The sequence below is a fragment of the Paenibacillus pasadenensis genome (genome assembly GCF_023715725.1).
Classification (GTDB): Bacteria; Bacillota; Bacilli; order Paenibacillales; family Paenibacillaceae; genus Paenibacillus_O; species Paenibacillus_O pasadenensis_A.
Genome location: NZ_JAMBOT010000004.1, coordinates 57,215 through 114,885, shown reverse-complemented (window position 1 = coordinate 114,885; position 57,671 = coordinate 57,215). Strand labels below are relative to the sequence as shown.

Below are 57,671 nucleotides of genomic sequence, written 5' to 3'. Positions count from 1 at the left end.
CTATAAGCCAGTAGTTGAGTGAATTTAGAAGAGAATCGGGTTAGTAAGCGTTAAAATCAGCTCGGAAACGCTCCAATTAATTGGCGCAGTTGTGGAAACGTCCACGATAGTAGCCGTAACGCTGCCCAAGCCTCCTCTTCTCACACGAAGAGTGAACTGGAGAGTCCCCACGCTAACACCGGCCTCATCACGCACGTCGTAAACGATCGGAGCTCGCCGGGTGACGTTCTTGCTTCCTGAGGCAGTTACATTATATTGGTTTAATCCTCCGTTTGGATATAAAATGTCAGGGGGCTGGGAGATTGGAGTTGCATACGAAGAAACGGAAGTCGCATAAAGGGTATATGCACTCGTATTGTTGTAGATGCTGAACGTTCTTGTAGATAGTCCGCCAATCGGACCATCATCCTCTGTCGGTCGGACATAAAAGACAGCGGTGACGATGACGAGAAGTATAAACAGAACTAGAATAACGCCAATAGTGGAACCTTTGACATTGCTAATATGGGCTTGCTCTTTACTCATGTTATTATCCTCCTTAAGTTCTGAAACTAGCTTTTTATAACTATATGTATTCATTAATAGATTCGCCCCGGCAGTTGCCCCTTAATTAGAAATTAGATTGATCCTTTGTTGGTGGGGATAGAAGCCCAGGCGATGATAAAAGAGCAATAGGGAGGAGACTCATAAGAGTGATATCTCATGAGCAGAAGTATTTGCTGGACGCCGTACGATTCTGGTTTGATGAAGCGGAGCAAGTTACGCATTACTCCAACGAGTTAAAGTCAGGGCCATTATCATCCGAGCTTTCTTTGCTCAATCAGCTGCCTGGGAACGGAGAAGTTCTGGATGTAGGCTGCGGTGCTGGAAGAATCGCCATATATTTGGAGGGAAAAGGCTACCAGGTCACTGGAACGGATGTAAGTGAGCAGCTGCTAAACGTTGCCAAGGAGCATTCGATAAAACATAACCAACCGATTCGTTATATCCAGAATGAAGGAGTGGGGCTGCCCTTTAAGGATGCGGAATTTGACGCGATAATCGGGTTTAAGGTTCTCTGTTACATACCAACGCGGAAATTAAGAGCGCAAGCATTGAAAGAGTACAGTGAGTGCTCAAGCCTGGCGGTATCTGTCTCTTGACCCAATACATTGTGCCGGAGGAAGCAATGTCCGAAGCGCGGGATGAGTATTTTGAGGCAAGTCCGGCGGCTGCATTCAACATCCTGGAAGAGGGCGACAATTTTCCGTTGGGCAAAGGTTTTGTGCATTGGTTCACACAAACGAGCTTGCAATCTGAGCTGGAAGAGACTTCGTTTGAGTTGGAGCGCATTGAGGATGACTCTAACTACGGCGGGGCCGGCTATCTCTGTTTAATCAAGATGAAAAAGGGAGAGTGAGACTCGTTATGCCGATTCAAGCCGTACTTTTTGATCTGGATAACACTCTTATTAATCGCAGAAAGGCGTTTCAAGGTTATGCGGAACGATTTGTCGATGAGTTTGTAGTCATTGGGGATTCGATGAGCAAAACTGAAATTGTTGAGTCTATCATTGCGGCGGATCAGGACGGGTATCGAAAAAAACGTGAGCTGTACACAGAGCTGATGACGAGTCTTGAGATGAAAAGTCCGGTAACAGCCGATAGGCTTTTGGAATATTGGTTTTCGGAGTTTTTTAAACATACGGTAGTAATGGACGGAGCTATTGAACTGTTAGAACAGTTGAAATTAGAACAGATCAAGCTGGGGTTAATTACAAATGGATCCGTGCACTCGCAAAACTCGAAAATTGATCAAGTTCAGCTGCGGAGTTATTTTGATGCTATTATCGTGTCGGATGAGGTGCAGCTGAAGAAGCCCGATCCTAAAATTTTCGAGCTGGCCTTGGAGCGGTTAGGAGTATCGGCAGCGTCCAGTATATACGTTGGAGATCATCCGCGTAATGATATTACGGGGGCAAAGAGCGCAGGATTGGGCACGGTGTGGATCCGAGAAATCGAAGAATGGGATGAGGCGTCGGATAAACCGGATTATATGATTAGGAGGTTGGATGAGGTTGGGCGAATTTTGGAAGAGTTGGGGTCCGAAGCACATTGAAAAGGGGGAAGAATTATAAATCATAAATTTGAGGGGATTTTACCTAGCGACGAAATACTGGACAATTTTGAAGTGAAATTAATTCGTCCATTGGGCGGTAGATTCAATCAGCATTGGCTTGTAAATTTTCGCGGAGAACAACTTGTCTTGCGCCGTTGGTGGCTTAATTCCGCTCCAGATATCGACTATGAATTACGCTTGCTTACAAGTATCGCTAAGCTGGGGTGGCCAGTCGCTCCAGCTGTCAACGAACCTATTGAATTAAGCAGTTATTTCTGGTGCTTATTTCCTTATCTTTCTGGTGATCCTCCACCGGTAGAAAACCGAATGATGGAACAACGTACACGTGGTGAACTTCTTGCGAAATTTCATACTAGTCTTGCACAGCTTACCGGATTTGAGCAACGCGAAAATTGGCGACGTTGTGAAGAAATCCTCGGGGACTTAACCCTAGATCGTATCCTCTCTGAAAATGATCAGAAACGGCCTGAAGAAATTAGCATATTACGATGGCACCTTGATCGAGCGCGCGAGCGAATTATTGAACTAAAGCCTCAAATTAGGAGTGGCATTATCATACATGGAGACTTTACCCCGTGGAATTTACGTTTTAAAGATGGGTGCCTCTCAGGTATTCTTGATTTTGAGCTAGCTCATTGGAATCATAGAATCGCCGACTTTGCGCTTTCGTGGCGCGGTGTGCATGATGAGGTCATCCATGCGTATAACGATTTTTCGCCGCTTGAACCTGAGGAGTGGGAATTAATTACACCAATGTGGTGGGCTTGGCTTATCGAAAGTGCTTGCCGAGATATGGCGAAAGGCATTCTTATCGACTACGATGGATGGATCATTAAACATTTGCTGAGACGCTCTCCACTGATGGGACAAGATTCAGTCGAATTCAGGTAGACGGAAAGTTATAACAAAAAAATTAATAGGCAAATTCGTGGGACTTGAAAAGGAGCGAATCCGATGAACATTGAACTGGCTATCTCGCTCGCTCTTCAGGCGCATAAAGGTCAGGTTGATAAGGGCGGGGCCCCTTACATTTTGCATCCGTTGGCCGTTATGAACCGGGTAGAAACGATCGACGAAAAGATTGTAGCTGTGCTTCATGACGTTGTGGAGGACACGGATATCACGCTTGATCAACTGCGAGAGCTGGGGTTTTCACAAGAAGTTGTGGAAGCTATCGGATTATTAACGAGATCCCAATTGGACAGTTACGAGCAGTTCGTTCGGAAAACACTTCACAATCCGCTATCTAAAATGGTTAAAATAGCTGATATAGAAGAGAATATGAATATAGCAAGAATTAATCAACCAACCGAAAAGGACTACAAAAGACTGGAGAAATACCGTGAGGCTCTCAAAATATTGAGAAGAGAGATGAAGCCGGATGCCAATTAAAGCGGTTCTGTTCGACCTGTTTGAAACGTTAATTACTGAATTTGACCATTCAACAAGAATTTCAAAACGAGATTATGATTATCAAACGTTGCTCGGATTATCCAATGATGAGTTTAAGCTGGAATGGCGGCGCCGCAGCAGCGATCGTATGAATGGGACATTTGCGGACTATTTCGCCGTTTTGGAAGATATCCTGAACAAGCGCCAGCTGAAAATAAATTCTGCTTCCATTGAAGCTCTGTATGAGATGAGAATGGAAGAGAAGAGAATTCCGTTTAGAAAGATCCGTCCGGACATGTTGGAAATGCTGGCTGCGCTTAAAAGCTCGGGAGTCAAGCTTGCTCTGGTCAGCAACTGCACGGAAGAGGAAATACGGGAATGGCGACATTGTGAGCTGGCTCCTTATTTTGATGAAGCGATATTTTCGTATGAGGTCAGATTAGCAAAGCCCGATAAGAGAATCTATGAATTGGCGTGCAGCCGGCTCGGAGTTGCGCCTTCAGAAGCTGTTTTCATCGGAGATGGCGGTTCCAATGAATTGGAGGGGGCCAGCGATGCTGGTTTAAAGCCTTATCGCGCCGTTTGGTTTAACTCGCATATCGACAGTAAGTTCGAAAGAGTAACTCGTCCTAGCGATGTGATTCACTTGTTGCAATTATCGTTATGAACCTCATGATTTCAATTAATCGTTAAAAAAAAGCTCCCGAGCGCTGTAAAAGCGTCACGGGAGCTTGTTGCTTCAGATGAATTTCCGGCTCGTCTTTTTGCCGTCGCAGCTGAAGACGATTTTTTTGTCTTCCACAACGGTTTCCAGATGCACCGCTTTGCCCCAGAGCGCTACGACGTGGGGGAGGGTGCGCTCCACGTATTTCAGATCTAGTTCAACACCCTCGTATTTATGCCCCAGATAAAGCTCCCCAACCCGGTTAAAGTCGCCATTCAGCACCTCAAGGACCGGGAAGCCTCCATTAATGCGGGAGTACACAAGCTGCTCGCGGATGTTTTTCCACGTTTTATCGGTAATTTTCCATTCCGGTCCTTTTTTCTCGAAAATGTACAGGTCCAGCTCCTCAACGAGCGGTTTGGTCAAATAATTCCGCAAAAACGAGGTGTCGGAGTCAAGCTCGCGAACCTCAAATATTTTCTCGCGGCCGCGTCCCTGCTTGTAGCCAAAACGCCGTTGATCTTCCTCGCTCGGGTTTTCCCAGCGCTTTTCGATATCCTCGAAAATTTTCAGCCCCAGGTAGTACGGATTGAGGCTGCCGCGCCCTGGCACGACTACGGAGGAGTTGAGCTTGGCGAACTCAATCGTTTCCTCGCTCGTCAGGTCCATTTCACGAATGATGCGCTGATGCCAGTAGGAGGCCCAGCCTTCATTCATTATTTTTGTCTCCATCTGCGGCCAGAAGTACAACATTTCCTCGCGAAGCATGCTCATGATATCCCGCTGCCAGTCCTGCATGGTGGGGCTATGCTCTTCAATGAACCATACCAGATCCTTTTCAGGACGGCGCGGAAAGCGCTGCGGGTCCTGCGGAACCTCCTGATCACCAGCGTTGCTTTCATCCAGCAACCACAAATCGTCATACTCGCCCGCGCGCTTTTCCTCGGCGTTATCGGCTTCCTTGCGAAGAAATTCGTCATGGCGGGATTTGTCCATCTGTCTTGGCTTTACCAAGCTGGGATCGATATGCTCTTGGATCGCCAGCACGGAGTCGATGAACGACTCAACGGTTTCGGTACCGTACAGCATTTCATACTGGCTGACCCGCTCGGCGGTGGCGGACATGCTCTCGACCATATCGCGGTTGGTGTTGCGGAAACGGGCGTTGTTTTTGAAAAAATCACAGTGTGCCAACACATGCGCCACGATGAGTTTGTTTTGGATGAGGGAGTTCCCGTCCAGCAGGAAGGCGTAACACGGATTGGAGTTGATGACGAGCTCGTAAATTTTGCTCAAGCCAAGATCATACTGCAGCTTCATTTTATTAAAGGATTTGCCGAAGCTCCAGTGCGAAAAACGGGTCGGCATGCCGTACGCGCCAAACGTATAAATAATGTCCGCCGGGCAGATCTCGTATCGCATCGGGTAGAAGTCCAGACCGAAGCCGACGGCGATCTCGGTAATTTCATCAATCGCCCGCTCGAGCTGGCGGATCTCGTCCTGGGTCATATCGTTCATCCCTCCGTGCCAAAGTTAAGGTTCATACCCAATGTATGCGCGGTTGGACGGGACTATGAGCTAACCATCTGCATGGAGCCATTTCGTTTGGGAAAAGGTAACGCTGATGCCAAATATGATGGAGGTTGGATGTGAGACATTTTGTGGGACAGTATAGATGGCTTACCGCTATTACGGTAACAGCTGCTTTGGCCGTTGCCTTATTCATTCCGATGGGTTCCGTGCCAACAGCGCATGCAGCGACCATTACGGTAGATGGAAACAGCAGCGACTGGGATGGAATCAAGGAGCTCGCAACAAATGCCGGTACAGCGCAGAGCTTAAAGGCTGCCAACGATAACACAAATTTATACTTGCTTGTAAAAGGCGCTGGTCTTAGTACCGCTACCGGCAGCTTCTGGCTGAATACCGATAATAATGCAGCGACCGGGTACAAGGCTTCGGGCTGGGGAGAAACAGGGGTTGAGATGTTTCTGGAAAACGATACCCTGTACACTTATACCGGAGATGGCCAATCCTGGAGCTGGGATAAAGCGGCCACACTTTCGCCTGAGCAGTTCAAACGTTCGTCCACTGTCATCGAGGCCGTTGTGCCGCTCGCCACTTTAAAAGTGACTACGGGTAGCACCATAAAAATAGGCTACATCGACAACAATTCGCCAAGCAACAGGCTTCCGGCGGCAGACGGCGCACTCCCTGCTTATGTAGTAGCGGCAGAGGCCGCAGAGCCGTCAACGGTAACGACCGCTCTGGAGGAGCTGGACAGCCCGCTTAATAACCCTTTTAAAGGATGGGCGCCAACGGCTAAAACGACCGGATATCCGCAGCCGCACAAGCTTGTATATGCCGGAGTGACCTGGAAAGAGCTGGAGCCGGTTAAAGGGAAGCTGGATTTTGATGCGGTCGAGAAGACCAACAATTTTGCCCATTGGAAGAGCAAAGGGGTAAAAATCGTATTCCGCTTTATTATGGACAGTCCGACGGGAGAGGCTCACCGCGATATTCCGGACTGGCTCTATGATGAAATGGTTGCAGCTGGCGATTCGCCTGGAACGGTGTATAACGATACAACAGGGCGTATGGGTGCCGGGAATAACCGCGGCTTCTCGCCTAACTACAGCTCGAAGGTCGTCATTCAGCGGCATAAAATGGCGGTCGACGCCATCGCCGCTCGTTACAACACCAACGCGCGCCCTGTTGCATTTGTGCAGATCGGTTCGCTGGGCCATTGGGGAGAATTCCACACCTGGCCGTATACCGAAACTCCGGCCAGCTCCGTTAGCACTCACTTCACAGGAGAATTTCCGCCGAATGATGTATCAAACCAGTATATCCAGCATTACATTGATGCCTTTGCGGGCAAGGAAGATAAGATGCAGGTGATGATTCGCCGCAGTGTCGGACTGGCGACGAGCAACAATAAAGGCATGAAGCTCGGCATGTTCAACGACGTATTCGGCGATAAGCCTAGCTTCGATTCCGATTGGGGCTGGTATACCGGAACGCAAAACGGATATTGGGATGACCTTGGCCAAAAACAGCCGGGCAATCCAAACTTCTGGGATACCCGTATATCTGCGGGAGAGTTTTATAGCGGCGAGGTTGGCATGAAGGCTTCCCTGACGGAAGGCAGCGGTTTTGATGAAACGATGCGCCAGACGGAGATGAGCAAAGTCAGCTGGCTGGGCCCCAACTCTCCAGCTGCTTTGCCGGCGGGCAATAGCCTGCAAGGTAACATGGACAAGATGAAAAAACGGATGGGCTATCATCTTGTGCTGAAGGAAGTGACGCATCCGGCGGCGCTGGCGGGCAGCTCCTTCAAAATAACGCTAAAGGTCGAAAATGCAGGCGTACAGCATTTTCCGTTCCATTGGCCGCTGGAGCTCCAGCTTCGTAAAGGGGATACGGTAGTAGCCAAAAAGAGGACTACGGCTGATCTGAGAACGTGGAGAACCGGCACCTACACCGTAACGGATTCCATTCCGATTGCTTCGCTCGCCTCGGGAAAATACGATATATCCGTTGCGATTATTAACCCGGAAACGAGCAGAGCCGGTATCGATTTTGCCAACAAAGGCCGCTTCCCTATCGGCTCGTACAAGCTGGGCAGCGTTTCGAAGTAACTCAACATTCGTCTAGGAATCAATGGAAAAAAGGCGGCCGATCCGGCAGTGAACCGGATGCGGCTGTCTTTTTTCGTATTCATGTTCCAAAAAAAAGTGACCCGCCGGCGAAAACCGGTGGGCCCAAGGTGATGCTATATTCAAAGGGGGGTCATGGGATAACTATACCCCCTCTTGCTTAAATGAAACTGAAAAGGACATGTCAATCCGGTTACAAATTTGAGACAGAGGTTTTTGGCGCAATTTTGCGGAAAACAAATCTAGGGAAAAATAATTATTGTGCCCAATATCTTCATCATTTATAATAAGTCCCAAGGCATCGTTTGGCGCAAAATATTACTCTGCAACAGACTTCATTTAAAGCATTATCGTCTTGATTTCAAGCGTATTTAGCGTATTGAAAGGGGGGATTGCTGAAAAGTCTCAGGGTGATTTACATTTTTACGGGCAAAAATGTAAGCGCATTATAAACGATGAGGAGGAAAAAGATGAAAACCCGATCAATAAAAAGAAGTAAATTGGCCCAAACTTTATTGGCTTTCGCATTGCTTATTGCGTTATTTCCCCCGTTTGGTTCCCTGCCTGAAGCTCAAGCGGCTACGATTACGGTTGACGGAAGTGTAAGCGATTGGAGCAGCGTCAGTTCGGTGGCTACCAATTCCGGCGTAGCGGCGCAAACGTTAAAGGTAACAAACGACGGCACAAATCTGTATCTGCTTGTGCAAGGCGCAGGCTTGAGCACGACTACCGGAAACTTCTGGCTGAATACCGACAATAATACATCCACCGGATATCAGGCATCCGGCTGGAGCTCCACAGGCGTAGAATGGATGCTCGAAAACAATAATTTGTTAAGATACACGGGTACCGGCAGCACTTGGTCATGGGATCCGCCTATCGCGCTATCCTCGGCGCAATTTTACCGCAGCTCCTCTGTAATTGAAGCGGCTATTCCGCTCTCCACACTTTCCCTTAGCTCAGGAAGCACGATTCGAGCCGGCTACATAGACGGCGGCTCCGCTACATCGCGTGTTCCGGCAGCCAGCCAATCGCTTCCTGCATACACGCTTATCAGCTCAGGCAGCACGGGCAGCAATACGACCTCTTATCCGGTGGAGCTGAACAGCCCGCTCAACAACCCGTTCAAAGGCTGGTCTCCTTCGGCGAAAAACACGAGTTATCCGCAAAATGTCCGGCTTGTATATGCCGGAGTTACCTGGAAAGAGCTGGAGTCCACTAAAGGCATGTACAATTTCGCCGCAATTGAAGCGACGAACAATTTTGCCCATTGGAAGAGTCAAGGAGTAAAAGTTGTATTCCGCTTTATTCTGGATAGCCCGTCCGGCGTTGCGCACCGCGATATTCCGGATTGGCTGTACAACGAGATGGTAGCGGCCGGTCAAAACCCGGGAACAGCTTACAACGATACGACCGGCGGCATGGGCACCGGCAACAACATGGGCTTCTCGCCAAATTACAGCTCATCGATCGTTATTCAGCGCCACCAAATGGCGATCAACGCGATTGCAGCCCGCTACAACACGAACGACCGTCCGGTTGCATTTATCCAAATTGGCTCCCTGGGCCACTGGGGCGAGTTCCATACCTGGCCGTACGTCGGACCGAGCGGAGGTTCCAATTACACTGGCGTGTTCCCGCCAACCGCTGTTTCCGATCAGTACATTCAGCATTACCTGGATGCCTTCTCCGGCAAGGAAGACAAAATGCAGGTGCTGATCCGCCGCAGCGTCACCTTGGCGAAAACGAACAATAAAGGCATGGTTCTGGGCATGTTCAACGATATGTTTGGTCATAAAGACAGCTTCGACGCATCTTGGGGCTGGTACACCGGTACGCAAAACGGCTACACGGACGACATCGGACAGGCGCAACCGAATCACGCTAACTTCTGGGAAACCCGTGTTTCCGGCGGTGAGTTCTACGGCGGCTCCGGCGGTATGAACGCAGCGCTGACCTCCGGTTCAGGCTTTACAGAAACACAGCGTCAGACCGAATTGAGCAAGCCGAGCTGGCTGGGGCCGAATTCTCCTGCCTCGCTGGCGGTCGGCAACAGTCTGCAAGCAAATATGGACACTCTGGAAAAACGTATGGGGTATCATTTTGTGCTGAAGGAAGTTACGCGGCCTAACGTCATTTCCGGCAGCTCCTTCAACGTAACGGTGAAAGTTGAAAACAAAGGCGTTCAGCACTTCCCGTTCCAATGGCCAGTTGAGCTGCAGCTTCGCAGCGGCAGCACCGTTGTAGCGAAAAAGGTAACGACGGTTGACCTGAGAACGTGGAAAACGGGCAACTATACCATTACGGATTCCATCCCGGTATCATCGCTTGCAGCGGGCACGTACGATCTCGCGATTGCGATCATTAACCCGGAAAACAACCTGCCGGGCGTTGATTTTGCCAACACGAACCGTCTTTCCGACGGATCGTTCAAGCTGGCTAGCGTAACGAAGTAAGACCAGATAAGCGGCCGTTTCTCGGTAAAACCGGGAGGCGGCCGTTTTTTTTCTTTTTTTCAAAAAGTCAATGCAACCTTATAATTGAAAATGATGTAAAATAAATTAACATCATTTTCAATGTGTAAAATTGCAAATAATTTCTAGTAAATATTTTAAAGATTGAAAAGCAATGAATAAGAATTATATTGTAAAGCAATGAAAGCTCGATCTATAATGATCCGGTGTTATATGATTTTATGAAAATCCAAACTTAGGGGGTTAATTGTGAAATTGATTTTGTTTCGCCTTATAATGAGTCTGGCTATACTTGCAACCGTTTTACCTGCGGCTAATTTTAAGCAGGCGATGGCGGAGGCTGCTGGCATTTCAGTGGACGGCAGCACGAATGATTGGGACGGAATCCCAGAATTATCTGCAAATGCAGGCACGGCAAATTCTTTAAAAGCGGCGAATGACGATACGAATCTGTATCTGCTTGTCAAAGGTGCCGGATTGAGCTCAAAAGGGAACTTTTGGATCAATGCGGACAACAATTCGGCAACCGGCTATAAAGCTTACGGATGGGAGGCCTCTGGTGCAGAATGGCTGGTTGAAAGCACAAGTTTATATCGATATACAGGAAATGGCACCAATTGGAGCTGGAAGCATGTCGCATCATTGTCCCAGTTTTACCGCAGCGGAGCAGCGGTTGAAGCAGCTGTAGCTTTAGCTCATCTGCAGCTGAATGCCGGCAGCACAATTCGGGTTGGCTACATAGACAACAACTCGGCGGCCAATCGCCTTCCCGCAGCAAAAAAACTGCTTCCGGCTTTCGCGCTTAGCGGCGCCGACAATGAGTCCGAAACGATTACTTCCTATCCCGAAGAGCTGGACAGTCCGCTCAACAACCCGTTTAAGGGCTGGGCCCCTAGCGCCAAATCGACCCGCTACCCGCAGCAGCATAAGCTGGTGTATGCGGGAGTGACCTGGAAGGAGCTTGAGCCGGAAAAGGGCAAGTTTGATTTTGCAGCTATCGAAAAAACAAATCATTTTGACTACTGGAACAGCAAAGGCGTTAAGGTTGTGCTCCGCTTTATTATGGACAGCCCCAAGGGCCAACCGCATCGCGACATTCCGGATTGGCTGTACAACGAGATGGTTGCCGCAGGCGAATCTCCCGGAACGGCTTATCAGGATCCGCGCGAAAAGGGTGGCATGGGAATCGGCAACAACACAGGATTTTCTCCAAACTATAACTCGCCGATTGTCATCGACAATCACAAAAAGGTCATTCAAGCGATTGCCGACCGGTACAATACGAACAGCCGCCCCGTAGCGTTTATACAAATTGGCTCGTTAGGCCATTGGGGAGAATTCCACACTTGGCCGTATAACGGGCCGAACGGAGAAAAGAATTATACGGGGGTATTTCCGAAAAACGAGGTTTCCAATCAGTATATCCAGCACTACATTGATGCTTTTTCCGGTAAAGAGGATAAAATGCAGGTGTTGATCCGGCGAAGCGTCGGCCTGGCCAAGTCAAATAACAAAGGTATGGTCATGGGTATGTTCAATGACGTATTCGGTGATCAACGGAGCTTCGACTCAAGCTGGGGCTGGTATAAAGGGACTCAGGAGGGCTACTCGGATGGAGTGAATGCTGAAAAACAGCCTGGGCATCCTGATTTCTGGAATACACGCATCTCAGCAGGAGAGTTTTACGGCGGAAGCAGCGGCAAGATAGCAGCTTTGACCGATGGAAGCGGATTTGCTGAAACGATGCGTCAAACCGAGCTGAGCAAGGTGAGCTGGCTTGGGCCGAATTCCCCGGCTTCACTTGCCGTCGGTAATGAGCTGGAGGCCAATATGAATTTGCTGAAGAAAAGAATGGGCTACCATTTTGTGCTCCAGCAAGCCTCGTATCCAGCAGCAATTTCAGGCGACTCGCTTCAGATTGCCCTGAAGGTCGAGAACAAAGGCGTTCAGCATTTCCCGTTCTCCTGGCCGCTTGAGCTGCAGCTTCGCAGCGGAGATCAGGTTGTTGCAACGAAACGAGTGGATGCCGATCTGGCCAAATGGACAACCGGGACGCGTACGGTTACGGATTCCATCGACGTTAAGTTGCTTGCTTCTGGAATTTATGAAATTACTGTAGCCATCATTAACCCTGAAACGGGCACTCCAGGTGTAGACTTCGCTAATACGGGAAGACTTGCGGACGGAGCCTTTAAGCTCGGCAGTGTTACAAAATAAAATGCAGGCCTTCCCTGGTGAGCGACTGGGGGAGGCCATTTAATATAAAAAAATGACCCGCCGGCTGAAAAGCCGGGGGCCCAAGGGTGATGCTATATTCAAAGGGGGGTCATGTCTCTACTATAAAGCCTCTTTCTTAAATCAAGCTGAAAAAGCCGTGTCAGTGAGATTACAAATGATTACAAGCTTATTTAAAGCGTTCTAAAAAATTGAAGTATGAGGATTGAGGATGCAGTAAACGATGAAGAGGTCGGACGAAGGGGAGGGGCTCCTTTCGTTGGCCTTTTTTGGCGTGCGGACAGCGTTTAAAGGTACCGGCCGATGCGCAATGATGAAGCTCCGTAGCACATTATTTGGTGTGGAATTTTGAGTTAGCGGTTAAACATTCACAAGGGAACTTTTTAGGCATAAAAAGTTATTTACAGCTTCTGGCTGCGGGTGTAAGATACAACATGGTTCAGGCCCGCTTAGGGCATACTGTTTGAAAAAGGAGACACCATTCATGATGGCAAACCGCATGAAAAGGCTGCTCATCGGACGGCCGATGAAAAGCAGGGAGCTGGAAGGAGAGAAGCTGGGCCGGCTCAAAGCACTGGCTATTCTTTCTTCCGATGCGCTATCGTCCGTCGCCTACGGTACGGAGCAAATTTTGATCGCGCTGATGATTGCCGGCTTCACGGCGGTATGGTACAGCATTCCGATTTCGGTTGCCGTGCTCGGACTTCTGCTCATCCTAATCCTCTCCTACCGGCAGACGATATACGCCTATCCGATGGGCGGGGGAGCCTATGTGGTCGCCAAAAACAATCTCGGCACGACAACCGGCCTGCTTGCGGGCGGCTCGCTGCTGATCGATTATATTTTGACCGTTGCGGTTAGCGCCTCAGCGGGCACGGATGCCATTACGTCCGCCTTCCCTTCGTTGCATGACCATAGGGTTTTGATTGCGACGATTGTCATCATTTTTTTGACAATTATGAATCTGCGGGGCGTAACGGAGTCGGCCAACGTGCTGGCGGTGCCGATCTATCTGTTTGTCATCTCGATTTTTGTGCTGATTATATCCGGCGTAATCCGGTATTTCACTGGCGGCACTCATCCTGATATTCCAGAAATCGGAACGGCCGTAAGCAATGTCAGCCTGTTTTTGCTCCTGAAGGCGTTCAGCTCCGGATGTTCCGCCCTTACGGGCGTAGAGGCAGTATCCAATGCCATCCCGAACTTCAAACAGCCTGCCGAGCGTAATGCTGCGGCTACGCTGGTCATGATGGGCGTTATTCTCGGCAGCATGTTTATCGGCATCAGCTTGCTTGCCTACTGGTACGGCATTACGCCGCGACATGATGAAACGGTCGTTTCGCAAATTGCGGCTTCGACGTTTGGCAGAGGATTTCTGTATTATTTTATCCAGGGCGTAACGGCGCTCATTCTGTTTCTGGCTGCCAATACGGCTTACTCGGCGTTTCCGCTGCTGGCGTTTATGCTGGCCAAGGACAAATACATGCCGCATGCGTTCATGGTGCGCGGAGACCGGCTCGGTTTCTCCAACGGCATTATTTTTCTGGCGGCGTTCTCAATTGTGCTTGTTGTGCTGTTCGGCGGCGATACCGAAAACCTGATTCCGCTGTACGCGGTTGGCGTGTTCATTCCGTTCACGCTGTCGCAGCTCGGCATGATGCTGCGCTGGCTGCGGCTCAAACCGAAGGGATGGGCCGGCAAGTTTGCCATTAATACGGTCGGCATGCTGACCACGCTGAGCATTACGCTGATTTTTATATTCACCAAGTTTGCTCAGGTGTGGCTTGTGTTTATCTTCCTGCCTGTAGTCATGTTCCTGTTTCTGCGCATTCACCAGCATTATTTGAAGGTGGCCGATGAGCTGCGCATTGATCTTGCTGCTGATAAACCGGTCATTAAAGGAAGCACCGTTGTTGTACCAGTGGCGGGAATTACACGCGTCGTAAGCAACTCCATCAGTTATGCCAAGTCGCTGACCGACAACGTTGTAGCGGTGTACGTCGGATTCGACGACGAGTCCATTGAACGGATGGAAGCCAAGTGGGCGGAATGGGATCCGGGCGTGCGGCTGATCGTGCTTCGCTCCAGCTACCGCAGCATTACGAGGCCGCTGCTCAAATTCATTGACACGGTAGAGTGGAAAACGGCGGAGACGGATCACATAACGGTGCTGATTCCTCAATTTGTGACGAAGCATTGGTGGCAGCATATTTTGCATAACCAGACGGGGCTGCTGCTGCGGACCTATCTGTTCAACCGGAAGGATGTTGTCATTGCAACGGTTCCTTATCATTTGAAGCAGTAGAACTTTAGCATTAGGGTAAAATAAGGAGGCATTCGCGCTAGACGCGGATGCCTTTTGCATTCCGATGGAGTGAGTAAGATGCAAAATCGCAGCTTGCACTTTTATAATTCTCGTTATATACTAACTTTAAGTAAGTTATTGATTTTTATTCGTACAGGTGCAGACATAGAATATTCGTTTCAATAATAGGAGGAAAAACCATAATGGAAAAACAACATGTATCGATCGATCCCGGCGTCAACATCGGAAAAGTAAGGCTGAAGGTCAAAGATTTGGACCGGTCCATTGCTTATTATAAGGATGTTCTTGGTTTTAGCGTGCTTGAACGCAGCGGGAGCGCAGCCGCGCTTGGCGCGCCGGGACAAAAAACGCTTGTCGAGCTGGAGGAAAGACCGGATGCGGCAAAGGTAAACCGGCGCTCCGCGGCAGGACTGTATCATTTTGCATTGCTGGTACCGGACCGCCTTTCGCTTGGCCTTGTGCTGCGCAATATGGCGGAAGCCGGCATTGAGATCGGTCAAGGCGACCACGGGGTGAGCGAGGCGCTTTATATTACCGATCCAGACGGAAACGGCATTGAAATTTACCGCGACCGTCCGCGTTCCGAATGGAAGTATGACCAAAATGGTTATGTGTTAATGGGCAGCGATCCTGTAGATGTCCGGGGAATTCTCGACCTCGCGGAAGGGAAAGAATGGAAAGGTCTTCCGGCGGGAACTACGATCGGGCATATTCATTTTCACGTATCGGATCTGGACGCATCTTATCGTTTCTATTGTGGCTTAATGGGGTTTGACATGACTGCGGATACCTGGAAGTTAATGGGGGCGCTGTTCATCTCCGCCGGCGGTTACCACCATCACATTGGGTTGAATATTTGGGCCGGCCAGGGTGCGCGCCATCCAAAGGAGAATTCCGTGGGCCTGCGCTACGTTACGATTGTTTTCCCGAACGAGGCGGCGAGAGAAGCGTCGGCTGGCAGACTGCGAGATGGAGGCGTGGACATCCGGCAGGCGGAGGAAGGCCAGCTGGAGGTAACCGATCCGTCCGGCAATACGCTGAGACTGGTGATTCAATAAAGGGCGGAATGCAGCAAGATCATGCGGTTTGAAGAGTGGTTCGGATGCCGAAACCGGCTTCATTATGGTATAATGCCCGCACGAGTTGCTGCCGGCAAGGCGGCGGCCGAGGGAGGAACAGCATGATGGCGAAGAAAAACCGCGGCAGAGCGCCGGAGCCGCGCGGCGAAGCGGCTTCCAAACCCGCAACGCTGAAGGATTTGCTGCCCGCCGAGCTGGTGGACCGCCTGAAAAACCAGGCGACCGACATGAGGGCGGAGCAGGAGCGGATCCGCGAGGAAGAGCGCAAACGGGCCGAGGAAGCGCGCAAGGCGGAGCAGAAGCGCAACGAAAGCAACATGGAGTATTTGCTGAACAACAGCAGCATGGATTGGAAGAAGTTCAAGTAAACTCTTTTGCTGTTCAAAGAATATCGTAAAACAAAGGAGCGGCAAGACGCGTATTCTTGAGCGCTCTTTTTGTTTTGGAGTATGAGCTGAGTTAGTGCCTTAGCTGCACTCTAAGACGGCGCAGTTCATGAAATTTTTGTTTCGCGAAGCCAATCGGTGGTAATAAAGAAAGCGGGCGATACCCGGCCGAATGAAATGAGCGAGATCACCTGGAGGTATACACGAAATGATGGATACAAATGTTAGATTTGATACGAATTTGATGCTTCCCGCTGGGGAAGAGTTTATCGCATATATGAATGAGTTAGAGGAGCTTGACCAGACGCTTGCGGAAATGCGTATGTATGTAGAGCGGTACCCGGAGGATGAAATGGGCGTGCTGCATCTGCAGCAGTTCGAGCTCAAACGGGCCGTTTTAGCTGGAGAGCGGGCCATGGCAGAGCCAATGGTGCTTGCCTGCAGCATTGACAGCGGCGCGGTTGAAAATTACCAGTTTGTTTAAAATGAGAACGGGGCTGAGCCTGAGTCGTAACGACTCGGTTCAGCACCGTTCTTTTTTTGGTTCAGTTGACGGCGTACCGGTTCTGATATTGAGCCAATACGCGCAGCGGCCATATATAGCGGCTGCTCTCGTAATTTAAATAAACATGCCCTGGAAAAGCGCCGCCGGCGGGGTAGACGCTGCGCCAATCGTTAGCTTCAAGCAGAGAGCAGAGGCAAGCGATTCCGCGATCGATGGATGGCTGCGGCGAATTGGGGTGAGCGAGCAGTCCTTCCAGCGCCCAGGCTGTTTGGGATGGCGTGCTTGCGCCGAGCGGACGGTAAATGCCGTCAACGTCGCTGGAGCAGGATTCGCCCCAGCCGCCGTCTTCGTTCTGGACGGACAGCAGCCATTGCATACCCCGGTATAATGCGGATGCGCTTTTTGGCGCTTTAACGGCAAGCAGACCGCTCATGGCCGAGCCAGTGCCATGCACATGCGCGATGCCCCAGCGGCCGAGCCAGCTGCCTGACCGCGTCTGCTGGCTGAGTATCCATTTGGACGCTTTTTCGATCGCATCCATACCGGGATGAGAACCGTCCTCGGCATGGAGCGCGGACGCCAGCCAGCTCGGCAGCGGAGCTCCGGCTTGGCTGGCCCATTGAAGCGTGCGTGCGGTTAAATCCACCGTTGGAGGATCAGTCACAATTTGCGCGCTTTGCTCAAATTGAATCAGCCCGATGAGCGGACTGCCGGATTCGCGCTCAAATGCAGGCCAGCCTCCGCTGCCATTTTGCATCGACCATATCCAGCGGCCCCCGCGCTCCTGCGCTTCGCTGCTCCAGTAGGAGGCGCCCTTTCCCGCGCGCTGCAAAAAAAGCAGTGCTGCCGCGCTGTCGTCGACGTCGGGATAACGCGTATTGACGCTGCTGAACCCCCAGCCTCCCGGCGCAGCATCGGGGTTGCGCCTTTTCCAGTCGCCCGCCTCGGACTGCTGGCGCGCCGCCAAAAAACGGGCAGCGGACTGCAGCGGGGGATGCCCGGCCGCCATGCCGTGTTCGAACAAGGAGCTGCCGATCATAGCCGTGTCCCATACGGTAGAGTCAGCAATCTGTAGATGCGAGAGCTGCGAATGCGGATATTGCCAAACGAGAGAACGGATTCCGTCCAGTCCCCGGACAATCGTTTCATGGTCAGGTTTATAACCGATCGACAGCAGAGCGGCAATCATAAGAATAGTCGAGGTGGAATAAGTGAGCAGCGTGCCGTTTGGCTCAATTCTCTCTGCCATATAACGCTCCGCCCGCTTGAGCGATGAAGGATAAAGCGGCGAATGTCCCGATGACATTGCTTCCAGTATACCGGAGAGCGGCTCCGGCAGCAGGGGAGGCAAACGAAAGCTCCGTTCCTCTCCCGCAATGAGCTCTTGCAGCACGGGCAGCTTTCCTGCGCCAAGCTTATAACCGCCGGAGCTGAGCATCAGCACGGGAACCAAATGCGCCCGCGCGTGTCCGGACAGGTCGAACAGGCTCAGCGGCAGCCAGGATGGAGCAAGCAGCGACTCCACCGGAATACGCAGAGCCTTCGGCCAGGGCAGCTGCCCGGTCATGGCGAGCAGCACCTGGGTCATCATAGCGCGCACTTCGCCGAGGCCGCCTTTGGAAAGAATGAAGCGCCGAGCTTTGACTAGCGCGGGATCGCCGTACCGGTACGTCCCGCATGCAAGCAAAGCGTAATAAGCCTCCACACTGGACTCAAGATGGCCTTCCCGCTGGTCGGCATACAGCCGCCAGCTGCCGTCTTCCTGCTGCATGGAGGCGATTCGCGCCGAGATACGCCGGATCAGCTCCTGATCCTGTTCGCCGGGGCCAATCGACTGGAGCAAAATGAGCAGGAAGGCGTCGCTCATCACTCCGCTTTCGCAGCAAAGCCGCCAGGAGCCGTCCGGGCTTTGGCGCTCCAGCAGCTCCTGCTGCAGCATGAGAGCGCTTGCCGCAGCAGTGCTTATCAAATCGGTCATAATTCACCTCCGCGACGGATGTGGGATAACCCGTTACATTCAGGCAAGCATTACGGCAGTTTGGGTTTACATCCAAGCAATTGGCTTATCCTATCATATGCTGAAGTATTCCAGAAAAAGGAGTGAAGTGAAATGGGTATTGGAGCAGCAGGTTGGGGCAGCACGGGTGTAATTCTCGTTCTTTTCATTCTTCTTGTCATCATCGCAAGTGTATTTTGCTGGGCCGCTTAATTGATGCACATTCGGGCTGAAATCCGGCAAAAGGCTGCGCATCTCCGCTGAATGGCGGGGGGCGCAGCCCTTTTGTTTTCATACAATAAATTTCGTTAGCCGGCCGGTTTGGCAAAAAAGCGTTTCAGCGCATCGTATACCTCGCTTTTGTCCCGGATGACAGAGTAGAGAAATTTTTTGGTCTGGATATGCTTGTAAGCCGACATGAGCGTGCTGCTGCGGTTGTATTGGTTCACTTCGCCATAGCCGAACATATTGGAGCGTTTCATCAGCTCTTCAATCAGCTTGACGCATTTTTCGTTGTCGGAGGTCAAATTGTCCCCATCGGAAAAGTGGAATGGATAAATATTCCAGTTAGCGGTCGGATATCGGCTGTCGATGATGTCCAGCGCTTTCTGGTAAGCAGACGAGCAGATTGTGCCGCCGCTTTCGCCGCGCGTAAAAAACTCCTCTTCCGTAACTTCCTTAGCCTCCGTATGATGGGCGATGAACACAATTTCAACATGCTCGTATTTGCGGCGCAAAAATTTGGTCATCCAAAAAAAGAAGCTGCGGGCGCAATATTTTTCAAAGGAACCCATGGATCCGCTCGTGTCCATAAGAGCAAGCACAACGGCGTTGGAGTGCGGCTTCATGACTTCCTGCCATGTTTTATAGCGCAAATCCTCCGGCGTAATGCCGCCGATTCCGGTGCGTCCGGCTCCTGCGTTGCGGCGAAGATTTTCCAGCAACGTCCTTTTTTTATCAATATTGCTCATAATACCCTTTTTGCGGACATCCTGAAAGACGACATCGGTCGCCTGCACATTTTCCTTCTGCTTCTGCTCCAGTCTTGGCAGCTCCAGCTCCTCGAACAGCAAATCCTCCAGCTCATCCATCGTGACCTCGGTCTCCACGTAATCCTCGCCCGCTTTGTCTCCGGCTCCTTGGCCTTTGCCCGGACCTTTGGCGGAACTGGGATCAACGCCGAGCACGTCTCCGACTTGGGAATCGCCGTTTCCTTGTCCCACATGCTGCTTTTTATTGTAGTTGTAGACGAAACGGTATTCGTCAATGCTCTTTACGGGCACCTTAACGGTTTCTTTGCCGTTGGACAAAATAATGCTCTCGTCGGTAACGATATCCTTGAGATTCTGCTTGATTGCATCCCGAACCTTCTGCTGATGCCGGGTCTGGTCCTGGTAGCCTTTGCGGTGCAGGGACCAGTCCTCGCGAGATACGATAAACAACGGTTCCGACATAGCCGTTCACCCCGCTTTATTCGTTTTCAGAGCCTGTTGGACCTGTTCTCCAATTATATTCGAATGGAGTGGAATCAGACCGGAAGAGACGGAGGAGAAACGATTGTCCTGCAATGAAATATTTTTGCGCCAATTAAACCAAATGTAAATATGTTTATCTGAACGGGATGTTCGGGAGAAACACCCCTAATTATTCAATAAATGATTGACAAATTAGGAGAAAAACTTTACGATTCGATTACAAGAGTTGGCGCAAATTACCGATAGATTAAAGCATTAAATCTTAGTTTTATCCTTATAATTTGGGCCAAATTTTGTTAGAGCGACCAAATAGGCGAGGTGATGCTTTCATTGATAGCCGGTTCACCCGTTACTGCATGATTCGCAGCACTGCAATTATGCCCCACCGTAATTTTCATTCGCCTTAAACATCAGTTGCTCCACCTTCCTTTCCTGAAATGCCATTCAAAATGTACACATACTCCAGTAGTAAGATTTAAAGTTCGACAACGTAGACCAACATAGGGGAAAACGCTTAAAAAGAGATTTGGGTCAGCTTTTCAGGTATATGAAAGCGCTTTATTATCGTCTTAATACTTACTTAGGGGGAACAGGGATGAAAGGAAAACGATTAACGGCGCTACTGTTGGCTGCCGCAGTTGCAACGCCGATCGGCGCATGGGGAGGAGCTACCCCGGTTAACGCGGAGCCGACTGGTTTTAAAGCAGGCAGCTTTGATGACTGGTTGTCTTCCGAAGCGGTCAGCTCGGTGCGCGCAAACAAGCTTCAGGATATAAAAGCCGTTCTGAATGAGGACAAGCTGTACGTGCTCGTAAACGGAACCGGGCTGGAGAAAGACAAAACACTATATTTGAATACGGATTCGGACGAGGCCACCGGTAGCAAGCTCATTTACTGGAATGGAGGCGTTGGTGCAGATTACAAACTATTTAATGACAAGGTTTATCGTTACGAGAATGAAGGCTGGACCGAGCAGGGAATGGCTCTGATGGCGGTCTCACCAAGCGGCGTTGAATACGAGATCAGCATGTCCCTGCTCGGAGGAACGGCACCGGAGCGTTTGAAGCTGGGCTTTGAAAGTGACGGATATGCGCTGCCGGAATTGGGCGAAACGACGATGAGCGTGCGGCTGACCAAATCGTCCGGGGGAGACCCGGCTCCGCAAGCTCCGGCGACGGTAACAATTGACGCCTACGGCACGGAATGGACGGATGTTCCGCCGCTGATTGCAAGCGATGACGGCAAAACGACGCTGAAATATGCGGTTGGCAACGGAAAGCTGTATTTTTTGGCGCAAGGCCAGCTTGATTCCGGGGAATTCCCCAACCTGTGGGAGCATGTGCTGCTGGATATCGACCGCAAAGCCGCTACAGGCAATTCCATGTGGGCTTGGGCAGGCAAGTTAGGCTCTGAGCTTCTTGTCCAGGCAGGTAGCGTTTACGTGCCAAACGGAAACGGCGGCTGGAATACAGCAACAACTGAGCTCCAATATCAAAGCGGCGGAACCGGCGAAAACAAAACGATTGAGTGGAGTCTGCCTTTATCGGAGTTGAATGCCGGGTCTGCAAAAAGCATCCATATGGGCTATCTGAGCAATACTTATGCTTTGCCTGCGGCTAGCGGAGATCCGCTTGAGCTGTCGCTGATTGAACAGCCGCGTATTAGCGTTGACGGCGACGCGGTGGATTGGGGCGCTGTGCCAGTCCTTTCAACGACTACAGAAGGCACCACCCAGGTTAAAGCCTATGTCAGCAACGGCAATCTTTACGGACTGATTACGGGTAAAATCGACAACGGAGAATTCCCTGCCCTGTGGGAGCATTATTTGCTTGATACGGACAAAAACGCCAACACGGGGAACTCCTCGTCAGCTTGGGCGGGCAAGTTCGCGGCGGATTTCCTTGTCCAAAACGGGTTTCTATACATGTCGAACGGCAGCGGGGGCTGGACCAATACGGCAACCAGTTTCCCTTACGAGCGGTCCGGCACCGGCGACAACAAAGTGATTGAATGGGTGCTACCGCTGGAGGCAATCGGCGTTACAACACAAAAAACCATTCATACCGGCTTTAAAAGCAACACCTATACGGCTCCTCTGCGCACCGGTGATCCGGCAATTATACCGATCGTGAATGAAGCCGCGCAGATTGTGGTCGACGGATTGGACTCCGACTGGGCGGATGTAGAGGTGGGGGCAACTGCGCGCCAAACTTCTTATTCTCTGCAGGCGGCTCAGGATGAAAAGAAACTGTACATGCGAATCACCGGCGAGAAGCTTGATCTTCGCAATATTTACTATATTAATAGCGGCAGCGGCAATTCCGGTAATTCGGACTCGCGCAAGTGGGAAGGGGCGGCCTACGATTACAAAATCGAAAAGGGCACTCTTTACGCATACAACGCAGCGCAAGCCAGCTGGGACGAGCGCGGTCAAGTGCGTTTGAATGCCGGGGACAACTGGGTTGAAATCGCGCTTTATCTTGAACAGATTGGCCTGAGCGCTCCCGGTCCGGTGGAAATTGGCTGGCTTCAGCGCGGAATTGCCGAGGTTCCGGCTTCCGGCTCGCCTATGCTGACCGTGAATCAGACGAGCTTTACTCATGATGACGGTATTTTCTATCCTCGCGAGAGCTTTGAGGTGCTGAACAACCCGTTCATGGGCTGGGCCGCATGGGCGAGGAGCAGCAGCCATCCTGAAGGGACGCCTTATGAGCAGCAGCATAGCCTTGTTTACGTCGGAGTTAGCTGGAGAGAGCTTGAGCCTGAAAAAGGCGTATTTGATTGGGAAGGCGTCGAAGCGAAATACCAATTCGATTATTGGAGATCGCTCGGAAAAAGAATCAATCTGCGTCTTGTTTTGGATACGCCGACCGGCGAGCCGCATATGGATATTCCGGATTGGCTCTATGAGGAGTTGGATGCAGCTGGAGATCCGGGCACCCATTACAATGGTTTTACCCGGGATGTTCGTGCAGGCTTTAGTCCAAATTACGACAGTCCTATTCTCATCCAAGAACACAAACGAATGATTGACGCCGTAGCAGCTCGTTACGACAACGACTCCCTCATTGCTCATCTTCAGCTGGGCAGCTTGGGCCATTGGGGAGAATGGCACACTTGGCCGGCAGGTACGGGAGTATTCCCTAAGCTTAGCGTGTCGAACCAATACGTCCAGCACTATTTGGACGCTTTCAAAAATATTCCATTAGGAATGCGCAAGCCGTTCCCAGTTGCAGAAGAAAATAATATGGGCTTGTTCAATGACGTATTTGGCATTAAATCCAGCACGGACGAATTCATTGGCTGGAGTAAACAAGGCTGGAGCGGCATCGTGGAGTTTGTGGACGATCCGTCCCAAGCGAATGAAGTATTGGCTGCATCCGTAATGCCGGATTACTGGAAAACGAATTACTCCGGCGGCGAGTTTGCAAACGGCGATGCAGAAAGCTTCCTCACGGACGATACGATTATGGAGTCGCTTCGCCAAATGAGAGATAGCCATACGACTTGGCTCGGTCCGTCATCTCCGGCCAGAACTCCATATGGAACGGAGATTCAATCCAATATTGATGCAATGCAGCGTTTGATGGGCTACCGTCTTGTTGTTGAAGCGGTGAAAAGCAGTCCGGCTGTTAATGCTGGCGCCCAATTAACGGTGGAAAGCATCTGGAACAACAAAGGCGTAGCGCCTTTCTATCAGGACTGGAATATCGAATACAGCCTGCGCAACACGGTTGGCGAAGTGGTGTACAACTATCAGGATACGGCGACCGACTTGATCAATCTGCTGCCAGGACGTCACAACGTGAGCGCTGCGCTTCAGCTTCCGGCTACGCTGAAAACTGGAACGTACCAGCTTGAGGCTGCAATTATTGATCCATCGACGGGCCAGCCGGGCGTTAAATTGGCAATTGGCGGCGAGCAGAGCGATGGGCGTTATAAAATTGGAAGCGTGGCGGTAACGGGAACGGACTCAAGCTCCACCCCAACGCCAACTTCTACATCTACACCAACGCCAACGCCAAGCTCAACTGCAACACCAACAGTAACACCAACTCCAACTGCAACTCCAACTGCAACACCAACAGTAACACCGGTCACAACTCCTGGTCCAACAGCAACACCTAGTCCTACTCCGGGCTTGGATGATAAAGTGCAACTGGTTCAGTCCCCTGCCCTGACAGGAGGTAAAGTCGTTCTCACGCTTGAAGCGGGCAAAACAATCCTCCAGCTGCCGCTTTCGGCGGAAGCGCTCAAAGACAGCCCGGCCATTATCGTAAAGTCGGGAGATACGACATTTGAAATTCCCGGTGATGTATTAAAGCAGGCTAAAGGCCAAGCGGCTGGCGGTGCGGCAAGTTTGTCCATCGGTATCGAAGCGCTGGCAGGCAATAAAGCTCAATCGGCTGCCTCAGCTTACGGCTTGAGCCAAAAAGCGACGGTAAAACCAGCAGCAGCTGGTTTCAGCGTTAAGCTGGCTGTGAAGGAAAATACTAAATCAAGTGAGCTCACCCGTTTCTCGGCGCCGATCTCCGTTATTTTGCCTGGAAATGTGGATCAAGCCTCGCTCGTTAATCTGTATCAAGTTGAAGCTTCTGCGCTGAAGCTGCATCCGGCGCGCCTTGTTGGAGGCCAGCCTGCTGCAACGATCAGCGGGCCGGGAGAGTACGTATGGCTGAATTACAGCAAATCCTATGCGGATTTGGCGCCAAGCCACTGGGCAAGCAATGCGGTGGCTGAGCTTTCCGCCAAAGAAATCATTAAAGGCGACGAGAAGGGCCGCTTCCAGACCCGCACTCCGGTGACAAGAGCGGAGTTCACCGCGATGCTTGTCCGTATGCTGCAGCTTCCGCAGGCAACGGACAAAACGAAGCCTTTCCGCGATGTTCCTTTAACGGCATGGTTCAGTACTGAAGTTGCCGCTGCGCAGGAGGCGGGACTTGTTAATGGAAACGAAGGCGTTTTTGAGCCAGGCCGTTCCATTAGCCGCGAGGAAATGATTGTTATGGCGGTTAGAGCCGCTAAACAGCTTGGCCTGCAGCTAGACAGCACTGAGGAAGGCGCGGCTTTTGCCGACACCGCCGCTATCTCCGGCTGGGCAGCGGAAAGCGTCCGCGCAGCTGCAGCGCTGTCGCTTGTTGCAGGTGATGCCGAAGGTTCCTTGCGTCCTAAGGATGGAGCTGTTCGCGCGGAAGCTGCTGTTATGCTGGCTCGCATCTTGCATCTGCTAAACCGTTAATTTTTTGTTGGAGCTTTAAAATCAATTGAGAATAAGTATAGGAATAGAAACGGGAGAAGCTGAGCTCAGCTTTCTCCCGTTTTTGTTAAATCGTAAGCGCCGCCTGCTTCGGAAACTTGTGAGCAAGGAAAAGCCATTCGACATACCGGAAGTGAAAACATTCGGGGGCGCAGGCTCGCTTCCGTAAGGACACCGAACGACCTTACGGAGCAGGCAAAACCGAAGATCGGCCTCCGTAAGGTCGCCAAACGACCTTACGGAACAGGCAAAACCGCAGAATGACCTCCGTAAGGGCGCCGAACGACCTTACGGAACAGGCAAAGCCGCAGAATGGCCTCCGTAAGGGCGCCGAACGACCTTACGAAGCAGGCAAAACCAAAGATCAGCCTCCGTAAGGTCGTCAAACGACCTTACGGAGCAGGCAAAGCCGCAGAATGGCCTCCGTAAGGGCGCCGAACGACCTTACGAAGCAGGCAAAACCAAAGATCAGCCTCCGTAAGGTCGTCAAACGACCTTACGGAGCAGATAAAGCCGAAGAGTGGCATCCGTAAGGACGCCGAACGACCTTACGGGGGTCAACCCTCTTTTTGATCAATGAAGAAAATATTTGGCGCAAATAAAACGAAACCTCATGAAATGGAAACGTTGACAAATTGTCTGAAAGAACATGAATTTGAGGATGAATTGAAGCTTAAAGCGTGATAAATGAGCTGATTTTATACTAAGCAAATAATTGGCGCAAAATATTTAAAAAATCAGCCAAAAATTGTTGACGTTTTTTTAATGTTTGGGCTATAATCAGGTTATGAAAAGGCTTAACTTTGCTGTCGACGGTAAAGGGATTGGCGCAATCATGATAAATGGAGAGTGCTCAACATGAACAAGCTAAGAATGGCTTTTATCGGGGTCGGCGATATGGGATCGCATCATTGCATCGGATTCGATCTTCTGCCCGATTGCGAAGTGAAATACATCTGCGACGGCAATGAGGCCAACGTGCAGAGAACGCTGGTTGAGCTGAAAAACTCCCAGCCGGTCATTTGCAGCGATTATAAGGAACTGCTGAATGCGGAAGATATCGATGCGGTTGTGATCGCCGTGCCGAACTACCTGCACCGCGAAGTTGCGGTAGCCTTCCTGGACGCAGGCAAACATGTTTTCTTGGAAAAGCCTGTTGCGCACACGATTGAAGATTGCGACGCAATCATTGAAGCAGCCGAGAGAAACAAACGTTTCCTGCAGATCGGCCTTGTGTACCGTTATTCCAATGTTTATCGCCGCATGGAGAAGGAGCTTTCCCGCGGCAAGCTCGGCGAAGTCAAGCTGATGTGGTGCAAGGAATTCCGGGATCCGTTTCCTCCAACCGAATGGTTTTATGATAAAAACCGCTCCGGCGGAGCGCTTGTTGAGAAGGATTGCCATCACTTCGATATTTTCAACTGGATGATTGGGTCCCGTCCAAAGCGGGTATTCGCAACCGGGGGACAGCATGTGATGAAGCAGGGCGAGTCCAACCAAATTACAAACTCGTACACGCACTATCCAACGAAGGAAATCAAGGATGTATCGATTGTCGATCATGCCTTTGTAACAATTGAATATGAGAATGGCAGCAAGGCAAATCTTGGTTTGTGCATGTACCTTAAGCCAAGGAATTTGATGGGCGAGGGATTGGAAATCGGTCTTATTGGCGACAACGGAGCTCAAATGGTCGTCCGCAACGACAAAACGATCGATATCGTCGGCGGCGCAGACTCCACGCATGAGCATCTTGATATCGATATTACGACGGATTCCATCATGGGCGGTCATACCGGCGGCCAAACGCAGCGGGTTGAATTTGTGCAATGCATCCGCGAGGGCAAACAGCCTTCCGCTTCGGCTCAAGTGGGCCGGGATGCGCTTCTGGTCGCACTTGCGGCTGAAAAGTCCATCGTCGAGGAGCGGTACGTCTACTTACACGAACTAACTGGCGAGGGGTGGAAACATGAAAGGCAGCTTGAGAAAATTTGACACTCCGCTGTTCTTCCTTTATATCGCGCCTTGGCTAATCGGATTTATGCTTTTTTTCCTTATTCCTTTTGGAACTTCGGTGTATTACGCATTTACGGACGCTCGCTTGCCGGGGGCGGCGAATTACAACTTTGTCGGGTTTGATAATTTTGTCGACATGTTCAATAACCCGACTTTTGGCAAAAGCTTGTTCAACACCTTCTACTTTGTCGTCATCGGGGTGCCGGTTGTTACAACCGGTATGCTGCTGATCGCAATGCTGCTTAATCTCAACGTTAAAGGAATCGCTTTATTCCGTGCCTTTTATTACCTGCCAACGCTCGTTCCGATTGTAGCGACGGTCATTATTTGGCGGCTCGTATTTAACTCCGAATTCGGCGTCCTAAACGCATTTCTTTCCCTGTTCGGGCTTCCAAAGACGGATTGGCTAGGCGGAGAAAATACAATTAAGCCGGTTATTATTCTGCTTCAAGTGTGGATTTCGGGCAGCGGCGTGTTAATCTTCCTGGCCGCACTCAAAAACGTCCCAAGACATCTGTACGAAGCGGTTAAAATTGATGGCGCTTCCAGAACCCGTGCATTTTTTACCATCACGCTGCCTATGATTAGCCCATCGATTCTGTTCGTCGTTATCATTCAGACGATGTACAACTTCCAGCTGTTTACCGAAGCGCTGCTCCTTTCCAAAGGGGGGCCGAACTACGCCTCCTACACCTTTGTCTACAACATTTACAAATCGGCCTTCACTGACCTGAGATTCAACATGGCCATGACGCAGTCCATCTTCTTGTTCGCAATGATCTCGCTTATCACGTTTGTGCTCATGAAGCTGTCTAACCGCTTTGTGTACTATGAAGGCGAGAAATAGGAGGAGTCCCCACCATGGACAGACCGCAACCGAATGGACTTAAAAACCTGGGGAAGTATTCGCTGCTCACCGTAACGCTTGCCTTATTTGTAGGGCCATTGCTCTGGATGCTTTCCACCATGCTCAAAACAAAGACAGAAACGTACCAAGTCCCGCCTTCCATCATCCCGGATCCGATTACGCTGGAGTCGTTTAAGAGATTATTTTCGGTACAGCCTCTTATGTGGAACTGGATCGGCAACTCATTTACGATTTCAATTCTGATTGTTATCGGCGCCGTCATATCCAGCTCAATCGTAGCTTACGGTTTCTCCCGCTTTCACACGCGCCACAGAATTTATCTTTTTCCAATTGTACTCGCTACGCTGATGATTCCGCCTTCCATCATGATGATTCCTTCCTATGTGCTGTTCACGAAGCTGGATTGGATCAACACTTGGCTGCCGCTCATCGTGCCGGCTTGGCTTGGTGGAGCGTACTACATCTTCCTGTTCCGCCAATTTTTCATGACGATTCCCCATGAGCTGGATGAAGCGACTTATTTGGACGGCGGAGGGCGCTGGACCGTTTACAGCAAAGTAATCATGCCGTTGTCCAAACCGATTGTCGTTACAACCGTAATTTTTGCCTTCGTTAACTCTTGGCTGGATTTTCTGGGACCGTTCCTGTATCTCAAAGAAAACACAAAGTTTACGCTCAGTGTAGGCCTGCAGCTTCTGATCGGCCAAACAAGCCAGGACTTCCCGGCCCTTGCGGCGGGCGCGTTTATCAGCATTATCCCGATTGCTCTGCTGTTCCTGTTTGCTCAACGCTACATCGTTGAGGGGGTGGTGCTGACCGGTTCGAAAGGGTAGAAAGATGGGCAATATTAGAACGATTATATTTTGTTTTCAAATGAAACCAAAGGGGACCTATGCATGAAAACAAATGCCAAAATCAGTTTGCTCGCTTTATCCATGTCGATCGCGCTTGTCGCGACAGGATGCGGATCGAATAATTCGAATACCGGCAACACCCCTCCCGCCAACTCGGGATCGGAAAACACCCAAACTCCAGCAAAAGAAGCAGAGCCGGTCACCATTACTTACTCCCAGTGGGGCACGGCGGAAGAGCTTCAACGCACGCAGGAGCTGCTCGACAAGTTCATGGCTGCCAACCCAAATATTACAGTCAAGCTGGAAGGCAAAGACTGGGGCAGCTACTGGGACGGACTGACGGCCAACGCGGCCGGCGGAACACTCCCGGACGTATTTAAAACAAGCTTTGCTTTCATTGAGAAGTACGCTGAGCTGGGAATTTTTAAAGAGCTGGACAAACCGCTTGCGGACGGCGGCTTCGACCTGAACAATATCGATCCGAGCCTGCTCGGACTGCACAAGTTCCAGGACAAACAAGTATCATTGCCAATTGATGCAAACGTCATCGTATGGTACTACAACAAGGCGCTGTTTAAGGATGCAAAAACGAATCCGAAGGGCGCCAAAGAGCCTTCTCTTGAGCCGACTTGGGATGAGATTGTGGATATCGCAACCAAGCTGACGCTGGACAAAAACGGGAAAAATCCAGGCGAAGCTGGATTTGACGCCAAAAATATCGCGCAATGGGGCATGTCGATCTCTCCTGGCTCTACAATGGACTGGTTCCTTGAGCCTGAGCTGTGGTCCAACAACGCTAAGCTTGTGAATGATGACGGCACGCTGGCGCTTGATACGCCGGAAGCTAAAGAAGTATTGGACTACTTCATCGATCTTACTAAGAACAAAAAGATTAACACGACGCCTGCTCAAATCGAAGGTCTCGGCGGACAAGTCAACCTGGCCATCACAACGGGCAAAGTTGCGATGAACCCGGGCGGCAACTGGAATACGACGAACTATAAAGAAGCCAAAATTGACTACGGCATTACTTACCTGCCTAAGTTCAAAGAAACCAAAACCGTCGTTCAACCGGCAGGCATGGCTGTCAGCGCATCGACGAAACATGAAGAAGCTGCGATGAAGCTGCTTACTTGGCTGGCTGGTCCAGAAGGACAAACGGAGCTGGCGAAGCAAGGTTATTCCATCCCGGCGAACAAAGCCGCTGCTGATGCGTATATCCAAACGGCAGGCGAAGCGAACAAAATCTTCCTTGACGCGCAAAAGTTCGGCATCGTATCTCCGTTCACGGCTAAGAAAACCGATCTTGTATGGACATACGGAGAGCAGTCGCTGAAGCTGCCGCTGGCTGGCGAAGGCGACTTGGACGCGGCGCTGAAGGACCTGGCCTCGAAGGTAAAGTAATTGTCGTAAACAAAGGAAATTAACCCTGTAAGTCGAAGAAGAAACGTAGCGCATAACCGGAAAGAAGGAGGCCGATCCAGCTTCCTTCTTTCCGCATATTCAGGGCGGCTGGATGGGATGTAAACCATTAGCGCGTGAACCATAATGGATTGTTGACATGGAATGTGAGTAGCTTTAGAATTTAGGCAGCGCAAATAATGAACAAATTTTGCGCCAAAGACTTGAGAACGTGAAAATATTGCAAAGCTAAAGGTTAAGTCTTTTAAGCGTTGAGTTGATGAAGAGAGGTAAGCAAAATGGCCAAGCTAAAGGATATTGCCGAGATGGTTGGCGTTTCGATCTCTACGGTTTCAAGAGTGATGAAAAATGATTTCTCCCGCTCTGTAAGTGAGGAAACCCGCCGCAAAATACGGGAAGCAGCCGAAAAACTCGACTACAAAGGCGTCCGAAACGAAGCCAAGCCTTCCTCATACCGGATTGGCTGCGTCGTTGCTGCGCCACAGAATAAATACAATAATCCTTATTTCATGGTCATTCTTGGCGGAATTGAGCGCGCCTTGGAGGAAGCGGGACTGCGTTTGGAGTTCACCTTCAGCATCGAAAAGCCGGCCGATCTGCAGCAGCTGCAGCAGCTTGTGCGCGAGCAGCATATCGACGGAATTATTATCGTTGAGCGCATCGATCCCGATGCCTACCGGTGGATTAAAGACAATGTCAGAGCTGTCATCGGTGTTGATTTGCCGGACCGCAGCGTTCCTGTCGTCGGTTACGACCGGATGGGAGCGGCCCAGGAGGCAGTGGAGTATTTGATTCGTTCCGGCCATAAACGGATCGGATATTTAGGCGGTTCGGAGTATCACGACTTTTATCGTTTGGAAAAGCGGTATCTCGGATATGAAAAAGCGATGCGCGAAGCGGGTCTGTCCATTGACGATGACTGGGTTATTGATGTGAAGTGGGATGTTGCCTTGAGCTATGAGCTGACTAAAAAAGCGTTTGAGCGGAACGGGTCTGCACCTACGGCGATTTTTGCCGCAAGTGACACGATGGCAATCGCCGCCATGCGGGCCGCTTCCGAGCACGGGCTGCGCATACCCGAGGATATTGCCTTTTTTGGCGTCGACAACATTGAGATATCGGAATTTACTTCACCGCCGCTCTCGACCATCCATGTTCCCAAAATGGAGATGGGCATCTATGCAGTCAAGCTTCTGTACAGCTATTTAAATGGCGATTATTCTCTGCCGGTACGCATGACAGTTCCTCATCAACTGATCATCCGCCGCTCCAGCGAAAAGGTTGCCGCCGCTGCAGAGGTTTGAAGTATAACAAACGAATTCTCTTAATCGCCCTATCGATTCGACTCGACTCTCTGATTCTATCGCTTGAACGCTGGCGGTCATGGTATACTAACGGCAGCCCGTTCCGGAATGGAACGATGATGGATGAGGTGAGCCGCGAAATGTTTCCACGTTATATAGCTTACGGCGCCGTTCATGCGCTTATCTCTGTTGCACTCGGCGCGTTTGGAGCGCATGGCCTGAAGGAGCGGCTGGACCCGGATATGCTTGCGGTATTCGAAACAGGCGCTCAGTATCAAATGTACCACGCCATTGCGCTTATTCTAATTGCGTTTGCTGCCAGTAAGCTTGGTGAGCGCAGAGGCCTGCGGATCGGAGGCCGTCTGATCAATGCGGGGATTTTCTTTTTCTCCGGCAGCCTCTATGTGTTAAGCATGACGGGGATTAGCTGGTTAGGCGCAATCGCTCCAATCGGCGGAACATGTTTTATCCTCGGCTGGGGAATTACGGCGTACAGCGCCTGGAGAGCCCGCTTCGACAATTGAGTATTGCGATCTGCAACAAAGGGACCCTTTACCTGGGAAGAAATCTTCTCTCAGGTAAAGGGTCCCTTTCATTAAAGAATAAAATCGTCGATTTCGCCGATTCCGAACGTGTACACTTGCTTTTCGTCCACATGATACACCGTAAGCAGTCCCTTTTGCTCGTCCCAATTGACGATGCGGCACGGAACGCTCAGCCTGACGCCTTTTCCGCGGTTAATGCTCAGCCGTACAAGCCGCCCGTCCTCCGCACAGCGCCGGATCATGTCGAGAGCCAGGTTGTGAAGCTCGTTGCCGCTCGGCGCGGCTGGAGAGCTGCCCGCAGGGGCGGGAGCTGTTGTGGACGGGAGCTTGGCGCTGCTGCCATCCGCGATGGACGCGCCGATGAGCGAGCCCTTGTTAATATGGTATCGGGAAAACCCGGCCGTATCCAAAAGCTGCTTGAGCAGAACTTCCGCCTGCTCGCGGGTGTGCGCATCTATGACCAGATCCGTTTGAAAAGAATAGGTATGAAGGCCTTTGTCGTTCATGGCGGGGTATAGTTCCTCCGAACGTTAATTTAATAATAGATTAACTATATCACTGGATTTGCTGATAATATAGTCCTATTTTTAGCGCAATTCGATGGCGAATTGGTAATCTGGTATGATGGAGAAACGCAAGAGAGCAGGGAGTCGTGAGGACATACGTTTTCGCAGAAAGTACGACTTTTTGAGGAAGAGGTGGCTGCATGAGTACGGGCATCATGGAACGGCTTCGCGAACAAACATCCGAAGAGCATAAGCGGATGGAAAACAACGAATACGCCAAGGCCATTATGGACGGTTCGATGACACGGGAGCAGTACCGGCGGTATTTGATCTTATTTTATGGATTTATCAAAGCGGCAGAAAACGAGATCTATCCCGACTCGCAGCTTGAGGAGCTCGGATTGAGCGAGGCAGACCGGGCAAAGGCTCCGCTCATCGAACAGGATCTGCTGTACTTAGGGCTGACCCCCGGACAAATCGGCGAGCTGCCGCTCTGTTTGGAGCTGCCCGATCTGTCCGCGACGGCTAAAAAACTCGGTTATTTATATGTTCTTGAGGGCTCTACGCTCGGCGGTCAGATTATATCACGCAAAATTGGCAGCAGCCTGCAGCTGGAGCCAGGGGCGGGCTTGAGCTATTTTTACGCCTACGGTGACGAGACGCGCAGCAGCTGGCAAAAAATGCGTGAGATTATTGAACAGGGAGCTGCCGGCAGTGAGGAGCAAACGATTACGGCCGCAAAGGAAACCTTTCGCTTGCTGGAGCGCTGGGTTGTGACGGCCGGACAAACGTTGTCCAGCAATTAGCGGGCTGTCATAACGTTCACCATCCCCGACCCGTTGAGCATAGGATGTGGAAGCGCGGTTGGAGGGAGGTAACGAACGATGATGCAGATGGTTCCGATCCCGCTGGGGGACGGAATGACAGCGCTTGGTGTAGAGGTGAAGCTGCCCAAAACAACGCTGCTCGCGGTCACGACAGATAAAGGATATATCATGTGCGGAGCGTTAGACGTTGCGCTGTTTGACAGCAATCCGAAGCTGAAGGAGCGAGGCGTTCTGGCAGCGCGCGCTGTCGGCGTGCGCACGCTTCAGGAGCTGCTGGATGCGCCGCTTGAGTCGGTCACCGAGGCTGCCCAGGCAGCTGGCCTGTCAGTCGGTATGAAGGGCATGGACGCGGTGCGCAAGCTCGCTTCTTTATAACGTTGCCAAAAAGGCTCCTGCCTCAGCGGATTATCCGCTGTGCAGAAGCCTTTTATTGTGCCGGGTGCATCCTAAAACGGCAAAAGATTAATTATTTTTTAAATCAGCGAACAGCTTTTTGAGGTTATCGCCATAAGGCGGACGGATGACGCCCTTCTCGGTAATGATGGCCGATACATATTCCGCAGGAGTGACGTCGAAAGCGGGATTAAACACTTTGACGCCTTGCGGAGCAGTCCGTTTGCCGAAACCTTCCGTTACTTCTTCTGCGTGGCGCTCCTCAATCGGAATCTCGTCACCTGTCGGCGTTTCCATATCAATGGTGGAAAGCGGGCAGGCAACGTAAAATGGAATGCCATGCGCTTTGGCCAGCACCGCTACACTGTAGGTGCCGATTTTGTTGGCGACATCGCCGTTGGCTGCGACGCGATCGGTGCCGACGATTACGGCGTCGATCCAGCCTTTGTTCATGACCATGCCCGCCATATTGTCGCAAATCAGCGTTACGTCAACGCCGGCCTGCTGCATTTCAAACGCCGTCAAGCGGGCGCCCTGCAGCACAGGTCGGGTCTCGTCGGCGAAAACGCGAATGTCCATGCCGCGCTCCTTGGCCAAATAAAACGGAGCAAGAGCGGTGCCGTATTTGGCTGTTGCAAGTCCTCCGGCGTTGCAGTGCGTCAGCACGCCCATGCCGTCGCGGAACAGCTCCAGAGCGTGCTCGCCAATCATCCGGTTCGTTTCCTCGTCCTCGCTTTGGATGAGGATGGCCTCGTCAAGCAGCGCCTGCTTCGCTTCATCAAGCGGAGTCAGCGTTTCGGCCAGCGCGGCGGCGCGGGCTTTCATTCGGTCCAGCGCCCAGAACAGGTTAACCGCCGTAGGGCGGCTTGTCGCCAAATAAGCGGCCTTTTCTTGAACGCGGGTTAGCCAAGCGCCGAGGCTGTCGTCCGTCCCGCCCTGTCCCGGCAGCCCGCTGCCGAGCACAAGCCCGTAAGCGGCGGCGATGCCGATGGCAGGAGCTCCGCGCACTTTCATATGGCGAATCGCTTCCCAGACGCCCTCTGCGTCCGTAAGCGGCAAATAAACGGTTTCTTCCGGCAGCAGCCGCTGGTCGAGCAGCTGCAGCTGGTTCTCCGCCCAGATCAGCGAGATCAGGCCGGGGTAGGCAGTTGTAGACATGTGATTGAAAACCTCCAGACTTTCGGAAAATCGAATGGAAGAGGGGGTACCTCTTCCCAAAATGTTATCGTGCAGCAGCCGTCATGGCAATGTCGATTATGTCTTCAACGGAAGCAAGCGTGCGATTGCGGCGGATCAGCTCTTTGCCGATGGAAAGGCCGAGACGTTTGGCGCGCTCGCGCACAGCGTCGTCCGGAATGGCGTCCAGATCGGCGACATGGGCGAAGCCTACGATGCGGCGCACCATTTTCGCTCCGGCAAAACCTGTGGTGTCCTGCAGCAGACGGTCCAAATAGAGATCCTGGAAGCCGGGTGCATTGGAGAATACCGGGTCTTTGCACTGCTCGTCCCACAGCGTGCGGAATTTGGCGCTGAATTGCGTCCAGGTGCCGCGCACCGTCTCCAGCAGAAACTCGCGGTATTCGCGGCGGGAAGCTTCGTCACCGCTCCAATGTTCCTGGCTGGCGTAGTTGAGCAGCAGGTTGGCGATTACCGCGCCGATATCAAAGCCCATCGGGCCGTAAAAAGCAAATTCCGGGTCGATAACTTTAGTTGAATCAGGCAGGGCGAAGATGCTTCCCGTATGCAGGTCGCCGTGCAGCAGCGCCTCGCCGCGGGTCAGGAACTTTTCACGCAGGAAGGCGATTTCCGTGAGCAGCTCGCCGTCGTTCCGAAGCGCGGCAGCTTCGTCAGCGATAGAATCCTCGTAGTTGTTGCGCTCATGCTCGCGGTACGGCTCGTCAAAAATAAGATCCTCCGTAATTTGGCATAGCTCAACGTTGACAAATGCTTGCTGGCGCAGCTTTTTCTCCTGCTGGCTCATGCCGAGATCGGAGGTGAAAAACAGCGTTTGCGCCAAGAAGGTGGAGATATCGCCCGCGAAACGGGGATAGACGGTACGCTCCATCAGCCCTTTGCGCATAATAATATGATTGCTCAAATCCTCCATCACCGTAATCGCCTGCTCGCGGTCGGTCAGAAACACCTGCGGCACAAGCTCGGGAGCAAGGCTGTGCTGAATTTTGAGCGCTTCTCCCTCAATGCGCGCGCGGTCCACGGACAGCGGCCAGGATTCCCCGAACACTTTGACGTAAGGAAGAGCTTGTTTAATGATAAGGCCTTTGCCTGTGGCAGGCTCGGTAATATGGAAGACGAGATTAAGGTTTCCGTCTCCGATTTCGCGGCAGCTCAGCTCGGCTCCCGATGCGAAAATTTCGCTGAAGGAGCGCGCGAGCTCGATTGCCTCGGCCTCGCTGTAAGGATGATACCCTGGCATGTTTAAAACCGCCTTTCCTGGTCATGATGATAGGATTATAGCCCATCTTTTTTCGACTTGAAATAGCTACATTTGATATAATGGCACGAGACAGGTCTGATTAAGGAGTGTGTTGGCGATTAATAGGAAGGATTTACCTGTTAGCGGAGATGAGCTGGCCGCGCCGGCAGCGCTTAAGGAGTGGGCCGTGACGGTTCGCGCGCTGGAGCAGGGCCGCCAAATCGTCGTGCTGCGCAAAGGCGGAATTGCTGAGGAAACGCGCAAGTTCCAGCTGGAGAGTCCCGACTTTTATCTCATGCCGGCTTATGAGCATCAGCGCCGCGAGCTTCTGAAGGAGCAGGCTCAGGGGCTGCTGGACGAGGTGCTTGGGGAATGGGACGGACCTGAAGCTTCACGGATCGTAATCTCCAGCCGGGCTCATGCCGCTGAAGATATTCTCGTGACGGAGCCCGAGGCGCTGGAGCGGATTCGGGGTCTGCATATTTGGACCGACGATTTTGCGATGGAACGGCTGAAGTGGAAACGCCGGGATCCGCTGCATGTGCTGCTGCTCCGCGTTTATCGGCTCCCGCAGCCGATTGAGCTTCCGATGGAGCCGGCTTTTACCGGCTGTAAGTCGTGGATATCCGCCGGACCGCCGCTGTCAGCGGACGGGGCGGTTCCTGTACTGGACGACGCGGAGTTCGAACGGCGCTGCGCCGAGATCCGCAACCTTTTGGGAACAGCGGGCGAACATTGATTTATAACGAGTTTTATACTAAAATTATTATTGAGAATCACTGAGAATCAGTTCTGTGCGTCGGACCTAGCGGCGGCCGGAAGAAAACGACGATTACCGCTTGCCCGCTTTAAGCGGCAAGTCACTCATATGTTGAAGGGAGCAGGTTTGTACATGGCAACGCAATTTACGATTGAAGGACTCAAAGCAGAGATTGAAGGCAAGGAAATTTTGAAGGGGCTCAGCCTCAGTATGAAGGGTGGAGAGATCCATGCGATCATGGGTCCTAACGGCACCGGCAAAAGTACACTGGCTTCCGCTTTGATGGGACATCCAAAGTATGAAGTTACGGGTGGCTCCGCCGAGCTGAACGGCGAAGACCTGCTGGAGATGGGCGTTGACGAGCGCGCCCGCGCTGGTCTGTTCCTGGCGATGCAATACCCGAGCGAAATTTCGGGCGTGACGAACTCCGACTTCCTGCGCAGCGCAATCAATGCACGCCGCGAGGAAGGCAACGAGATCAGCCTGATCAAGTTCATCCGCCAAATGGAAGGTAAAATGAAAGAACTCGAGATGAACCCTGAGTTCGCTCACCGTTACCTGAACGAAGGTTTCTCCGGCGGCGAGAAAAAACGCAACGAGATTCTGCAGATGATGCTGCTGGATCCGAAGGTTGTTATTCTTGACGAAATCGACTCCGGTCTTGACATCGATGCTCTGAAAATCGTCGCTCAAGGCGTTAACGCTATGCGTGCCGACGACCGCGCCTTCCTCATCATTACTCACTACCAGCGCCTGCTGAACTACATCAAGCCTGATTTTGTTCACGTTATGATGCAGGGCCGCATCGTTAAATCCGGCGGACCGGAACTGGCGGAGCGCCTTGAGGCGGAAGGCTACGATTGGGTCAAGAACGAGCTTGGCATCGTAGACGAAACTGTAGGCCAGGCTTAAGAGACGGGAGGGGTTACGTATGAGCACACAACTTGAGAATCCCGTCGAACGGGAATTCGCGGAAGAGCTGTCCCGCAGCAAGGGAGAACCGGCATGGCTCACCTCCCTTCGCGGCGAAGCGGCGGAGCTGGCAGGCTCTCTGGAATGGCCGAAACCGGAGAAAACCCGGATCGACCGCTGGAATCTGACGGCTTTCGGCCAATATGGCAAGCCTCAGGCGCTTTCCGCTGAAAGCGAGCTGCCGGAAGCGGCGGCATCGCTCGTAGCGGGCGCAGGAGCGCTCGTTGTACAGCGCGGCTCTGGCACGGTACTGCGCCGTCTGCCGGAAGAGCTGAGCGCGAAGGGCATTATTTTCACCGATCTGGAGACGGCTGCGGCTGAACATCCTGAGCTGGTGCAAAAATACCTGTTTCAAGCGGTTAAAAAGGATGAGAACAAACTGACGGCGCTGCATGCGGCGCTTTGGAACGGAGGCGTGTTCCTGTACGTTCCGAAGGACGTAGAGGTTGACGTTCCGCTTCAGGCTTTGTTCTATAACGATAATGCGGACGTTTCGTTCGCGCCGCATATTCTGATCGTAGCGGAACGGCATAGCCGCGTGACGTACGTCGACAATGCCTTGACGATTGGCGGCGGCGCTGACGCCGTCCACCATTCCGTCATCGAGGTGTTCGCGGAAGCGGGTGCGAAGGTTGACGTTGCTACGATTCACCAGCTCGGCTCCAACGTCATCGACTTGACGACGCGTCGCGCGGTGCTGGAAAACGACGCCCGCATCCAATGGGTAATCGGCGATCTTAACGACGGCAATGTCGTTTCCGACACGTTGTCCATTTTGAAGGGCAACGGTTCCTCCTCGGATGCGGCCGTAGTCAGCATCGGAGCAGGCAAGCAGAAGATGAGCCTGACAACCGGAGCGAAACATTTCGGCCTCAACTCCGACAGCAACATGGTGACTCGCGCCGTTATGAAAGAAGAAGCTTCGGCAATTATTAACGGCGTTACCAAAATCGAGAAGGGCGCGACGAAGGCAAACGGCGTGCAAACCGAAAAGGTTCTCATGCTTAGCCCTAAAGCCCGCGGCGACGCCAATCCGATTCTGCTGATCGACGAGGACGACGTTACGGCCGGACATGCAGCGAGCGTAGGCCAGGTTAACCCGGAGCAGGTATATTACCTGATGAGCCGCGGCGTATCCAAGGAAGAAGCTCAGCGTTTGATCATCTATGGTTTCCTTGCCCCAGTCGTGACTGAAATTCCGATCGACGCCGTGCGCGAGCAGCTGCAGCAGCTGCTCGAAAGGAAGCTTGAGGCATGAATATAGCGGAAATCAGGAAGCAGTTCCCGATTCTCCATCAAGAGGTAAACGGGCATCCGCTCGTTTACCTCGACAGCGCGGCGACTTCCCAGAAGCCGCGCTCCGTCATTGAAGCCGTTAAACGTTATTACGAATTGGACAATTCCAACGTGCACCGCGGCGTTCATACGCTCGGCTCCCGCGCTACGGAAGCTTACGAAGGTGCGCGCGAACGCGTCGCCCGCTTCCTGAACGCGCCGGCCGCCGAGCAAATTATTTTCACCCGGGGCACAACGACGGCGCTTAATCTGGTGGCATCGAGCTACGCGTCTTCCGTTTTGATGGAAGGTGACGAGATCGTATTGACTCCGATGGAGCATCACAGCAATCTCATCCCTTGGCAGCAGGCTGCGAAGCGCTCCGGCGCGGTGCTGAAGTATATTCCGCTGCAGCCGGACGGCACGATCAGCCTCGCCGATGTGGAGAAGACGGTGACAAACCGGACGAAGATTGTATCCGTCATGTACGTGTCCAACGTGCTTGGCGTCATCAATCCGATCAAGGAAATTACCGAGATCGCACATCGCAACGGCGCTGTTATGGTTGTAGACGGCGCGCAGAGCACGCCGCATATGCGGATCGACGTTCAGGCGCTCGATTGCGACTTTTATGCCTTGTCCGGCCACAAGATGTGCGGACCGACGGGAATCGGCGCTCTTTACGGCCGCAAGTCGCTGCTGGAGGCGATGGAGCCGAATGAATTCGGCGGCGAAATGATTGACTTTGTCGACTTGTACGAATCGACCTGGAAGGATATTCCTTGGCGCTTTGAAGCCGGCACGCCGATTATTGCGGGCGCCGTCGGACTTGCTGCAGCTATGGATTTCCTGGAGGAGATCGGGCTGGAAAACATCGACCGTCACGAAAAAGAGCTGGCTGCTTACGCATACAGCAAGCTGTCGGATATCGAGGGCATAACGATTTACGGGCCTCGCGAGGGCCGCGTCGGCTTGATTACGTTTAATCTGGACGACGTGCATCCGCATGACGTCGCCACGGTGCTGGATTCTGAAGGCATCGCCGTGCGCGCCGGTCATCACTGCTGCCAGCCGCTGATGCGCTGGCTGGATGTAACGGCTACTGCGCGGGCAAGCTTTTATCTGTACAATACCGAGCAGGATGTAGACCGGCTGGCGGCCTCGCTGCTCCGGACAAAGGAGTTCTTCGGGCATGCAATTGGATGATCTATACCGCCGGGTTATAATGGATCACTACAAGAATCCCCGTAACCGTGGTACGATGGATGAGGATGCGGTTACGATTAACCTCAACAATCCGACCTGTGGAGACCGCATTTCGCTTCAGCTCCAACTGGACGAGGGCAAGGTTGCCGAGGCGAAGTTCACCGGGGAAGGCTGCTCCATCAGCATGAGCTCAGCGTCGATGATGACCGAAGCGGTCAAAGGCCGTACGCTGGAAGAGGCCTATGCGATGGCGGAGAAGTTCTCTGCCCTGATGAAAGGCGAGCCGGTGGAATTCGAAGAGCTGGAAGATATCGAAGCGCTGTCGGGTGTGAACAAATTCCCTGCCCGCATCAAATGTGCGACTTTGGCCTGGAACGCCCTTCGCAAGGGCGTCGAGTCGCAGGGCAAACAAGAAGGATAGGCCACAAGCTGCATAACAAGGAGCGTGACCAATCATGGCAAAATCGATGCCTGAAATGGAAGAATATAAATATGGTTTCCGCGACGAGCACAAAGCGGTATTCCAGTCGGGCAAAGGCCTGACGCCGGAGATCGTTCGCACGATTTCCGAAATGAAAGGCGAGCCGGAGTGGATGTTGAACTTCCGTCTCAAATCGCTGGATCAGTTTAACAAAATGCCTATGCCTCGCTGGGGCGGAGATCTGGATGGACTGGATTTCAACGATATTCAGTACTATGTTAAGCCTTCCGAGAAGCAGGGCAAAACGTGGGAGGAAGTTCCGCAAGAAATCAAGGAAACATTTGACAAGCTCGGTATTCCTGAAGCGGAGCAAAAGTTCCTCGCAGGCGTATCCGCACAGTACGAGTCCGAGGTTGTTTACCACAGCATGCAGGAAGACCTGGAAAAGCAGGGCGTTATTTTCACGGATACGGATACGGCGCTTCGCGAGCATCCGGAAATTTTCCGTGAGCACTTCGGCTCCGTCATTCCTCCTGCGGACAACAAGTTCTCGGCGCTAAACAGCGCAGTATGGTCCGGCGGCAGCTTCATTTACGTACCAAAGGGCGTAAAATGTGAAGTTCCTCTACAGGCATACTTCCGTATTAACTCCGAGAACATGGGCCAATTCGAGCGTACGCTGATCATTGCCGACGAGGACAGCTTTGTGCATTACGTTGAGGGCTGTACAGCTCCGGTATACAGCACAAACTCCCTGCATAGCGCGGTCGTTGAGATCATCGTTAAAAAGAACGCTCGCGTTCGTTATACGACGATCCAGAACTGGGCGCCGAACATCTACAATCTCGTTACAAAACGCGCGGTTGCAGACGAAAACGCGACGATGGAATGGGTCGACGGCAACATCGGCTCCAAGCTGACGATGAAATACCCTGCGGTTGTTCTGCGTGGCCGCGGCGCGAAGGGCATGGTGCTCTCCATCGCCGTAGCAGGCAAAAACCAGCATCAGGACGCAGGCGCAAAGATGATTCACCTTGCTCCTGACACGACGTCGACGATCGTTTCCAAGTCGATTTCCAAACACGGCGGCAAAGTAACGTACCGCGGACTTTGCTCCTTCGGCCGCAACGCCGAGGGCGCTAAGGCGAACATCAAATGTGATACGCTCATTCTCGACAACGAGTCCACGTCCGACACGATCCCGTACAACGAGATCATGAACGACAACATCACGCTGGAGCATGAGGCAACTGTATCCAAAGTATCCGAGGATCAGCTGTTCTACCTGATGAGCCGCGGTCTGAGCGAAGCGGAAGCGACGCAAATGATCGTTATGGGCTTCATCGAGCCGTTCACGAAGGAACTGCCGATGGAGTACGCGGTTGAGATGAATCGTCTCATCAAGTTCGAAATGGAAGGCTCGATCGGTTAACTATTTGAACTAAAAACGTGCCCGTAGCGCATTGAGTCTTGAGACTCAATGGCCTGGGGCACGTTTATTTATTGTATTTTTAATATAAAATTAATAGTAATTAAATCTGAGCGAATAAAAGCGATCACTAGAGTTAAATGAGACAGAAGAAATTTGAAGGTAGACAGTTGCTCCAGCTGGTAGAATGATATGATCAAAATAAGTATAACCATTTTCAACACCAGGAACTGCGGTGAATAAAGTGGTCTCCTCTCCATTTACAAACTTAATTTTGTATTTCATTTTATAGTTCCCATTAGATGGTGAATTTAAACCAGCCCACATAACTTGGTGAGTACTCGATTCATTTTTCCACTGGTACCAATCGAGGTCCGTGGAGTTTGATAAGTAAAACTCAAAAGGTAGAAACTGAGGGGTGAGGGGAATAGCTGTCGCTTCATTATCACCAATTCCAATTGCATTCGTCCCCATATTTGAAGCAAACGCTGATTGGGAAAATGCTAACAACATCACAATCATAAACAAACTCGCAAATTTTTTGCTTAAATGAACCAACGAAAAAACCTCCTTTTATATTATTCGATTCCAATTATAAATAATAATGTAATTTTAAGGAATGGTTAATATTTACTAATTAGGAAGTCGGTAAAGCGGATATATTGTCGAACTATTAGGCCTGATTTACTATTGAAACAGTAGAGATTTAGAGGAACAAAAAAACCTCTTTAAACCAAGAAATATGAATGAAGGATAACCGTATAATTTAGATGTTCTATCCGAGTGAAAAAATTGTATTATACAGTTGTAACCAAGTTGAGAATCCGAAGTAAGTTTTGGTTGAATACGTTCACGTGTGGTCCGCGTACTGGCGGAAACGATGTTCTCTCCAATACGGCGTCTTATTCGTTTTTCAAGTCAAAAAACTTCACTAATACCTACGTGCTTGAGCGAGTTCTACTTGAAATGAAATCGCTCAGCACATAGCAATAATATCGTGATAATGGGGAGTCGCTATGAAAGATGATCAGAATATACTTCGGGGATAAATTAAATATTCTTGCAAACCAGTATTATTAACTAGAACTTGAGATTTAATAATTGTACAAGTTATTTTGGCTCGAACAGCTCCGCAACTCCGAGCGGATCAAAGTAAAGCGTAAACCGGTCAAGGACGACCATCTGGCCGTACTTTTCCTGATAATGAACGATGGATTCCTTCAAAAACTCCTCGGTAACCTCCAAAAATTCGGCAATCTCGAAAGCATTGCGGCAGCCGCCGATATAGGCCCGCACCAGCTCGGACAAAGGAATGAGCTTCTCAAAGCCCCAATTGCGGGCTCGCTTTTCTTGTTTGCGGTTCACAAGAACGGACTGGTCGGTGATATTACCGGATGAGGTATAGTAGTGACCTAGCTCCTCTGCCAATATGCAGGCTTTCTCGGTGGAAGTTTGCAGGCTCCGGCTCAGCAGAATGGCTTGTACCGCCTTTGTTTCTACATATAGTCCCTTGATTTTGTCGGGAAGATCAGCTTGCTCGCTCAGCAGTACAGGCGTTTCCCGCAGCAAGCTTTCGTATTTGGACATAACCTCTCCCCTAGATTATTTTTTGGCTAATGCGATGCGCAGCGCCAGTTTAATTTGATCCAGTTCCTGCCCCGATAACGGCCCTTCATGCCCAAGACGGTGCGCCGCCATCGTCAAAATCTGCTCCTCCGTCAGCTCCTGCCCGATATCCTGCAGACTTTTGGGAGAGGAAGGCTGATTGACGCCGTTCAGCAAATAATCCAAGGTGACATCCAAAATCTCGGCCAGCTGGTTAAGCTTGTCGCTTGGAGGGGCGCTTTTGTCCCGTTCATAGCTGGATATATTGGCTTCCGTCATTTGAAGCTTCGCGGCTAGCTGCATTTGGGTCAAACCTCGTTTGACTCGATACTCACGAATCCGTTTGCCGAGCGACATCGTTTCATTCTCCCCCTTGTTCTCCCATGAGTTTGAGACAAGCTATTGCTCAAATATAATTTGAGTGATATAGTAGGTCACAGATGATTAATTGCTATCGGACTCCTCAAATTCCAGTTTATTCAACCAATTGACAGGCTGGTTGGCAGGATGTGGAGCCGAACTCAAATTATTTTTTATTTTAAACTCCATTATAAAATAGAAGACGTAAAAGTGCAAGATGGTTACGGGAACATTTGTGCTTATTTTTTGTGGCAGGTACTCAAATTAAATTTGATCTAGACATCATTTTTTAAAGGAGGAAGGAAAAGATGTTAACAAACGCAATCGAAGGCATCGGTTCCGCCCCGCGCAAACCGCTGGATGAGCTTATCGACGAGCTTAACAATAAACAGGTGGAAAGCCTCGTGCATGATGCCGCTAAGAGATACCGCGAGCTAAAGCTGCAAATTAAAGTTCTAGGCAACTACTCGGTTGGAGCGGGTCTGACGGTTAGCCGGCTCAATCAGGAGGATCAGCTGCAGGATCTTCACCGGCGTCTGCGGACGATGCCTTCTTATATGTACCTGAATAAACATGAGCAAAAACTGGAGTCGATTGCGCATGCTTATTTGGACAACAAGTACCCGACCGGCACCAAAAGCCAGCTAGCAGCGATTCCCCGCAAGGGCAACGATCTGGAGGATGACAGACTGCTGAGAGAATTGCGCGGCAAGCTGGAAAAGGTCATTGAAGCGCGCGCAGGAAAAATGGGCGATTACGACTCCGTGCTGGAAAGAATGGCCAGGCTGCAGCAGCTGCAGAGCGAACAGGAGCAGCTTGAGGATGCGGTGACGATGCTTGAGGAGCAGAAGGAAGGATATGGCCAGCTGATTCGGCTGTACTATCTGGACCGCAAAACGGCGGAAGCCTCGGCGATGGCGCTTTGCGTGTCGCGTCCGACGTTTTTCCGCTGGAAGCCGGCGGCGGCAAAAATGTTTCTGAGAATTTTGGAATGGCAGCGGGATTAGCTTACGGGCTGCGCATAAGTTGAATAGAGAGGCTTGGTCGATAATGACCGAGCCTCTCTTTTTCGTCTAGTACTATTTAATATGTTGCCGCTTGTGGGCGGCTCTTTCTTTTACAAGCTGCAAAAGCCATAACAGATACAGCGTATACGCAAGAAACGATACGAAATAAGTCCACACAGGATAAGGGATTTGAAAGCTCGCTCGCATCAGGCAGAGAATTGCGGCATAACCAAGCACTCTTATTCCACAACCCATGAGACGATGTCGAGACGGAAATGAGACTTAGTTGAGTCTTTGGAGGCGTTTTGGCCGTGTTAATATGCTAGTATCAGGAACGATGAACAACAGACAAAAGCCGCCCGGCATTCCGGGCGGCTTTTGTTTTTCCTGATCGGCTGCAAGTGCATCGCAGTTGAAAGCGGGAAGGGGGACAACGAGAGATGACTGCAATCGTCAGCAGCGATTCGGCAGTTGAATCAAGAGCGCCGCCCTCATTTGCCGCATGTTGAACAGAAAGGGGTGAATTCAATGGGCCGATATGCAATGTGGAAGCTGGACGATCCGCAGAAGCTGCGCAAACAGCTGTTGAAGCTGGAGCAAAAGCTGCCGGGAGAGCTGGAAAAGGCGCTCCGCAAGGAAGCCGAAACAGCGGTCCTGTTGGCAAACTCCCGCATCCCGGAGGAGAAGAAGGAACTGCGAAAAGGCTGGGAAATCGGCAGCATCCAGCGGCAGGGGGAGACGATATCAGTCGAAATCCGGCACTCGTCGCCTGAAGCCGCGCAGCTGGAGTATGGCTCCGGGACGGACGGCTCGCTGCAGCAGGGGCAATTCATGCTGGCGCTTGCGCTCGCCGAGCTGGAGCGGGATTGGCCGATCCGTTTGGAGCAGAGCCTGAGCGCGCTCCTTCTGGGCAAGGAGGGATGAGATGGACATGATCGCAGCAATAGCCGCGAGGCTGAGGGAGCAGTTTCCCGACTGCACTGTTCTGACCGGCGAGCCGGCTTCAGGAAGCGCGCCAAAACCTTTTATGGAGCTGCGGGAGCTTTCGGGTTCTCGGCAAAATAGGCTTGGGCGGCGTTACCGCAGGCAGGCGCTGTTCATTTTACGCTACGTCCCGGCTGAAGCGCCTTCCCCGGCTCCAGAGAATGCGATATCGGAGATGGCGGAGGGGCTTTATTCCCTTATGGCCTCGATTGCGCTGCCGGAAGGCGGTCTGCTGAAAGGAAGCGGAATGAGCTATGAGCGGGTTGACGGGACACTGCTTTTTAAATGGAATGCTGCTTATGACGGAATTGAGGCCGGCGGGGAGCCGCCGCTAATGAGAACGCTGCAGGAGGAGGTCGGAACAGATGGATAAAAAAACCGAGATGATGGACGAAGGTCCAGAGCAGCCGGCAAGCAAACCCGCTTTTACAAAGAGCCAGCTGATGGCAAGCGGACTTTACCAGCAACGCCGGGATCTGCTCAGCGCGCTGTTGGACAACAATCGGGTTTATACCAAATCGGAAGTAGATTCGCTCATTCAGACTTATCTAAACAAGGAGGCTGTTTAATATGGCAGGAGGCAATTTTACCGTAATGAACAAAGTAAGGCCGGGGGTTTACATCAATTTTGTGACGGAGGGCACGGCGGTTGCTCCGGGCGGCCGGGGCACGCTTGCTTTGGCGCTGCCGCTGTCTTGGGGAGAGCCGCAGACGCTGCAAGTGATTGAAGCGGGCGAGGACGTTCTGCCAAAGCTGGGCTACTCGCTGGGGGATGCCGAGCTGCTGCTCGTTCGCGAAGCGCTGAAGCGGGCTAGCCGCCTGCTGCTGTATCGGCTTAATACAGGAGTTCAAGCTGCTGCTACGATTGGCGCACTGACGGCAAAAGCGAAGTATGCCGGAGTTCGCGGCAATGCGCTGAGCGTAGCCGTTGTAGCCAGCGTGGATCAGCCGGGCGAGTTTGAGGTCATCACGTATTTGGCGGGAGCCGAGCGTGACAAACAAATTGTCGAGACTGTGGATGAACTGGCCGACAACGACTGGATTGTTTGGAGCGGAACCGGCGCGCTGACTGCATCTGCGGGCGCTCCGCTGAGCGGCGGCACCGACGGCACGGTAACGAATCAGAACTACTCGGATTTTCTGCAGGCCGCTGAGCTTCAGGAATTCCATACGATGGCTTACATCGGCACGGATCCGGTTATGAAGGGGCTGTTTGCCGCTTTTGCCCGCCGCCTGCGTGCAGAGGAAGGACGCAAAATCCAGGTTGTACTGGAAAATTACGCTTCCGCCAACGATGAAGGGGTTATTAGCGTCAAAAACGGCGTTCGTCTGGAGGATGGAACGGTTCTGTCCGCAGGTCAGGCTTCCGTGTGGGTTGCTGCCGCAACGGCGGCTGCCGGTCCAGGCCAGTCGTTGACGTTTTCGGCTTATGAAGGCGCTGCGGATGCGGCTCCGCGTCTAACCCATTCTGCTACCGTTGCCGCGCTGCAGGGCGGTGAATTTCTGTTCACGGCGCGCGCAGGCTCGGTCGTTGTGGAGCAGGATGTGAACTCCTATCATCAGCCGACTCCGGCGAAGGGCAAGCTTTTTGGCAAAAATCCGGTTGTCCGCGTGCTGGACGGGCTCGCAAACGACTTCAAAAATACGTTCGAAGCGCTCTACGTCGGAAAAATCGGCAATAACGAAAACGGCCGCTCGTTGTTCCGCAAGGACTGCGTCAAGCTGATGGATCAGTATCAATCCATCGGGGCGATTCAAGGCTTTGACGCCTCCAAGGATATTGAGGTTGCTCAGGGCAGCGAGCCGGATACCGTCGTTGTGTCCGCGTCGATTCAGCCGGTAGATGCGATTGAAAAAATCTATATGAAAGTACAGGTGAAGTAAAATGACCATTTTGAACGCAGGAGATACTCTTTCCGGACATTCCGGCACGGCATACGCGGCGATTGGCAACCAGAACATTGAGATGTTTTATGTAAAAAACCTCAAAGCAACGGCGAAAAAGAACAAAGCGGACGTTAAAACGCTCGGCAGCCGCAACACCCAGAAAAAAGCGACGGGCTGGGAAGGCACCGGCACGATGACGATTTATTACGTCACGACGAAATTCCGCGAGATGATGAAGCAATATATGGATACTGGTATCGACACTTATTTTGATATTACGGTGACAAATGAAGATCCCGCATCCACGATCGGCAAGCAGGTCGTAACGCTGACCGGCGTTAACCTGGACGAGGTCGTCATGGCTTCGCTGGATGTGGAGTCCGATGCTCTGGAAGAGGAAATTCCATTCACCTTCCATAAAGTCGACATCGGCACTTCGTTTAACGAGCCGGCCGCTCGCTAAGTGTTGTTGGATGCGCTGTAAGGTGAAGAGTTAGGCTTGCAGCTCAAAGGGCTGCATGATTTCAAGGGCGGGAAGCGTCATGCTTCATTCCGCCCTTTCTAAATATAAGGAGGAATTTACATGTCTATGAAACTATTTTTTGCCCAAAACGCCCTGCAATCGGAGCTTCAAGAGGTTATCGTATCGGAGCGCTTCGTTGATGAAACGGGCCGTCCGGCCGCTTGGAAGCTGCGCGCCATTTCCGAGGAACTGAACGAGGAGCTGCGCTCCCAGTCGATGAAACGGACGAAGGGCAAAAACGGCCAAGGCATGCCGGAGCTGGATTACAACGCTTATCTTGGCCGCATGGTGGCGGCTTGCGTGGTGTTTCCCGATCTGAACGATGCTGAGCTGCAGCAGTCTTACGCCGTGCGCGGCGCAGCTGCGGTTGTGCGTAAAATGCTGCTGGCGGGCGAATTCGCCAACCTGGCTGCAAAAGTACAGGAAATCAACGGTTTTGACAGGGATGTAAGCGAGCTTTCCGATGAAGTAAAAAACGACTAGAAGAGGGCGAAGGGGAGTGGAATTACGCTTACTACGCTCTCAACGAATATGGAGTACTGCCTTGGGATTTTGCCGAGCTGAGCGTCCGGCGCAAAGCGGCGCTGATCGCCATGATTCGTGTCCGACTCGATGCGGAGAAGCGGGCGCGGCTGCAAAGCCCATCCCGCTCCGGTCGGGGCAGGTAACGCTGCGTTTGGCATCGTCTGAGGCAAGGCATTTTGAGAGGAAGGGAGGGTTTAATTATCGCAACTTTACAGGCGACGATTACGCTTTATGACCGGTTCAGCAGCGGGCTGCGCACGGTCAACGAAACGCTGGAACGAACGATTGAGCTTAGCGAATCTCTGAAGCAAAAGCTGTCTGCCCCGCTTCAAATGACGGTCCAGACCGATGATGCGGTCAGAAAAGTAAACGCGCTGCAGAAGACGCTGTACAACATGAAAGAAGCAAATATTCGAATAAAAATAAACAACACTTCTGTTGACGGCGATATTAATAAGCTTCGCAAGCAAATTGAAACAGCGTTGAAAAGAGAACCGTTTAAAGTTCAGCTGCAGGCTGCGAACGTCAAAATAGACGGCGGCAAACTTCAGAAGTTTTCGACTTTACTTGGAGTCATCAGCGGAACGATTGGCGCAATTAGGGCGGTCAGCGGCGTTGCCTCTGCGTTTAAGGCCGGAGGAAGCTTGGCCGGAGGATTAGCGCTGCTTGGAGGAGGAACTGCCGTCGCTGCAGCTGGGGCAGCAGCAGCGGGAGGAGCGGCGGCTACCGGCGGAGCCGCGTTGGCTGGCGGAGCGGCAGTCGCCGGAGGGGCTGCTGCTGCCGGATCAGCGGTAGGATCGGGCGGATTGCCCGGAATACAATCCCTCATTAGCGGAATTTCCTCCGCTATTAACACGATTGGGCCGATTTTTAAAAGCTCGGTCACTGAGGCGATGAACCAGCAGGCATCTGTGGATCAATTTGCGGTAGCCGCCGGGAGCAATACGGGAGGACAGGCCATTTTTGAAGCGGTCAGCCAGCAGGCGTTGTCGAACAACTATGCTCCGGCTGAGGCGCAGCAATCCGCGATGGAGTTTATGCGCGTAACGACAGACCCGGCTCAAGTAACGGCTTTAAACGGGATTGCGATGCGCATGCAGAAGCTGAATCCGTCTAGCGGGCTTGGCGATAATGCCGCGATGTTAAAAGCGGTCATGGGTGGAGATGCCGCTTCTCTGATGTCCGGGCTCGGCGTCAGCGAGAATCAGCTTGCGGCAAGCGGGGTCTCCTCCGCTGTTGCAGCAGGCGATATGAAAGCCTTTTTAGGCGCCATGGACAGCCTGCTCGCCGGACAAGGAATGAGTGAAGCTGGCTTTAACCAGCTGGCGCAAACGCCTACCGCAAAGATGGCAGGGCTTCAGCAACGAGTGCAATTTGAATTCGGCCAAGCTGGAATGCCTGCTTTGGAGGCTTTGGTTCCAGTCATGGATAAAATTACGGAAGCGTTTGAATCCGGAAAGCTCGATCCGTTTTTTGGAGCGTTATCCGCCGGACTGATGCTGGTGGCCCAGCTGATTACAGCAGCCGCGGACGGCGCGTTATTTTTCATGACATTATTCTCAACGCATGGGGACGTCATTGCCGATGTGCTTACGGTGCTGGCCGTTTCGCTGCTTCCTTTGCTGGCGGTAATGCTGTGGAGCATGATTCCTCCGATTGTTACGATGGCAGCGGCATGGTTCATGGCGAACTGGCCGATCCTGCTCGTCATTGCAGCCGTGGGGCTGCTTGTATACTGGCTGCTGCAAAGCGGCGTAACGGCTGGGCAAATTATCGGCTCTATCGTAGGATCCTTTTATTATTTGGGAGCTGTTATTTATAACATGATTTCAGTGGCCTGGAATCTATTTGCTACCTTTGCGGAGTTTTTGATTAATTTGTTTATCGATCCTATCTATGCCGTTCAGAAATTGTTTTATGATCTTGCGATGGTGTTCGGAAATAATCTTTATCAGATGCTGCGGGCAGGCGAGACGTTTGCCGGCGGTTTTATGAAAATGGTGTTGCAGGCTATAAACGGAATCATTGGCGGCGTAAATAAACTCATCGGCGGAATAAGCAAGGTATTCGGAATTAATATTGATGCAATTCAAGAGCTCAAGCTGGATACTTCGAATATAAATTCGCTGAGCGATTCGCTTAAGGGAATGATGGAAGGAATCGAGCCTCCCAAGTCGGATAAAAACACGCTTAATTTGGAGAGAATGGGTCAAAAAGATCCGCTTGCGGCATACGGAAATGGGTATAAAGCCGGTAATGATCTGGTTGGAGATATGGCCGCTGCCTTTAATGGGAAAGACGGATCGCTTGTAGATCAATTTACGGGCAAGGACAAGTTTGGCGGCCAAAGCAATATGGAAGACAAGACGAAAGGTCTGACCAATGGAATGGGCGGTGGCGGAATTCCTGCTCCCGGCTCCGGCGGGATGGGCAACATCGACCGGGTCAACGAGGTAGGCAGCATCAACGATGAGGTTGATATCGGCAGCGAGGATTTAAAGGTCATGCGCGAGCTGGCGGAGATGAAGGCAATTCAGAACTTTGTGACGCTGACGCCGACCGTGCAGATGACAACCGGCCCGGTGAACAGCCAGGTGGATGTGAACGATGTTGTCCGCCAGATTACGACGAGCATGGAGAAAGAAATTGAAGCCTCCGCACATGGCGTGTACGGCTTCTAGCTAAGGCTGAAGCTTGGATAGAGAAGCTTGTACGAGCAGGGGCCGATTCTTTATTCATAAAGGAAAGGAGGGAGCGCATGGCTACATCAACTAAACCGCAGCCTGCAGCGGTCGTGCCGTCTTTTGCAATCCGGCTGGAATTTAATTCCGGAGCTGAGGGCTGGGAGCTGCCTGTACTGCCGGAGAAGCTTTCTATTCGCCGCAGCGGAGCGGGGAAAAGCTATTCCATCATCGGAGCCGGAAACATTTCAACCATCGAGAAGCCGGAGCTGGCGGAAATTGATTTCGAGAGTTTTTTTCCCGTTCACCCAAAGCTGTTTAACGAACAGGCTGGCAGCAAAACTCCGGCTGAATATGTCGCCGACATTAACCGCTGGATGAAATCGGGCTATCCGATTCGTTTTATCTATGGAGGCAGCGGTGAAGACGGACGGCGGGGAGCCATCCGGCTGCCGATGACGATTACGTCATTTGAACGCTGGGAGCAAGCCGGTTCACCGGGAGATGTTTATTTCAGCTTAAAGCTGAAGGAGTATGTTTTTTATGCTCCCGTCAAAATCAGAGTTGCAGGCAAGGATGGAAAAATGGTGGCGGAGCCGGCCAAGCGCGCCGATCTGCGAGTGCCACCCAAAACCTACAAGGTAGTCAAGGGCGATACGCTGATTCGCATCAGTATGAAGCTGTACGACGGAGACAGCGGGCGCTGGCGCGAAATTCAGAAGCTGAACGGCTTGTCGGACGCGGATTTGAAACGACTGCAGATCGGACAGCTGCTCAAAGTGCCGCCGCCGAAGGAGTGAGGCGATGCTGAAGATTGAAGTGGATAACCGCAACGGCCGGCTTTGGGATGTAACCGCCATGGTGCCGGAGCTGTCCTGGAAAACATCCCGCATCGGCAAGGCGGGCACGCTGGATTTCCAAATCGTGCGCAATCGCAGCCTGGAGCTGACGGAACAGCTTCCGCTTGCCTGCGGCAATGTCGTTCGTGTTTGGCATGGCGACAGACGGTTGTTTTACGGGTATATTTTTACGCTGGATGAAGGCCGGGATCGAGTGATAAGCGTAAAAGCGCAGGATCAGCTGCGTTACTTGCTGGAAACGGACACTTATGTAAAGGCGAATGTAACGGCTGCGCAGGTCATTAAGGATCAGGCGATGGCGATCAAAGGCAGGCTCGGGCCGATTGCCGATACGAGCCATGCTATTCCAAAGTTTAGCCAGGACGGGCAAAAGCGGCTCGATATGATTTTCAAAGCGCTGGACGAAACGATGATGGCAAAAGGCACAATGTTTGTTTTTTATGACGAGGCCGGTTACATGACGCTGCGCAATGTGCTGGATATGAAGGCGGAAATTCTTGTGGGGGATAACAGCCTGCTCTACGGTTACTCGTACAGCCGCAGCATCGACAGCGAGACGTACAACCGCATCAAGCTCGTTCGCGACAACAAGGGGACAGGGCGGCGGGATGTGTACATTGAGCAGGACAGCGCCTCGATCGCCCGCTGGGGCCAGCTGCAGTTTTACCAGAAGGTGGACGAAAAGTTGAACGAGGAGCAGATCAAAGAGATGTCTCACCGCCTCATGCTGCTGAAAAACCGCGAGCAGCGGAAATTCAGTCTGGAGGCGCTTGGGCATCCTGGCATCCGAGCCGGCTCGGTTGTGCAGGTGACGGTGGAGCGTCTGGGGTTGAACCGCAATTTTCTTGTGGAGGATTGCACCCATAATTATAAAGGCGGGGAACATACGATGCAGCTGGAGCTGCGCGTGTTCGACGGCCTGATCAAGGAATGAGGGATTCGGGTGAGCATTAACGACGCGGTTAAGCAAATCGTAAAGCGCTCCTTCGAGGCGCAGCAGTTGACCAAAGCGATGTACGGGACGGTTACTTCGGCTGAACCGCTGGAGGTGTCGATTGAGCAGAGGTTTATTGTGCCGCAGGAGTTCCTGACGGTTCCGGAGCATTTAACTCCGCAGGAGCTGGAGCTTGAGGGCAGGCGAATCGAGCTTCGCCGGGGGCTTTCCGTCGGAGACAAGCTGATTCTGCTGCGTTCGGAAGGCGGGGACACCTACGTCGTGCTGGGGAGGCTGGCGCCATGAGCCTGCCGGAAGGAGCGGCCGCATTTCTCGCCGTTCAGCAAACCGAGCAGCCGAGCCGCACGTACCGGTTGAATTTGGACGGACGGATGGGCGGAATGATCGACGGCATCGAGGCGGTACGGCAGTTTGTGTTTAAACAGCTGCAAACGAATCGCTGGGAATATGACATTTATACGGGGCGAATCGGTCATGAGCTTTTCGGCTCGGACGCGGCTGGAGCTGTCGAGGAAGCTCTCCTCGTGGATGAGCGTATTTTATCTATTGAAGAGATGAAGATGGAGCAGACCGGAGACGAGCTTAGGCTTTCGTTTACGGTTTTTTCGGTTTTTGGTTCTTTTGAAAGCGGGGTGAGCGTGAATGTATGAGCATCAGACGTATACGGCGATTTTGGAGCGCATGTTGGAGCGGGTGCCAAACGAGGTGGACAAGCGCGAAGGAAGCATTATTTTTGATGCGCTGGCGCCTGCTGCTGCGGAGCTGGCAGGATTGTATCAGGAGCTGGATATTCAATACGGCTTATCCTTTGCGGATACGGCTTCCGGGGAGTTTTTGACACGAAGAGCCGCAGAGCACGGCGTAAAACGCAAACCAGCCTCTGCGGCGGTCCGGCTCGGGAAGTTTTATGATTCGTCGTCGGTACCAATGGAGGTGCTGATAGGGACGCGCTTTTCGGCAGCGGGAATCGCCTATGCGGTGCGGGAAAGAGAAGCCGCCGGAGAATACCGGCTGGAAGCCGAAGCAGTTGGCACGGCAGGCAATGCGTACTCAGGCTTGCTGCTGCCGCTCGACTATGTTCCGGGGCTTGCCCGCGCCGAGCTGGCCGATGTGATCGTGCCCGGCGAGGAGGAAGAGACGGATCATGAGCTTAGGGAACGGTTTTTCCTGGCGGTGAACGAGCAGCCCTTCGGGGGGAATCTGGCGGATTACAGGGCAAAAATCGGCGGTCTGCCGGGAGTTGGAGGGGTGAAAATTTACCCGGCCTGGAATGGCGGCGGAACGGTGAAAGCAACGATTATCGGCAGCGATTTTGAGCCTCCGACGAGCGGTTTGGTTGAGATTGTTCAAATGGAAATCGATCCTGATGGAGCCGGGCTGGGAATCGGACTAGCTCCGATCGGACACAAGGTAACCATTGCATCTGCTGCTCCCGTTGTCATAAATGTAGAGACAAATTTGACGCTGCAGACCGGGACGACTCCTGCTCAGCTGGAGAGGGATGTGCGGGCGGCGATTGAGGCTTATTTCATGACGCTGAAACGCTCCTGGTCATCCGAGGAGTGGCTTGTCGTGCGCATTTCCCAGCTGGAAACGCGAATTCTTGGCATCACGGGCATCACGGATATTACCGGTACGACGCTGAACGGAACCGCTGCCAACCTGGAGCTGGGAGCCGAAACGCTGCCTGTGCTTGGGACGGTGATTCTTCATGGCTGAACCGCTGCTGACCCGCTTGCCTGAATTTTATGAGGACAGCCGTGAGTTCAAGGAGCTTTTAGCATCGGAGGATGCCGAGGTTGCTGCAGCGGAATCGGCGGTACAGAGCCTGCTGGACGATCAATTTGTTATGACGGCGGGAGAGGAAGCGATTCGCAGGCGCGAGCGGGTGCTGGGCATATTGGCCGACGAGGCGGCCGAGCCTTTGACATTCCGGCGGATGCGGATTGTTAACCGGTATTCCACTAAACCACCTTTTACGCTGCGGTATTTGCAAAAACGGCTGGATGAATTGGCTGGGCCGGGCCGGGCGCTGGCAATGGTAGACCCGGACAATTATGTGCTGACCGTATCCGCAGCGATCCAGGATGCGCTGCTGTTCCGGGAGGTAGAGCGGACAATTCAGGCCGTGAAACCGGCCAATTTAATTTACGAACAGCAGACGGCGGTGGCCGACACGCTGCAGCTGCATGAAAGCATCCGCTACCTTCCCTTGACGCGAGAAACGCGGCTCGGAAGCTGGAGCTTAGGCGTGCATGCGTTCACCACAGAAGGAGATGAGGTGATGGTGAAGTGATTCCGGCTCTATTTTTGAATGATGTGGCCCAGTATGTTCACAATCGGATTGCTAAAGTTTCTTTGAATAACGGCGCGGTTCAGCTGAGCGAGTTCACCTTGAAACAGGTGTCGGGAGGCGTCGTTGAGCTGCGTTATTACATTCCGGAGGGCAGCGTAGCGACGGTGAGCAAAATCGAGCTGCTTGACGGCAGCGGCGCGGTGCTCAGCAGCAATTCGGTTACGATTCCGATCACGACCGACACGCTGATGGTGCAGTCAATTACGGTACAGGAGGTATAGCTGAAGCATGGCAAAAACAAATTGGAAGTTTAACGATCTTGTTACGGAGACGGATCTGAACGAAATCGGCGGCGAGCTGAACGCGGCAGCGGCGCACGCGGCGGAAACGTCCGGCGCTCACGGAGCGACAAGCGCCGCCACTGCGGGCACGCTGATGCAGCGCGATGCAAACGGCCGCGCGAAGGTGGCTGCTCCAGCGGCGGCGGATGATGTGGCGAGGAAGGATACGGTGGAGGCTGCGGTACAACCTCTGGTTGCTGACTTGACGGACGCAGCTCCGGCGGCTCTGACTCTCGTACCCGGACAGCAGGTCGTGACGGTGACGCGTGATACGCCTTTGCGAATTAAGGGGATCATGGGTCGGACGCTAGCAAATCAACTTGGTAGGAATGGCAGTTTCGAAGGTGCAACGACCGGGTGGGTTATGTCAGCACCTAATGGAGGACTGCTTGAATCCAGCTCCGAAGCTGCCTCAACGGGCACCAATTCGGCTAAGGTTACCATTGCTTCTGGGAAATCGTCCGCGAACATGACCTCTTCTAATATTGGCTTACGGCAAGGGATTCATGGACGCTTCTATGTATTAATTGCCGATGCCAAGTGTGGCACCTGCACGAACATCCGACTCCGGTCCGATACGTCCTCGGTAAACGGAAATTATGTGTCCAGTAAAACGGACTTTCAGCCCACTTTCATCCGATGGGATACAGCCTCTTATCAGTACACGATGTACCCAACGTTTGACATTACCGGAGCTGCTGGAGCTTATGGGTACATTGATAGTGTTCGGATGTACGAATTGACACAGGCTGAATATGACGCTATTGCGTCAATGACTCCGGCTCAGGTGGCTGTTAAGTATCCCTTCGCCGCTGATATCAAAAACGTAAACGGCGTTTATGTGCGTAA

The 57,671-nt window shown here is 52.1% G+C and carries 55 protein-coding genes (1 of these 55 cut by a window edge); 45 read left to right on the top strand and 10 right to left on the bottom strand.

The window, feature by feature from the left end; translation table 11 throughout:
- Window positions 1-24 precede the first annotated feature (24 nt).
- Window positions 25-525, bottom strand: a complete 501-nt coding sequence (locus tag M3223_RS11940) for a hypothetical protein (protein ID WP_251561635.1) — start codon at window positions 523-525, stop codon at window positions 25-27.
- Window positions 526-692: 167 nt separating this feature from the next.
- Between M3223_RS11940 and M3223_RS11935 the strand changes: the two genes are divergently transcribed.
- From M3223_RS11935 to M3223_RS11910, 6 genes are all read left to right on the top strand, one after another.
- Entirely contained in the window at window positions 693-1,142 is a 450-nt protein-coding gene (locus M3223_RS11935; protein ID WP_251561633.1) for a class I SAM-dependent methyltransferase, read from the top strand.
- Window positions 1,139-1,399, top strand: coding sequence for a hypothetical protein (locus tag M3223_RS11930; RefSeq protein ID WP_251561631.1), 261 nt, complete (start codon window positions 1,139-1,141; stop codon window positions 1,397-1,399). The genes M3223_RS11935 and M3223_RS11930 overlap by 4 nt, the downstream gene beginning before the upstream one ends.
- A gap of 8 nt (window positions 1,400-1,407) precedes the next feature.
- Entirely contained in the window at window positions 1,408-2,097 is a 690-nt protein-coding gene (locus M3223_RS11925; RefSeq protein ID WP_251561629.1) for an HAD family hydrolase, read from the top strand.
- 72 nt (window positions 2,098-2,169) lie between these two features.
- Window positions 2,170-3,009 carry a phosphotransferase enzyme family protein gene (locus tag M3223_RS11920; RefSeq protein ID WP_251561627.1) on the top strand — a complete coding sequence of 280 codons (840 nt, stop codon included), beginning with the start codon at window positions 2,170-2,172 and terminating at the stop codon, window positions 3,007-3,009.
- Between the two features lie 63 nt (window positions 3,010-3,072).
- A complete protein-coding gene (locus M3223_RS11915) occupies window positions 3,073-3,510 on the top strand; it encodes an HD domain-containing protein (RefSeq protein ID WP_251561625.1) in 438 nt (145 codons plus the stop codon).
- The gene (locus tag M3223_RS11910; protein WP_251561623.1) at window positions 3,500-4,177 is read left to right on the top strand and encodes an HAD family hydrolase; all 678 of its coding nucleotides are present in this window, start codon (window positions 3,500-3,502) and stop codon (window positions 4,175-4,177) included. Before M3223_RS11915 ends, M3223_RS11910 begins: the two co-directional genes overlap by 11 nt.
- 72 nt (window positions 4,178-4,249) lie before the next feature.
- Here M3223_RS11910 and M3223_RS11905 read toward each other — a convergent pair whose 3' ends face one another.
- Window positions 4,250-5,683: a SpoVR family protein gene (locus tag M3223_RS11905; protein WP_251561620.1), complete on the bottom strand. Its 1,434-nt coding sequence runs from the start codon at window positions 5,681-5,683 to the stop codon at window positions 4,250-4,252.
- Window positions 5,684-5,823: 140 nt separating this feature from the next.
- Between M3223_RS11905 and M3223_RS11900 the strand changes: the two genes are divergently transcribed.
- From M3223_RS11900 to M3223_RS11870, 7 genes are all read left to right on the top strand, one after another.
- Window positions 5,824-7,815 carry a DUF4832 domain-containing protein gene (locus tag M3223_RS11900; protein WP_251561619.1) on the top strand — a complete coding sequence of 664 codons (1,992 nt, stop codon included), beginning with the start codon at window positions 5,824-5,826 and terminating at the stop codon, window positions 7,813-7,815.
- Window positions 7,816-8,303: 488 nt separating this feature from the next.
- Window positions 8,304-10,289 carry a DUF4832 domain-containing protein gene (locus tag M3223_RS11895; RefSeq protein WP_251561617.1) on the top strand — a complete coding sequence of 662 codons (1,986 nt, stop codon included), beginning with the start codon at window positions 8,304-8,306 and terminating at the stop codon, window positions 10,287-10,289.
- A 267-nt stretch (window positions 10,290-10,556) separates the two neighbouring features.
- Window positions 10,557-12,524 (top strand): DUF4832 domain-containing protein, encoded by a 1,968-nt coding sequence (locus M3223_RS11890; RefSeq protein WP_251561615.1) that lies wholly within the window; start codon window positions 10,557-10,559, stop codon window positions 12,522-12,524.
- 505 nt (window positions 12,525-13,029) lie between these two features.
- Window positions 13,030-14,847: an APC family permease gene (locus M3223_RS11885; protein ID WP_251562283.1), complete on the top strand. Its 1,818-nt coding sequence runs from the start codon at window positions 13,030-13,032 to the stop codon at window positions 14,845-14,847.
- Window positions 14,848-15,050: 203 nt separating this feature from the next.
- A complete protein-coding gene (locus M3223_RS11880) occupies window positions 15,051-15,926 on the top strand; it encodes a VOC family protein (RefSeq protein ID WP_251561613.1) in 876 nt (291 codons plus the stop codon).
- 122 nt (window positions 15,927-16,048) lie between these two features.
- Window positions 16,049-16,315: a DUF3886 domain-containing protein gene (locus tag M3223_RS11875; RefSeq protein WP_353057691.1), complete on the top strand. Its 267-nt coding sequence runs from the start codon at window positions 16,049-16,051 to the stop codon at window positions 16,313-16,315.
- 226 nt (window positions 16,316-16,541) lie between these two features.
- Window positions 16,542-16,817, top strand: coding sequence for a hypothetical protein (locus tag M3223_RS11870; RefSeq protein ID WP_251561611.1), 276 nt, complete (start codon window positions 16,542-16,544; stop codon window positions 16,815-16,817).
- A 61-nt stretch (window positions 16,818-16,878) separates the two neighbouring features.
- On the opposite strand, the gene M3223_RS11865 is transcribed toward M3223_RS11870, so the two are convergent.
- Window positions 16,879-18,816 carry a prenyltransferase/squalene oxidase repeat-containing protein gene (locus tag M3223_RS11865; protein WP_251561609.1) on the bottom strand — a complete coding sequence of 646 codons (1,938 nt, stop codon included), beginning with the start codon at window positions 18,814-18,816 and terminating at the stop codon, window positions 16,879-16,881.
- Window positions 18,817-18,948: 132 nt separating this feature from the next.
- Here M3223_RS11865 and M3223_RS11860 point away from each other — a divergent pair, with 132 nt between their 5' ends.
- A complete protein-coding gene (locus tag M3223_RS11860; RefSeq protein WP_251561607.1) occupies window positions 18,949-19,047 on the top strand; it encodes a YjcZ family sporulation protein in 99 nt (32 codons plus the stop codon).
- Between the two features lie 95 nt (window positions 19,048-19,142).
- Here M3223_RS11860 and yhbH read toward each other — a convergent pair whose 3' ends face one another.
- A complete protein-coding gene (gene yhbH / locus M3223_RS11855; protein ID WP_251561605.1) occupies window positions 19,143-20,288 on the bottom strand; it encodes a sporulation protein YhbH in 1,146 nt (381 codons plus the stop codon).
- 616 nt (window positions 20,289-20,904) lie between these two features.
- Here yhbH and M3223_RS11850 point away from each other — a divergent pair.
- From M3223_RS11850 to M3223_RS11820, 7 genes are all read left to right on the top strand, one after another.
- Entirely contained in the window at window positions 20,905-25,548 is a 4,644-nt protein-coding gene (locus M3223_RS11850) for an S-layer homology domain-containing protein (RefSeq protein ID WP_251561603.1), read from the top strand.
- A gap of 876 nt (window positions 25,549-26,424) precedes the next feature.
- Entirely contained in the window at window positions 26,425-27,561 is a 1,137-nt protein-coding gene (locus M3223_RS11845) for a Gfo/Idh/MocA family protein (RefSeq protein ID WP_251561601.1), read from the top strand.
- Window positions 27,536-28,429: a carbohydrate ABC transporter permease gene (locus M3223_RS11840; RefSeq protein ID WP_251561599.1), complete on the top strand. Its 894-nt coding sequence runs from the start codon at window positions 27,536-27,538 to the stop codon at window positions 28,427-28,429. Before M3223_RS11845 ends, M3223_RS11840 begins: the two co-directional genes overlap by 26 nt.
- A 14-nt stretch (window positions 28,430-28,443) precedes the next feature.
- Window positions 28,444-29,283, top strand: a complete 840-nt coding sequence (locus M3223_RS11835; protein WP_251561597.1) for a carbohydrate ABC transporter permease — start codon at window positions 28,444-28,446, stop codon at window positions 29,281-29,283.
- Between the two features lie 63 nt (window positions 29,284-29,346).
- On the top strand, window positions 29,347-30,708 hold the full coding sequence (locus tag M3223_RS11830; protein WP_251561595.1) for an ABC transporter substrate-binding protein: 1,362 nt from the start codon (window positions 29,347-29,349) through the stop codon (window positions 30,706-30,708).
- Between the two features lie 296 nt (window positions 30,709-31,004).
- On the top strand, window positions 31,005-32,030 hold the full coding sequence (locus tag M3223_RS11825; RefSeq protein WP_251561594.1) for a LacI family DNA-binding transcriptional regulator: 1,026 nt from the start codon (window positions 31,005-31,007) through the stop codon (window positions 32,028-32,030).
- Between the two features lie 140 nt (window positions 32,031-32,170).
- Window positions 32,171-32,554 carry a DUF423 domain-containing protein gene (locus M3223_RS11820; RefSeq protein ID WP_251561592.1) on the top strand — a complete coding sequence of 128 codons (384 nt, stop codon included), beginning with the start codon at window positions 32,171-32,173 and terminating at the stop codon, window positions 32,552-32,554.
- Window positions 32,555-32,625: 71 nt separating this feature from the next.
- Here M3223_RS11820 and M3223_RS11815 read toward each other — a convergent pair whose 3' ends face one another.
- On the bottom strand, window positions 32,626-33,081 hold the full coding sequence (locus M3223_RS11815; protein WP_251561590.1) for a hypothetical protein: 456 nt from the start codon (window positions 33,079-33,081) through the stop codon (window positions 32,626-32,628).
- 200 nt (window positions 33,082-33,281) lie between these two features.
- Here M3223_RS11815 and M3223_RS11810 point away from each other — a divergent pair, with 200 nt between their 5' ends.
- Window positions 33,282-33,887 (top strand): biliverdin-producing heme oxygenase, encoded by a 606-nt coding sequence (locus M3223_RS11810; protein WP_251561587.1) that lies wholly within the window; start codon window positions 33,282-33,284, stop codon window positions 33,885-33,887.
- Between the two features lie 78 nt (window positions 33,888-33,965).
- Window positions 33,966-34,283 carry a YunC family protein gene (locus M3223_RS11805; RefSeq protein WP_251561585.1) on the top strand — a complete coding sequence of 106 codons (318 nt, stop codon included), beginning with the start codon at window positions 33,966-33,968 and terminating at the stop codon, window positions 34,281-34,283.
- 87 nt (window positions 34,284-34,370) lie between these two features.
- On the opposite strand, the gene mtnA is transcribed toward M3223_RS11805, so the two are convergent.
- Window positions 34,371-35,459, bottom strand: a complete 1,089-nt coding sequence (gene mtnA, locus M3223_RS11800) for an S-methyl-5-thioribose-1-phosphate isomerase (RefSeq protein ID WP_251561583.1) — start codon at window positions 35,457-35,459, stop codon at window positions 34,371-34,373.
- A gap of 64 nt (window positions 35,460-35,523) precedes the next feature.
- A complete protein-coding gene (gene mtnK, locus M3223_RS11795) occupies window positions 35,524-36,735 on the bottom strand; it encodes an S-methyl-5-thioribose kinase (protein WP_251561581.1) in 1,212 nt (403 codons plus the stop codon).
- A gap of 112 nt (window positions 36,736-36,847) precedes the next feature.
- On the opposite strand from mtnK, the gene M3223_RS11790 reads away from it, so the two are divergent.
- The 6 genes from M3223_RS11790 to sufB all read left to right on the top strand — a co-directional run bounded on the left by M3223_RS11790 (window position 36,848) and on the right by sufB (window position 42,801).
- The gene (locus tag M3223_RS11790) at window positions 36,848-37,474 is read left to right on the top strand and encodes a DUF1802 family protein (RefSeq protein ID WP_251561579.1); all 627 of its coding nucleotides are present in this window, start codon (window positions 36,848-36,850) and stop codon (window positions 37,472-37,474) included.
- 153 nt (window positions 37,475-37,627) lie between these two features.
- A complete protein-coding gene (gene sufC / locus M3223_RS11785) occupies window positions 37,628-38,407 on the top strand; it encodes a Fe-S cluster assembly ATPase SufC (RefSeq protein WP_251561578.1) in 780 nt (259 codons plus the stop codon).
- Between the two features lie 19 nt (window positions 38,408-38,426).
- Window positions 38,427-39,725 (top strand): Fe-S cluster assembly protein SufD, encoded by a 1,299-nt coding sequence (sufD, locus tag M3223_RS11780; RefSeq protein ID WP_251561577.1) that lies wholly within the window; start codon window positions 38,427-38,429, stop codon window positions 39,723-39,725.
- Window positions 39,722-40,948, top strand: coding sequence for a cysteine desulfurase (locus tag M3223_RS11775; RefSeq protein WP_251561575.1), 1,227 nt, complete (start codon window positions 39,722-39,724; stop codon window positions 40,946-40,948). The genes sufD and M3223_RS11775 overlap by 4 nt, the downstream gene beginning before the upstream one ends.
- Entirely contained in the window at window positions 40,935-41,369 is a 435-nt protein-coding gene (gene sufU, locus M3223_RS11770) for a Fe-S cluster assembly sulfur transfer protein SufU (protein WP_251561573.1), read from the top strand. Before M3223_RS11775 ends, sufU begins: the two co-directional genes overlap by 14 nt.
- Window positions 41,370-41,403: 34 nt before the next feature.
- Window positions 41,404-42,801 carry a Fe-S cluster assembly protein SufB gene (gene sufB, locus M3223_RS11765; RefSeq protein WP_251561571.1) on the top strand — a complete coding sequence of 466 codons (1,398 nt, stop codon included), beginning with the start codon at window positions 41,404-41,406 and terminating at the stop codon, window positions 42,799-42,801.
- Window positions 42,802-42,891: 90 nt separating this feature from the next.
- Here the strand turns inward: sufB and M3223_RS11760 are convergent, their stop codons facing one another.
- The 3 genes from M3223_RS11760 to M3223_RS11750 form a co-directional block, all read right to left on the bottom strand.
- The gene (locus tag M3223_RS11760; RefSeq protein ID WP_251561569.1) at window positions 42,892-43,356 is read right to left on the bottom strand and encodes a hypothetical protein; all 465 of its coding nucleotides are present in this window, start codon (window positions 43,354-43,356) and stop codon (window positions 42,892-42,894) included.
- 552 nt (window positions 43,357-43,908) lie between these two features.
- Window positions 43,909-44,385 (bottom strand): ImmA/IrrE family metallo-endopeptidase, encoded by a 477-nt coding sequence (locus tag M3223_RS11755; protein ID WP_251561567.1) that lies wholly within the window; start codon window positions 44,383-44,385, stop codon window positions 43,909-43,911.
- 15 nt (window positions 44,386-44,400) lie between these two features.
- The gene (locus M3223_RS11750; protein ID WP_251561565.1) at window positions 44,401-44,760 is read right to left on the bottom strand and encodes a helix-turn-helix domain-containing protein; all 360 of its coding nucleotides are present in this window, start codon (window positions 44,758-44,760) and stop codon (window positions 44,401-44,403) included.
- Window positions 44,761-45,071: 311 nt separating this feature from the next.
- Here M3223_RS11750 and M3223_RS11745 point away from each other — a divergent pair, with 311 nt between their 5' ends.
- The 16 genes from M3223_RS11745 to M3223_RS11670 all read left to right on the top strand — a co-directional run.
- Window positions 45,072-45,770: an RNA polymerase subunit sigma-24 gene (locus M3223_RS11745; protein WP_251561562.1), complete on the top strand. Its 699-nt coding sequence runs from the start codon at window positions 45,072-45,074 to the stop codon at window positions 45,768-45,770.
- A 528-nt stretch (window positions 45,771-46,298) separates the two neighbouring features.
- Complete coding sequence (locus M3223_RS11740) at window positions 46,299-46,694, top strand: HK97 gp10 family phage protein (protein WP_251561560.1); 396 nt, start codon at window positions 46,299-46,301, stop codon at window positions 46,692-46,694.
- Between the two features lies 1 nt (window position 46,695).
- On the top strand, window positions 46,696-47,127 hold the full coding sequence (locus M3223_RS11735) for a phage tail terminator family protein (RefSeq protein ID WP_251561558.1): 432 nt from the start codon (window positions 46,696-46,698) through the stop codon (window positions 47,125-47,127).
- Entirely contained in the window at window positions 47,120-47,323 is a 204-nt protein-coding gene (locus M3223_RS11730) for a hypothetical protein (RefSeq protein ID WP_251561556.1), read from the top strand. Before M3223_RS11735 ends, M3223_RS11730 begins: the two co-directional genes overlap by 8 nt.
- A 1-nt stretch (window position 47,324) precedes the next feature.
- A complete protein-coding gene (locus M3223_RS11725; protein WP_251561554.1) occupies window positions 47,325-48,638 on the top strand; it encodes a phage tail sheath family protein in 1,314 nt (437 codons plus the stop codon).
- Between the two features lies 1 nt (window position 48,639).
- Window positions 48,640-49,104, top strand: a complete 465-nt coding sequence (locus M3223_RS11720) for a phage tail tube protein (RefSeq protein ID WP_251561552.1) — start codon at window positions 48,640-48,642, stop codon at window positions 49,102-49,104.
- 120 nt (window positions 49,105-49,224) lie between these two features.
- Window positions 49,225-49,647, top strand: coding sequence for a phage tail assembly chaperone (locus tag M3223_RS11715; protein WP_251561550.1), 423 nt, complete (start codon window positions 49,225-49,227; stop codon window positions 49,645-49,647).
- Window positions 49,648-49,865: 218 nt separating this feature from the next.
- On the top strand, window positions 49,866-52,370 hold the full coding sequence (locus M3223_RS11710; protein WP_251561548.1) for a sensor domain-containing protein: 2,505 nt from the start codon (window positions 49,866-49,868) through the stop codon (window positions 52,368-52,370).
- Between the two features lie 77 nt (window positions 52,371-52,447).
- Window positions 52,448-53,170: a LysM peptidoglycan-binding domain-containing protein gene (locus M3223_RS11705; protein ID WP_251561547.1), complete on the top strand. Its 723-nt coding sequence runs from the start codon at window positions 52,448-52,450 to the stop codon at window positions 53,168-53,170.
- A gap of 4 nt (window positions 53,171-53,174) precedes the next feature.
- On the top strand, window positions 53,175-54,164 hold the full coding sequence (locus M3223_RS11700) for an XkdQ/YqbQ family protein (protein ID WP_251561545.1): 990 nt from the start codon (window positions 53,175-53,177) through the stop codon (window positions 54,162-54,164).
- 9 nt (window positions 54,165-54,173) lie between these two features.
- Window positions 54,174-54,470, top strand: coding sequence for a DUF2577 domain-containing protein (locus M3223_RS11695; protein WP_251561543.1), 297 nt, complete (start codon window positions 54,174-54,176; stop codon window positions 54,468-54,470).
- Window positions 54,467-54,835 (top strand): DUF2634 domain-containing protein, encoded by a 369-nt coding sequence (locus M3223_RS11690; protein WP_251561541.1) that lies wholly within the window; start codon window positions 54,467-54,469, stop codon window positions 54,833-54,835. Before M3223_RS11695 ends, M3223_RS11690 begins: the two co-directional genes overlap by 4 nt.
- Entirely contained in the window at window positions 54,828-55,904 is a 1,077-nt protein-coding gene (locus tag M3223_RS11685; protein ID WP_251561539.1) for a baseplate J/gp47 family protein, read from the top strand. The genes M3223_RS11690 and M3223_RS11685 overlap by 8 nt, the downstream gene beginning before the upstream one ends.
- The gene (locus M3223_RS11680) at window positions 55,897-56,481 is read left to right on the top strand and encodes a putative phage tail protein (protein WP_251561537.1); all 585 of its coding nucleotides are present in this window, start codon (window positions 55,897-55,899) and stop codon (window positions 56,479-56,481) included. Before M3223_RS11685 ends, M3223_RS11680 begins: the two co-directional genes overlap by 8 nt.
- Window positions 56,478-56,762 (top strand): ketopantoate hydroxymethyltransferase, encoded by a 285-nt coding sequence (locus M3223_RS11675; RefSeq protein ID WP_251561535.1) that lies wholly within the window; start codon window positions 56,478-56,480, stop codon window positions 56,760-56,762. The genes M3223_RS11680 and M3223_RS11675 overlap by 4 nt, the downstream gene beginning before the upstream one ends.
- Before the next feature lie 7 nt (window positions 56,763-56,769).
- Window positions 56,770-57,671 carry the 5' portion of a hypothetical protein gene (locus M3223_RS11670; protein ID WP_251561532.1) on the top strand. 1,438 nt of this gene lie beyond the right edge of the window, so 902 of the gene's 2,340 nt are visible here — the first part of the coding sequence; its start codon is at window positions 56,770-56,772; the stop codon falls past the right edge of the window.

What these genes read in the sequence shown, in the direction of transcription:
- M3223_RS11940 (WP_251561635.1), bottom strand. Translation starts at nt 525, where the DNA reads ATGAGTAAAGAGCAAGCCCATATTAGCAATGTCAAAGGTTCCACTATT.
- M3223_RS11925 (WP_251561629.1), top strand. Translation starts at nt 1,408, where the DNA reads ATGCCGATTCAAGCCGTACTTTTTGATCTGGATAACACTCTTATTAAT.
- M3223_RS11915 (WP_251561625.1), top strand. Translation starts at nt 3,073, where the DNA reads ATGAACATTGAACTGGCTATCTCGCTCGCTCTTCAGGCGCATAAAGGT.
- M3223_RS11910 (WP_251561623.1), top strand. Translation starts at nt 3,500, where the DNA reads ATGCCAATTAAAGCGGTTCTGTTCGACCTGTTTGAAACGTTAATTACT.
- M3223_RS11905 (WP_251561620.1), bottom strand. Translation starts at nt 5,683, where the DNA reads ATGACCCAGGACGAGATCCGCCAGCTCGAGCGGGCGATTGATGAAATT.
- M3223_RS11895 (WP_251561617.1), top strand. Translation starts at nt 8,304, where the DNA reads ATGAAAACCCGATCAATAAAAAGAAGTAAATTGGCCCAAACTTTATTG.
- M3223_RS11885 (WP_251562283.1), top strand. Translation starts at nt 13,030, where the DNA reads ATGGCAAACCGCATGAAAAGGCTGCTCATCGGACGGCCGATGAAAAGC.
- M3223_RS11880 (WP_251561613.1), top strand. Translation starts at nt 15,051, where the DNA reads ATGGAAAAACAACATGTATCGATCGATCCCGGCGTCAACATCGGAAAA.
- M3223_RS11875 (WP_353057691.1), top strand. Translation starts at nt 16,049, where the DNA reads ATGATGGCGAAGAAAAACCGCGGCAGAGCGCCGGAGCCGCGCGGCGAA.
- M3223_RS11870 (WP_251561611.1), top strand. Translation starts at nt 16,542, where the DNA reads ATGATGGATACAAATGTTAGATTTGATACGAATTTGATGCTTCCCGCT.
- M3223_RS11865 (WP_251561609.1), bottom strand. Translation starts at nt 18,816, where the DNA reads ATGACCGATTTGATAAGCACTGCTGCGGCAAGCGCTCTCATGCTGCAG.
- M3223_RS11860 (WP_251561607.1), top strand. Translation starts at nt 18,949, where the DNA reads ATGGGTATTGGAGCAGCAGGTTGGGGCAGCACGGGTGTAATTCTCGTT.
- yhbH (WP_251561605.1), bottom strand. Translation starts at nt 20,288, where the DNA reads ATGTCGGAACCGTTGTTTATCGTATCTCGCGAGGACTGGTCCCTGCAC.
- M3223_RS11850 (WP_251561603.1), top strand. Translation starts at nt 20,905, where the DNA reads ATGAAAGGAAAACGATTAACGGCGCTACTGTTGGCTGCCGCAGTTGCA.
- M3223_RS11845 (WP_251561601.1), top strand. Translation starts at nt 26,425, where the DNA reads ATGAACAAGCTAAGAATGGCTTTTATCGGGGTCGGCGATATGGGATCG.
- M3223_RS11840 (WP_251561599.1), top strand. Translation starts at nt 27,536, where the DNA reads ATGAAAGGCAGCTTGAGAAAATTTGACACTCCGCTGTTCTTCCTTTAT.
- M3223_RS11835 (WP_251561597.1), top strand. Translation starts at nt 28,444, where the DNA reads ATGGACAGACCGCAACCGAATGGACTTAAAAACCTGGGGAAGTATTCG.
- M3223_RS11830 (WP_251561595.1), top strand. Translation starts at nt 29,347, where the DNA reads ATGAAAACAAATGCCAAAATCAGTTTGCTCGCTTTATCCATGTCGATC.
- M3223_RS11825 (WP_251561594.1), top strand. Translation starts at nt 31,005, where the DNA reads ATGGCCAAGCTAAAGGATATTGCCGAGATGGTTGGCGTTTCGATCTCT.
- M3223_RS11820 (WP_251561592.1), top strand. Translation starts at nt 32,171, where the DNA reads ATGTTTCCACGTTATATAGCTTACGGCGCCGTTCATGCGCTTATCTCT.
- M3223_RS11815 (WP_251561590.1), bottom strand. Translation starts at nt 33,081, where the DNA reads ATGAACGACAAAGGCCTTCATACCTATTCTTTTCAAACGGATCTGGTC.
- M3223_RS11810 (WP_251561587.1), top strand. Translation starts at nt 33,282, where the DNA reads ATGAGTACGGGCATCATGGAACGGCTTCGCGAACAAACATCCGAAGAG.
- M3223_RS11805 (WP_251561585.1), top strand. Translation starts at nt 33,966, where the DNA reads ATGATGCAGATGGTTCCGATCCCGCTGGGGGACGGAATGACAGCGCTT.
- mtnA (WP_251561583.1), bottom strand. Translation starts at nt 35,459, where the DNA reads ATGTCTACAACTGCCTACCCCGGCCTGATCTCGCTGATCTGGGCGGAG.
- mtnK (WP_251561581.1), bottom strand. Translation starts at nt 36,735, where the DNA reads ATGCCAGGGTATCATCCTTACAGCGAGGCCGAGGCAATCGAGCTCGCG.
- sufC (WP_251561578.1), top strand. Translation starts at nt 37,628, where the DNA reads ATGGCAACGCAATTTACGATTGAAGGACTCAAAGCAGAGATTGAAGGC.
- sufD (WP_251561577.1), top strand. Translation starts at nt 38,427, where the DNA reads ATGAGCACACAACTTGAGAATCCCGTCGAACGGGAATTCGCGGAAGAG.
- M3223_RS11775 (WP_251561575.1), top strand. Translation starts at nt 39,722, where the DNA reads ATGAATATAGCGGAAATCAGGAAGCAGTTCCCGATTCTCCATCAAGAG.
- sufU (WP_251561573.1), top strand. Translation starts at nt 40,935, where the DNA reads ATGCAATTGGATGATCTATACCGCCGGGTTATAATGGATCACTACAAG.
- sufB (WP_251561571.1), top strand. Translation starts at nt 41,404, where the DNA reads ATGGCAAAATCGATGCCTGAAATGGAAGAATATAAATATGGTTTCCGC.
- M3223_RS11755 (WP_251561567.1), bottom strand. Translation starts at nt 44,385, where the DNA reads ATGTCCAAATACGAAAGCTTGCTGCGGGAAACGCCTGTACTGCTGAGC.
- M3223_RS11750 (WP_251561565.1), bottom strand. Translation starts at nt 44,760, where the DNA reads ATGTCGCTCGGCAAACGGATTCGTGAGTATCGAGTCAAACGAGGTTTG.
- M3223_RS11745 (WP_251561562.1), top strand. Translation starts at nt 45,072, where the DNA reads ATGTTAACAAACGCAATCGAAGGCATCGGTTCCGCCCCGCGCAAACCG.
- M3223_RS11740 (WP_251561560.1), top strand. Translation starts at nt 46,299, where the DNA reads ATGGGCCGATATGCAATGTGGAAGCTGGACGATCCGCAGAAGCTGCGC.
- M3223_RS11735 (WP_251561558.1), top strand. Translation starts at nt 46,696, where the DNA reads ATGGACATGATCGCAGCAATAGCCGCGAGGCTGAGGGAGCAGTTTCCC.
- M3223_RS11730 (WP_251561556.1), top strand. Translation starts at nt 47,120, where the DNA reads ATGGATAAAAAAACCGAGATGATGGACGAAGGTCCAGAGCAGCCGGCA.
- M3223_RS11725 (WP_251561554.1), top strand. Translation starts at nt 47,325, where the DNA reads ATGGCAGGAGGCAATTTTACCGTAATGAACAAAGTAAGGCCGGGGGTT.
- M3223_RS11720 (WP_251561552.1), top strand. Translation starts at nt 48,640, where the DNA reads ATGACCATTTTGAACGCAGGAGATACTCTTTCCGGACATTCCGGCACG.
- M3223_RS11715 (WP_251561550.1), top strand. Translation starts at nt 49,225, where the DNA reads ATGTCTATGAAACTATTTTTTGCCCAAAACGCCCTGCAATCGGAGCTT.
- M3223_RS11705 (WP_251561547.1), top strand. Translation starts at nt 52,448, where the DNA reads ATGGCTACATCAACTAAACCGCAGCCTGCAGCGGTCGTGCCGTCTTTT.
- M3223_RS11700 (WP_251561545.1), top strand. Translation starts at nt 53,175, where the DNA reads ATGCTGAAGATTGAAGTGGATAACCGCAACGGCCGGCTTTGGGATGTA.
- M3223_RS11690 (WP_251561541.1), top strand. Translation starts at nt 54,467, where the DNA reads ATGAGCCTGCCGGAAGGAGCGGCCGCATTTCTCGCCGTTCAGCAAACC.
- M3223_RS11685 (WP_251561539.1), top strand. Translation starts at nt 54,828, where the DNA reads ATGTATGAGCATCAGACGTATACGGCGATTTTGGAGCGCATGTTGGAG.
- M3223_RS11680 (WP_251561537.1), top strand. Translation starts at nt 55,897, where the DNA reads ATGGCTGAACCGCTGCTGACCCGCTTGCCTGAATTTTATGAGGACAGC.